At 47.1% G+C, this 57671-nt stretch carries 41 protein-coding genes and 1 tRNA gene (1 of these 42 cut by a window edge); 24 read left to right on the forward strand and 18 right to left on the reverse strand.

Features of this window, described 5'->3' with window-relative positions; all coding sequences use genetic code 11:
• The 3 genes from DXN05_RS16615 to DXN05_RS16625 form a co-directional block, all read right to left on the reverse strand.
• A protein-coding gene (locus DXN05_RS16615; RefSeq protein WP_245975240.1) for a geranylgeranylglycerol-phosphate geranylgeranyltransferase crosses the window boundary here: on the reverse strand, nt 1–734 show its 5' portion. 202 nt of this gene lie to the left of the window's left edge; the window shows 734 of its 936 coding nt (coding positions 1–734); its start codon is at nt 732–734; its stop codon lies beyond the left edge, outside the window.
• 134 nt (nt 735–868) lie between these two features.
• On the reverse strand, nt 869–1390 hold the full coding sequence (locus DXN05_RS16620) for a KdsC family phosphatase (RefSeq protein ID WP_116848398.1): 522 nt from the start codon (nt 1388–1390) through the stop codon (nt 869–871).
• A gap of 674 nt (nt 1391–2064) precedes the next feature.
• Complete coding sequence (locus DXN05_RS16625; RefSeq protein ID WP_158559284.1) at nt 2065–2898, reverse strand: Rossmann-like and DUF2520 domain-containing protein; 834 nt, start codon at nt 2896–2898, stop codon at nt 2065–2067.
• Nucleotides 2899–2955: 57 nt separating this feature from the next.
• Here DXN05_RS16625 and DXN05_RS16630 point away from each other — a divergent pair, with 57 nt between their 5' ends.
• The 3 genes from DXN05_RS16630 to DXN05_RS16640 all read left to right on the forward strand — a co-directional run bounded on the left by DXN05_RS16630 (nt 2956) and on the right by DXN05_RS16640 (nt 7077).
• Nucleotides 2956–3759 (forward strand): alpha/beta hydrolase, encoded by an 804-nt coding sequence (locus DXN05_RS16630; protein WP_158559285.1) that lies wholly within the window; start codon nt 2956–2958, stop codon nt 3757–3759.
• Nucleotides 3760–3879: 120 nt separating this feature from the next.
• Nucleotides 3880–6222 carry a type I DNA topoisomerase gene (topA, locus tag DXN05_RS16635; RefSeq protein WP_116848401.1) on the forward strand — a complete coding sequence of 781 codons (2343 nt, stop codon included), beginning with the start codon at nt 3880–3882 and terminating at the stop codon, nt 6220–6222.
• A gap of 204 nt (nt 6223–6426) precedes the next feature.
• Nucleotides 6427–7077 carry a hypothetical protein gene (locus DXN05_RS16640; RefSeq protein ID WP_116848402.1) on the forward strand — a complete coding sequence of 217 codons (651 nt, stop codon included), beginning with the start codon at nt 6427–6429 and terminating at the stop codon, nt 7075–7077.
• A 184-nt stretch (nt 7078–7261) separates the two neighbouring features.
• Here DXN05_RS16640 and DXN05_RS16645 read toward each other — a convergent pair whose 3' ends face one another.
• Entirely contained in the window at nt 7262–10000 is a 2739-nt protein-coding gene (locus DXN05_RS16645) for a putative LPS assembly protein LptD (protein ID WP_116848403.1), read from the reverse strand.
• Nucleotides 10001–10070: 70 nt separating this feature from the next.
• Here DXN05_RS16645 and DXN05_RS16650 point away from each other — a divergent pair, with 70 nt between their 5' ends.
• The 12 genes from DXN05_RS16650 to DXN05_RS16705 all read left to right on the forward strand — a co-directional run bounded on the left by DXN05_RS16650 (nt 10071) and on the right by DXN05_RS16705 (nt 30625).
• Nucleotides 10071–11006, forward strand: coding sequence for an N-acetylmuramoyl-L-alanine amidase family protein (locus DXN05_RS16650; protein ID WP_116848404.1), 936 nt, complete (start codon nt 10071–10073; stop codon nt 11004–11006).
• 275 nt (nt 11007–11281) lie between these two features.
• Complete coding sequence (locus tag DXN05_RS16655; RefSeq protein ID WP_116848405.1) at nt 11282–12304, forward strand: N-acetylmuramoyl-L-alanine amidase family protein; 1023 nt, start codon at nt 11282–11284, stop codon at nt 12302–12304.
• Between the two features lie 313 nt (nt 12305–12617).
• The gene (locus DXN05_RS16660) at nt 12618–13637 is read left to right on the forward strand and encodes an MlaD family protein (RefSeq protein ID WP_116848406.1); all 1020 of its coding nucleotides are present in this window, start codon (nt 12618–12620) and stop codon (nt 13635–13637) included.
• On the forward strand, nt 13637–15253 hold the full coding sequence (locus DXN05_RS16665; protein ID WP_116848407.1) for an OstA-like protein: 1617 nt from the start codon (nt 13637–13639) through the stop codon (nt 15251–15253). The genes DXN05_RS16660 and DXN05_RS16665 overlap by 1 nt, the downstream gene beginning before the upstream one ends.
• A gap of 261 nt (nt 15254–15514) precedes the next feature.
• Nucleotides 15515–16645: a Na+/H+ antiporter NhaA gene (nhaA, locus tag DXN05_RS16670; RefSeq protein WP_116848408.1), complete on the forward strand. Its 1131-nt coding sequence runs from the start codon at nt 15515–15517 to the stop codon at nt 16643–16645.
• A 61-nt stretch (nt 16646–16706) separates the two neighbouring features.
• A complete protein-coding gene (locus DXN05_RS16675) occupies nt 16707–17453 on the forward strand; it encodes a DeoR/GlpR family DNA-binding transcription regulator (protein WP_116848409.1) in 747 nt (248 codons plus the stop codon).
• 353 nt (nt 17454–17806) lie between these two features.
• Complete coding sequence (locus DXN05_RS16680) at nt 17807–20932, forward strand: SusC/RagA family TonB-linked outer membrane protein (RefSeq protein WP_116848410.1); 3126 nt, start codon at nt 17807–17809, stop codon at nt 20930–20932.
• A gap of 20 nt (nt 20933–20952) precedes the next feature.
• Complete coding sequence (locus tag DXN05_RS16685; RefSeq protein WP_158559286.1) at nt 20953–22596, forward strand: SusD/RagB family nutrient-binding outer membrane lipoprotein; 1644 nt, start codon at nt 20953–20955, stop codon at nt 22594–22596.
• A gap of 24 nt (nt 22597–22620) precedes the next feature.
• Nucleotides 22621–23427 (forward strand): DUF4397 domain-containing protein, encoded by an 807-nt coding sequence (locus DXN05_RS16690; protein ID WP_116848411.1) that lies wholly within the window; start codon nt 22621–22623, stop codon nt 23425–23427.
• Between the two features lie 354 nt (nt 23428–23781).
• A complete protein-coding gene (locus tag DXN05_RS16695; RefSeq protein WP_158559287.1) occupies nt 23782–27021 on the forward strand; it encodes a SusC/RagA family TonB-linked outer membrane protein in 3240 nt (1079 codons plus the stop codon).
• 31 nt (nt 27022–27052) lie between these two features.
• A complete protein-coding gene (locus tag DXN05_RS16700) occupies nt 27053–28702 on the forward strand; it encodes a RagB/SusD family nutrient uptake outer membrane protein (RefSeq protein WP_116848413.1) in 1650 nt (549 codons plus the stop codon).
• Nucleotides 28703–28780: 78 nt separating this feature from the next.
• Nucleotides 28781–30625 carry an outer membrane protein assembly factor BamB family protein gene (locus DXN05_RS16705; RefSeq protein ID WP_116848414.1) on the forward strand — a complete coding sequence of 615 codons (1845 nt, stop codon included), beginning with the start codon at nt 28781–28783 and terminating at the stop codon, nt 30623–30625.
• A 257-nt stretch (nt 30626–30882) separates the two neighbouring features.
• Here DXN05_RS16705 and DXN05_RS16710 read toward each other — a convergent pair whose 3' ends face one another.
• Nucleotides 30883–32115 (reverse strand): nucleoside recognition domain-containing protein, encoded by a 1233-nt coding sequence (locus tag DXN05_RS16710; protein WP_116848415.1) that lies wholly within the window; start codon nt 32113–32115, stop codon nt 30883–30885.
• A 245-nt stretch (nt 32116–32360) separates the two neighbouring features.
• Here DXN05_RS16710 and ychF point away from each other — a divergent pair, with 245 nt between their 5' ends.
• Nucleotides 32361–33464: a redox-regulated ATPase YchF gene (gene ychF, locus DXN05_RS16715; protein WP_116848416.1), complete on the forward strand. Its 1104-nt coding sequence runs from the start codon at nt 32361–32363 to the stop codon at nt 33462–33464.
• Nucleotides 33465–33529: 65 nt separating this feature from the next.
• On the opposite strand, the gene DXN05_RS16720 is transcribed toward ychF, so the two are convergent.
• Together DXN05_RS16720 and DXN05_RS16725 are read right to left on the reverse strand one after the other, a co-directional pair.
• Nucleotides 33530–34069, reverse strand: coding sequence for a UpxY family transcription antiterminator (locus DXN05_RS16720; RefSeq protein ID WP_116848417.1), 540 nt, complete (start codon nt 34067–34069; stop codon nt 33530–33532).
• A gap of 119 nt (nt 34070–34188) precedes the next feature.
• Complete coding sequence (locus DXN05_RS16725) at nt 34189–36318, reverse strand: carboxy terminal-processing peptidase (protein ID WP_116848418.1); 2130 nt, start codon at nt 36316–36318, stop codon at nt 34189–34191.
• A gap of 210 nt (nt 36319–36528) precedes the next feature.
• On the opposite strand from DXN05_RS16725, the gene DXN05_RS16730 reads away from it, so the two are divergent.
• The 3 genes from DXN05_RS16730 to DXN05_RS16740 all read left to right on the forward strand — a co-directional run bounded on the left by DXN05_RS16730 (nt 36529) and on the right by DXN05_RS16740 (nt 40071).
• Nucleotides 36529–36602: transfer RNA gene (locus DXN05_RS16730), tRNA-His, on the forward strand.
• 70 nt (nt 36603–36672) lie between these two features.
• On the forward strand, nt 36673–37233 hold the full coding sequence (locus DXN05_RS16735; protein ID WP_116848419.1) for a DUF445 domain-containing protein: 561 nt from the start codon (nt 36673–36675) through the stop codon (nt 37231–37233).
• A 156-nt stretch (nt 37234–37389) separates the two neighbouring features.
• Nucleotides 37390–40071 carry an outer membrane beta-barrel family protein gene (locus DXN05_RS16740; RefSeq protein ID WP_245975233.1) on the forward strand — a complete coding sequence of 894 codons (2682 nt, stop codon included), beginning with the start codon at nt 37390–37392 and terminating at the stop codon, nt 40069–40071.
• Between the two features lie 162 nt (nt 40072–40233).
• On the opposite strand, the gene DXN05_RS16745 is transcribed toward DXN05_RS16740, so the two are convergent.
• The 5 genes from DXN05_RS16745 to DXN05_RS16765 form a co-directional block, all read right to left on the reverse strand.
• On the reverse strand, nt 40234–40986 hold the full coding sequence (locus tag DXN05_RS16745) for a hypothetical protein (protein WP_116848420.1): 753 nt from the start codon (nt 40984–40986) through the stop codon (nt 40234–40236).
• Between the two features lie 16 nt (nt 40987–41002).
• Nucleotides 41003–41374, reverse strand: coding sequence for a dihydroneopterin aldolase (gene folB / locus DXN05_RS16750; protein WP_116848421.1), 372 nt, complete (start codon nt 41372–41374; stop codon nt 41003–41005).
• 238 nt (nt 41375–41612) lie between these two features.
• Entirely contained in the window at nt 41613–42569 is a 957-nt protein-coding gene (gene trxB / locus DXN05_RS16755; RefSeq protein WP_116848422.1) for a thioredoxin-disulfide reductase, read from the reverse strand.
• Between the two features lie 83 nt (nt 42570–42652).
• Nucleotides 42653–43531 (reverse strand): DUF4249 domain-containing protein, encoded by an 879-nt coding sequence (locus DXN05_RS16760; protein WP_116848522.1) that lies wholly within the window; start codon nt 43529–43531, stop codon nt 42653–42655.
• A 98-nt stretch (nt 43532–43629) separates the two neighbouring features.
• Nucleotides 43630–44487: a sigma-70 family RNA polymerase sigma factor gene (locus tag DXN05_RS16765; RefSeq protein WP_076380665.1), complete on the reverse strand. Its 858-nt coding sequence runs from the start codon at nt 44485–44487 to the stop codon at nt 43630–43632.
• Between the two features lie 254 nt (nt 44488–44741).
• Between DXN05_RS16765 and DXN05_RS16770 the strand changes: the two genes are divergently transcribed.
• Together DXN05_RS16770 and pgi are read left to right on the forward strand one after the other, a co-directional pair.
• Nucleotides 44742–45758, forward strand: a complete 1017-nt coding sequence (locus DXN05_RS16770; RefSeq protein ID WP_116848423.1) for a threonine aldolase family protein — start codon at nt 44742–44744, stop codon at nt 45756–45758.
• Nucleotides 45759–45973: 215 nt separating this feature from the next.
• Nucleotides 45974–47626 carry a glucose-6-phosphate isomerase gene (pgi, locus tag DXN05_RS16775; protein WP_116848424.1) on the forward strand — a complete coding sequence of 551 codons (1653 nt, stop codon included), beginning with the start codon at nt 45974–45976 and terminating at the stop codon, nt 47624–47626.
• Between the two features lie 110 nt (nt 47627–47736).
• On the opposite strand, the gene DXN05_RS16780 is transcribed toward pgi, so the two are convergent.
• From DXN05_RS16780 to DXN05_RS16795, 4 genes are all read right to left on the reverse strand, one after another.
• Nucleotides 47737–48630 (reverse strand): alpha/beta hydrolase, encoded by an 894-nt coding sequence (locus DXN05_RS16780; protein WP_211330084.1) that lies wholly within the window; start codon nt 48628–48630, stop codon nt 47737–47739.
• A gap of 89 nt (nt 48631–48719) precedes the next feature.
• A complete protein-coding gene (locus tag DXN05_RS16785; protein ID WP_245975234.1) occupies nt 48720–49121 on the reverse strand; it encodes a DUF3276 family protein in 402 nt (133 codons plus the stop codon).
• A 130-nt stretch (nt 49122–49251) separates the two neighbouring features.
• Nucleotides 49252–51072, reverse strand: a complete 1821-nt coding sequence (locus DXN05_RS16790) for an ABC transporter ATP-binding protein (protein WP_116848427.1) — start codon at nt 51070–51072, stop codon at nt 49252–49254.
• A gap of 22 nt (nt 51073–51094) precedes the next feature.
• On the reverse strand, nt 51095–51937 hold the full coding sequence (locus tag DXN05_RS16795) for a hypothetical protein (protein WP_116848428.1): 843 nt from the start codon (nt 51935–51937) through the stop codon (nt 51095–51097).
• Nucleotides 51938–52496: 559 nt separating this feature from the next.
• Here DXN05_RS16795 and DXN05_RS16800 point away from each other — a divergent pair.
• Entirely contained in the window at nt 52497–53807 is a 1311-nt protein-coding gene (locus DXN05_RS16800) for an NCS2 family permease (RefSeq protein ID WP_116848429.1), read from the forward strand.
• A 12-nt stretch (nt 53808–53819) separates the two neighbouring features.
• Nucleotides 53820–54632 (forward strand): 5'-methylthioadenosine/adenosylhomocysteine nucleosidase, encoded by an 813-nt coding sequence (locus tag DXN05_RS16805; RefSeq protein WP_116848430.1) that lies wholly within the window; start codon nt 53820–53822, stop codon nt 54630–54632.
• 218 nt (nt 54633–54850) lie between these two features.
• Here the strand turns inward: DXN05_RS16805 and DXN05_RS16810 are convergent, their stop codons facing one another.
• Nucleotides 54851–55171: a hypothetical protein gene (locus tag DXN05_RS16810; protein ID WP_147313953.1), complete on the reverse strand. Its 321-nt coding sequence runs from the start codon at nt 55169–55171 to the stop codon at nt 54851–54853.
• Between the two features lie 8 nt (nt 55172–55179).
• Complete coding sequence (locus DXN05_RS24960) at nt 55180–56838, reverse strand: polymorphic toxin type 44 domain-containing protein (protein WP_211330085.1); 1659 nt, start codon at nt 56836–56838, stop codon at nt 55180–55182.
• A 155-nt stretch (nt 56839–56993) separates the two neighbouring features.
• Here DXN05_RS24960 and DXN05_RS24505 point away from each other — a divergent pair, with 155 nt between their 5' ends.
• Nucleotides 56994–57461, forward strand: coding sequence for a DUF3592 domain-containing protein (locus DXN05_RS24505; RefSeq protein WP_147313954.1), 468 nt, complete (start codon nt 56994–56996; stop codon nt 57459–57461).
• Nucleotides 57462–57671 lie beyond the last annotated feature (210 nt).

The raw sequence follows: 57671 nt of genomic DNA on the forward strand, positions 1-57671 counted from the left end.
ATCACCAGCAGTGCAATCAGCACCACCATCCATACAGCTACAAAAACCTTGGTAGCATTGATGCCCCAGGCAATAGGCATGGTGTTGCAGCCATAGCGGCGGTCGCCTTCCACATCTTCCATGTCTTTCACCACTTCACGTATCAGTGAAATGATAAAGGCAAAGCCTGCATACAAAAACGTAATGCGGGTTATTTTGTTTACCTGCGGCAGGTGCAGGGAAATGGTCTGTATCAGGTTGCTGCTTTCGCACCAGGTTACGCCCAGTACCGACCATGCTGTGAGCAGTGATACAAGAATATTGCCCCAGAGCAATTTTCTTTTCAGGGAAATGGAATACAAAAACAGCAATGCCGCTGTAAGCAACATACCCGGACCCATTAAATGAATACGCGTAGTGATATCCATATAAAAGCCCAGCGCTACAGCTGACAGACTGAATACCAGGTGCCAGATGATGGTCCACCGGCGGCTGATGATTTTGCCTACAACAACTTTGTTAGGCTTGTTAACGATATCGATGTTATAATCGAAATAATCATTGATGATATAACCTGCCGCTGCCACCAGCCAGAATGCAAGTGCCAGTGCTGCAAACGCACAGCCCTGCAGGTTAGGCTGCAAGCCGGCATGCAACAACACAGGCCTTATTACCGCGTAATTAAACAGCACTTGTGTAAGCGCAATAAAAACCAGGTTAGGCCAGCGTATTAAACGGAAAAAAGCTACAATCATTTTCACGCGTTGGAGGTTTTATTTAGCTGCGAGCTGCAAGCCTTTTACAAGAGCCGCCTTCGGCGGAAACAACATTCACTTACCTGTGGCTGTGGGGACACAGCCGCAGGCAGCCCAATGACGCACGATTCACGCTACTTGCTGCTCACCGAAGTATCAATTGTCCAGTGTCCCCGCAGTTTCATTACTTTTTCAATTACATCCCTGGCGCAGCCATCACCGCCCTTGCGTGGCGAAGTGTACTGGGCAATATTGCGCACATCGGGCACTGCATCTTCAGGGCAACAGGCTATGCCCGATGCCAGCATACACTCATAATCCGGCACATCATCACCCATAAACAACACCTCGTCTCTGGTAAGCTGGTACTGCTCCATCAGCTGGTGCATCCGTTCGAGCTTGTTTTCCACCTTCATAAACACTTCCTTTACGCCCAGCTTATTCAGCCGGTCCTGTACTTCGGGAGAATTGCCGCCGGAGATTACAAAAATGTGATACCCCTGTTTAATGGCCAGTGCCAGTGCATAGCCATCTTTTGTATTCATGGCCCTTGCCATTACACCGCCGGGCAGCAGCATCAGTTTTCCGTCTGTAAGCACGCCATCAACATCAAACACAAACGTGGTAACCTGCTTAAACAGTGTAAGTACATTCATATAATCTAATAATTAGGAAGTTCCGTAACTTAAACAGCCAATTGCTGGGTTTTGTACGGGCAGAAAGATAGTCATTGCCTTGCAACAGCAGTCTATCTCCCATTGTTTTATGCCGGAAAAACATCCGGTATAATTTATTGTAATATCAGTTTTTGCAGCCGGCTTCGCACAAATTCAACATCGCACAGGGATTTACACGGCTGTTTGCCGGGCAAAATTAGGTTATCGAACCATACCTAAACCAAAAGAGTGTGAAAACCAATCAATTTAACCAATTGATAGCGTAAAGCCGCCTCTAAAAGATTGACTAAATTTTTAGCGAACGGCTGTTTGTTTTCTCACAAAAACGCTTAATTTTATATACACGCTGGTAAAAGAGCTTCAGCGCCTCTGCAACACCAGCCCTGACGCATTGCTGAAACAGTGAAGAAAAGATGAAGTGAACCTGCAATGCTATTACATCGTGATCGGTTGCTTGCTCATAACAATCCTCCCCGTGTGGTTTCTACCACGGGGATTTTTTTTGCCCTTCACTTCCCACAAGTATCCCCCTGCCACGCCTTCAATATGCACCGGCTCATGATTCGATACGCACAGCATCGCGGTTCGGGATTCCCTGCGCTAAGCCCCACCGGTATACTCCTTAAAACGTTAAACATTAAACATCAAACCTTTCAACAATCCAACCTCAAACCATAATAACGGCTGATACTCTCTGTAAGCACCCGGTATACCTCCGCAGCATCGGTATTGTTGTGCAGCAGGGCCAGGTGTTTGGCAATGGTGCCCTGGTCGTTGCGGATGGCCGGACCGGTTTGTGTTTGAGAGGGAGGGTAATGCGAGAGGCGGGCTGCGGTTTCCTGGATAAGGGGCAGCAACAGGTCAAAATCAAGCTTTTGCGCCTTGCAGTAATCGGCTGCCAGGGTGTATAAATGATTGCTGAAGTTAGACGTAAACACCGCAGCCAGGTGCAGTTTCAGCCGGTCAGCAGCACTGGCATGGTCTACCAGGGGCGACAGGGTTCGGGCAAAACCGGTAATGGTGTCCAGCACGGCAGGTGACGAGCCTTCGGTTAAAAAAGGGGTCACCGGTACCTGCGCCGTTTCCCTGCGGATGCTTTGCAGCGGGTACAGCACGCCGTAACCGGGGGCTGTGCCGCGTAAAATATCCATATCCGATGCGCCCGATGTGTGTACGGCAATACCCTTGCTCAGCCGCAGCGTGGGTGCAATTACCTGCAGGGCGGTATCGGCCACGGCAATTATGCAGATATCAGCCTGGGCTGTTTCCACGGCTTCCAGTGTGTCAACGGCAGTAGCTTCCAGTTCACCGGCCAGTACCTCCGCTTTTTCCAGCTGCCTGCTGTATACCATGGCAATGGTGTGATGTGCCGCTTTTATTTTCCTGCCCAGTACTGTAGCCACATTTCCCGACCCGATGAGTGCAACCTTCATATCTTTGGTTTCATGCACAGGTGCAAAGCCTGTACCGTAATAAAACTGGTTCAAAGGATGAAATTAGCACAAAGAATGGTGTTGGGTTACTACAGGTCCAAATTCAGGGCAATGGAAAGGATATCACCGCGCAAGGCTGCTGAATCGGCTTTCCGCCTGTTTTGCACACCATTTGTCAAATTGCGGATAGACACCCCGCCGGTGTTTGCGCATGCGGAGAAAAGGCATTTCAATTTTCATGGCAACCCCATCAGTGGTTTTTATATGAAGGCACCACAGCCTAACGGCAGGTGTATATTAATTGTACATGGCTTTAACAGCGGCAGCTACCGTTTTGCCGATTATGCCACTGCCCTGCTGCAATTGGGCTACGATGTGCAGGCCTACGATGCGCCGGCGCACGGCACCAGCGGAGGTAAATATATTACCGCGCTGCTGTACAGGGATATGATTGTGCACATTGTAAAGCAATACGGCCCTTTTCATGGTATTATGGCACACTCCCTCGGCGGGCTGGCCACGGCCCTCGCTGCCGAAGTGCTGCAACGCCCCGAAATGCGTATTGTGCTCATTGCCCCGGCCACCGAAACCACCACGGCCATGCAGCATTATTTTAAAATGGTGCAGTTAAGCCCCCGTTTGCAGCCCTTTATTGCCCAAATCATCGAAAACCTGGCCCACCGCCCGGCAGAATGGTTTTCGGTAAACCGGGCGGTAAGTACCTTCAAAAACCCGGTTTTATGGCTGCACGATGAGTTGGACAACCTTTGCCCGTACCTGGATACGGCCCCAACCAGGAATTCACAATTAGATAATATTCAATTCGTTACAACAAAAGGACTGGGACATAGCGGTATTTACCGCGACAAGGCTAACCAGCAGCGCATTATTGAATTTTTAACCGCCCGGGCGTAAAATAAAGGGGGCTTCCGGGGAATGCTTCACATGGCAGATGATTTTTTATTTTAAATTATTTGTTATCCTTGCAAAAAAAGAAGGGGGCAATTTCCCCCGTTTTTCACCACCCTGATTGTTATGGCAAAAAATTTACTGATTGTAGAGTCCCCTGCAAAGGCTAAAACCATCGAAAAGATTCTTGGCAACGATTTCGAGGTAAAAAGCAGCTACGGCCATATCCGCGACCTTGAAAAAGACGACATGGGTATTGACCTTAATAATAATTATGCCCCCCGCTATACCGTTCCCGAAGACAAGGAAAAAGTAGTGAAAGAGCTGAAACAACTCGCCAAGAAAGCAGGCGAAGTGTGGTTAGCATCGGATGAGGACCGCGAAGGGGAAAGTATCAGCTGGCACCTGGCCGAGGTGCTGGGTTTAGACCCTGCGGTAACCAAGCGTATTGTTTTCCATGAAATTACCAGTCCGGCCATTAAAAAGGCAGTAGCCAATCCCCGTCTCATCGATATGAACCTGGTAAATGCACAGCAGGCCAGGCGCGTGTTAGACAGGCTGGTGGGTTTTGAGCTGAGCCCGGTATTGTGGCGCAAAATAGGCATGCAGCGCAGTCTTAGTGCCGGCCGTGTGCAAAGCGTAGCCGTTCGCCTTATTGTAGAACGCGAAAGGGAAATCAACAACTTCACCGCAGAAAGCAGCTTTAAAGTAGAAGCCCTGTTTGCGGCGAAGGATATCAACGGTAAAAACGTCACCTTTAAAGCAGACGGCCCCTCCAAACTCAACTCCGCCCAATCGGCAGAGCAGTTCCTGGCCAGCTGTAAAAGTGCCGATTACAAGGTGGCCGACATACAGGTTAAACCCGCCAAACGTACCCCGGCAGCGCCGTTTACCACTTCTACCCTGCAACAGGAAGCCAGCCGCAAGCTGGGTTACAGCGTGGGCAAAACCATGTTGCTGGCGCAGAAACTGTACGAAAGCGGTAAAATTACCTACATGCGTACTGACAGCGTAAACCTGAGCGATACCGCCATACAGGATATTCAGCAGGAGATTACGCAGAGCTACGGCAAAAACTATTACCAGCCGCGCAAATACAAAAACAAGAACGAAGGCGCACAGGAAGCGCACGAAGCCATTCGCCCCACTTATATGAACAGTCATACAGTGGATGATGCCGATGCCCGCCGCCTGTACGAGCTGATCTGGAAAAGAACCATCGCCTCACAAATGAGTGATGCAGAGTTCGAGAAAACCATTGCCAAAATCAGCATCTCTACCAATAAAGACCAGCTCACTGCCACCGGTGAAGTACTCAAATTCGACGGCTTCCTGAAAGTATACATGGAAGGCAAAGACGACGAAGAGGAAGAAGACACAGAAGGCATGCTGCCACCGCTTGCCGTTCAGCAGCAGCTTGACTTTAAAGAGATGACCGCTACCGAGAAATTTACCCGCCCGCAGCCCCGCTACACGGAAGCTTCGCTGGTAAAAAAACTCGAAGAGCTCGGTATTGGTCGCCCCAGTACCTATGCCCCTACCATTTCTACCATCATGAAACGCAACTATGTGGAGAAAAGGGATAAGGAAGGTGTTAAACGCAAAGTGAACCTGCTGCGTTTGGATAAAAAGAACGAGATAGCAAAAGAAGTACTGGAAGAAAATACCGGTGCGGAAAAATCTAAACTGTTTCCTACCGATCTGGGCATGGTGGTAACCGACTTTCTGAAACAGCATTTCCAGAAAGTGATGGACTACAATTTCACGGCCCGCATTGAGGAAGAGTTTGATGAAATTGCAGAAGGCAAAATGAAGTGGAACAACATGATTGATGCCTTCTATAAACCCTTCCACAGCAATATTGAAGTAACACTCGAAACAGCCGAACGCGCCAAGGGCGAACGTGAACTGGGTACCGACCCCACCACCGGTAAAAGGGTGATTGCACGCATGGGACGTTATGGCCCGATGGTACAGATAGGCGAAGCCAACGATGAAGAGAAACCACGTTTTGCCAAGCTGAAAGCCACGCAGAGCATTGAAACCATTTCTATTGACGAAGCAATGGAACTGTTTAAACTGCCCCGCAATCTTGGCTTGTTTGAAGGGCAGGATGTTACCGTAAACATCGGTCGCTTTGGTCCGTATGCGGCGCACGATAAAAAATTCTACTCCCTCAATAAAGAAATGGACCCCTATTCCGTATCACTGGAAGAGGTGGCGCCCATGATTGAAGAAAAACGCAAGGCAAAAGACGAACGCACCATCAAGGTATTTGAGAAAGAAAAAATACAGCTGCTGCGTGGCCCTTACGGCCCGTACATAAAACAGGGCCTGCGCAATTACAAACTCAGCAAGGAGCAGCAGGAAAAAGCCGCTGACCTTACCATTGAAGAAGTAAAAGCGATTATTGAAGACCTGAAAGCGAACCCGCCTAAAAAAGTAGCGCGGAAGAAGAAGGCGAAATAGTGAGTTGGAAAACTGTCGAGAATCGAGAATCGACAGTCGAGACGATTTTAGCGAATATAAAAGCAAACCCCTCCCGCAACTGCGGGAGGGGTTTGCTTTTAGGGTATGCCTGTGCCGGTGGAGACACCGGCACATAAACAGTGAAAAAACCTGGCCGCACAATGCCGGGTTTTTCCTATCTTTTCATCATCCAAACTGACGCACATGAAAAAAACTTCCAACCTGCTGGCAATACTGGTTTGCACCTTTATCTTTTCTGCCAGTCATGCCCAATCGTTAAGCGATACGCTGAAAGCCAATGGCTACCTGTACGAGCATTTTGAACCCGGTTTTGTTGTACTGCACGGCGGCACTACACAACAGGCACCGGTGAATTACAATACCAACACCCAGGAAATAGCCTTTATACAGGATGGTCACCTGCTCATTCTTTCCAACCTGGATGCCATTGACACCGTGTTCATGGGCGAGCGGAAATTCATTGCCCATGAAGGCAAATTTTATGAAGTAGGTGCTGCCGGTAATATGCCGCTGCTCATCAGTTACGATAACCGGAAAGTGCCGGTCTCTGCCACTGTTGACCACAATGGTACTTCCAAACAATATGACCGTGAGGTTAGCAATACCGTATCTGAAGTTTATATGAACCGCCGGTACAAGGGCAACTTCGTATTGGAATTCGTTCCCCAGTTCTGGATAAGAAGAGGACACACGCTGTACAAAGCGAACAGTGAAAAACAGCTGGAAAAAATATTCCCGCAAAAAACAAATACCATTAAAGATTATGTAGCCGCACACCATACTGTTTTCAGCAATACCAGTGAGCTGGCCCAACTGGTTACCACCCTGCAATAAGCTGTCGGTAAAAAATTGTTCTGCCGGCAAAAGCAAAACGCATACAAGTTTCAGGCCTGTATGCGTTTTTGTTAAGGCTGCCCCGGTTCAACAGGGGAGCTTTTGTATTTCATTCACTATTGACTATTCTCCAAAGGAGTCCTATGGACACTATTCACCAGCTTTGGCTTTCACTCACCACTCACTAATATCCATAACTATTGTTATAGAAGTACCTCGACCTGTTGATCTTCAGATCGCGCAGGATGCCTGACTTCGGATTCAGCACAATGCTGAACGATTTACGGATGCCGATGGGCGTAATGTTGATGGCCATTTGCCAGCAGTGCATTTCACGCGTTACAAACATCGTGAGCGATTGTATCTGGCTTGTTCTGAAATCATAGTAAGCACTGCCGCCTATCTTCCACTTGGGCGTTAAACTGAAATCACCATTCAGGTTGATGTTACTGTTTACCTGTGTATAAAAATGCTGGAGGTTCAGTGTTTGCAGCCTGGTGAAACTAACGGATAAAGAGGTTTGCAGGTTCCAGGGAATGTTGAAGTCAACAAACTCGGCCGGGTTGCTGCGCACATAATCCAGCTGGCGTTGCTGCTCGTCAGGTGTCATGTATTGATCTTCCGGTATGCGGTCGCCATCTTTTCGCTTGTCATTGGCACCACCGCGGAACGATGATGAAATGGCGATATTACCACCGGTAAAACGGCCCAGGCTTCCGCGTTTCAGCAACAGGCGGTCTATTTTCTGGCCCACACTGTCAATATCGTATGGGTCAACGGTTGCGTTGGCTGTAATGTTGATTTTTTCAAACAGCGTACTCCTGAAGTTGAACAGGAAGGGCTGCAGTTTCAAACTATCGGCCAGGAAGTTATAACCAGAGGTTACGCCAAACCCGTCTATCAGGCGCACTTTTTTGGTAGGAGTTTCGCCTGTAGAATCTTTCCTGTTTTTCACCTTCATTTCAAGCAGGTTGTCGATACCGAAGTTCAGGCTTCCCGACTGACCTGAACCGAACGAGCCCAGCAAACTTCCGTCGAATGCAGATACCATCTGCGTGTGCCCCAGTGTGTCAATCTTTATCTTGGTATAGTATTGCTTCATCAGGTCGGGCTTGTAAGAGAAACCGATAAAAGGTTTCACCTCGTGGCGGATTGCCACGATATTGCTGTTCTTCCCGAACTGATACGTACCGAAAATGCGTGTGTTCATCGACATGCCCACGGTTACCTCTCTTGCAGTGAAGAAGCCTTTTTCCAGTTTACGCTGAATGGTATCCACCCCTTTTACATCACCTACCTGGTTGTACTGGTATTTCTGCGCATACCATCTTTCAGAATAACTGAGTGATGGCGAGAAAATCAACGGGCCAACAGGCGGCAATGACAAGGAAATAGGAATATTGTGCTGCGCACCCCATTGCAGGGTATCCAGTATTTTACGGATGCTTACGGCTGAATCGATAAAAGTTACCTGGTTTAAAAAACTACCGTTGTAAGAGATGCCGGTTTTCTCGTACCATTTGGCTTTACCCACTGATTCCTTTTTCTGGAAAGGATAAAATGTATTGGCCGTAAAGTTTACCGTGGGCAAACTCACATTAATGGTACCCGGACTGGCTGTACCGTCTGGTCGGCTGCTCGTATTCTGGCTGTGGTTACCGCTCACAGTAAGGTTGTACTTACCCTGGTCCCATGTTTTGCTGTAGGCGATGGAAGAAGACAGCTGGTTTTGATAGTTCAGCAGCGGGTTATTGGCAACGTTCTGGTTAAAACGCGTACTACCTGCATTTACGCTGGCCGAAAACGAGGTACCTGGCCTTGCCCTGCTGTCGTTTGAGTGGCTCCAGTTTACCATGAATGTATTGCTCTTGGTAAACTCATCTTTCGACAGCGAATTGGAGTTCAGAATTTTGGTATGCTGTATAGAGATGTTGAGGTTACCGCTGTATTTATAACGCACCAGGTATTTGGGGTTCACATACAGGTTCCAGCCGCCATAGGTGTAAATGTTGGCGCGGGTAATTACATCCCAGTTATCGTTTACTACTTTGTAATATCCCAGTCCTTCCAGGCCCAGGCCATAATCCTGGCTCGAAGTATATTGCGGCGGCAGCAGTCCTGAGTGGCGGCCTGTGCTCATGGGATAAATACCGAAAGGAATGGCCACCGGCATAGGCACCCCTTCAAACTCGGGAAAGGCCGGGCCGGATACCGCCAGCTTATTATTGATGATTTTTACTTTGCGTGCCCTGATGCCGAAGTGTGGTATATCGTAGTTACAGGTTGTAAACAGGGTGCGGTAGGCATACTCAACCCCGTCATCTACCTTTTTCATTTTCTCGGCGTTCACAAACATCTCCCCCTGCTTGTAATATACATTCTGCGTAAGACCGCGCATGGTTTTAAGATTAAACCGTATGCTGTCCATGATAGAAGTGGCATCCCCCTGTGTCATCTGGGGTTTGTTGAGCGGATTCTTTGACGTATCTACGCCGCCGAATGCCTTTACCTGCTGGTTGGCCTGGTCGTATTCAATGGTATGGGCATCAAGCTTGATGTCTTTGTATTTGGTAGATGCTTTATTATACAGGTAAAAGTTACGGCTGTCAACCATAAGCACGGCGCTGTCAGCTGCACTGTATTCAACCGGTGCATCCAGGGAATCCCTGGATATTTTGGTAGAATCGATGCGCTGTACCGTTGAATCTGCAACGGTAGAATCTTTTACTTTCCGGGTGGTATCAGCTCCCTGGTTAATGTTGTTATTTACCCTGTTTGCACTGTCAATTTTATTTACCTGTTCTTTCTTTGCCTCTTGTTTTTTCTGCACCTGAGCACCTGCATGTGCTGCTATAAACAGCAACAACAACGATGTAACACCGCCGAAAACATATTTTACACTAACTTTACAAAGTATGCCCATAAGTAGTCGGACAAAAATAGGGCTTAAAGAATAAATGAGTTGTGAAGATATTCCCTAAACTAAAGCAATTATGATAAAAAAGACTTTTTTGCTGTCTGTTACCCTTTTGCTTGCCGTTGTGCTTACTTCTTTCGCCCCTGTCAGTCTTCACGAAACTGCCGCCAAACCTGCACTTCGCACCATTGTGATTGATCCCGGTCATGGCTTTCCCGACGGTGGTGCGGAAGGACAATTCAGCAATGAAAGTTCTGTTGCTTTAATCATCGCCCTGAAGCTCGGCAAGCTGCTTGAAGAAGAGTTGCCGGACTGCAAAATAGTCTATACCCGCACAGGCGAAAACCTGCCCGGTGGCCTCAAAGATAAAAACGAAGCCAACCGCCTGCGTGCCCGTATGGCCAATGAAGCACATGGCGACCTGTTTATTTCCATTCACCTCAACGAAGGCGGCGCGCGCTACCGCTCTAAAGTAACCGGCTACCGCACGGAGACTTACTACAGCAAAAAATCGAAAAAGAAAAAAACACGCCGCGTTCCCATTGTAAAACGCTACCGTTTGCCCGGCGTGGTAAGCGGCACCGAAACCTACGTGTGGTCGGTAGATAAAAACGATCAGAAAAAACAGTTTGTAGGATCTGCCGAAGAAGAAGAGCACGAAAGTGAAAAAGGTGACAGCGATTATCATTATTTCGATTCGCCTGAAGCAAAAATCATGGCTTCATTACGCACCCGCAAATATTTCGACAACAGCTGCCTTATTGCCAGCTATGTGGAAGAAGAATTTGTAAAATCGGGCAGAAGCAGCCGCGGTGTAAAACAGCGCGACTGGGAAGGCATCTGGGTATTACAGGCAACAGCCATGCCCAGTATACTCGTAGAAACCGGTTTCATCAACACCCCTGCAGATGAAGCGTACCTGAACAGCGAAAAAGGGCAAAACGAGGTAAGCAACTGTATTAAAAAAGCAGTGCTCCGCTACAAGGCTCATCTCGAAAACCAGGGAAAATAACCGGGAACCTTATTGTTTTAAATTGCAGTCATATTCATTTTGCCTGTGGCTTTCGCATGCCCGCAGGCACCTGCTGAATGCCCAATCGTTAAAGAAATACAAAAGCCTGCATTGCTATTCCAATTGACAGCAGGCGCAACGCAAAACCCTTATATTGCAAAGACGTGGCAGAATTATATAGGTTTGGTTAAAATATCGATGTATTTACCTTATTTCCGTCACAGTTGGTAATTTTAAGCACAGTTTTCCCGTTTAAGCAGTAAGTAGTGCAGGCAATGAAGAAAAAATTCTTAGGCATATTGTTATTGTGGATTGTGAGCAGTTCGTTTTTGGAAATAAGGTCTTTTAACCAGGGAGCCTTTCAAAAAAACACCCTCAAAACCATTGTCATCGACGCCGGGCATGGTGGCCGTGATGAAGGTGCGCCCGGTGACTATTCTTATGAAAAAGATATAGCCCTTGCCGTAGCGCTGAAGCTGCGCGATAAAATAACACGTGAGTTTCCTGAAATCCGCGTAATTATGACGCGAACCACGGATAGCTACCCTACCCTACATGAGCGTGCAGACCTCGCCAACCAGTCAAAAGCCGATTTATTTATCTCTATTCACTGCAACAGCGCCGACCCTATCAGGCACAGTGAACAAACCGGTTACCGCACCGAAACCTATTACCGCGGCAAAGGCAAAAAACGTAAAAAGTATACCCATAAAGTACCTACTTACCGTTACTGGACCACCCCCAACCCTGCCGAAGGCACAGAAACCTATATATGGGCAGCACATAAAAGCGAAGCCAAGGAAGTGGCCATGCGTGAAAATGAATCATTGTTTGTAGATAGCTCTACCGCCAGCTCGATGAAAGATTTTGACATGGATTCACCGCAGAAACGCATTTTATACGCGCTGAAAACCCAGCAATATTTTACCCGCAGCGCCAATCTTGCGTTAACAGTAGAAGATGAGTTTAAAAAAATTGGCCGCATCAGCCGTGAAGCACGCCAGCGCCAGGTAGGCATATGGGTATTGCAGGCCACAGCCATGCCCAGCATACTGGTAGAAACCGGCTACATCAGCAACCCGCGCGAAGAAAATTACCTCAACAGCGAAAAAGGCCAGAACGAAATAACCGACGTACTTGTAAAAGCACTGGGCCGTTATAAATACTCACTCGAAAACAACACCCTGATACCACCTGCAGCCATAGAAGCAGCCAACGATTCAGCCGCTGCAGAAACCAATACCCCGGCCGCAGCCGCAGATGCCGATTCAACAACCCAACCGCGGGGACAGCAATAAGAGACAGTTTAAGGTGTAAGGTTTCATGTTTAATGTTAAGGCCGTTTCAGCCTTACATTGGCTTGCCCTTAGCGTACTTTGGGGGGCCCTTTGTGTTCTTCGTCCAAATCTTCGCTCAGGTAGTCTCGACTGTCGATTCTCGATTCTCGACGGTATTCCTATCATCCATCACGACTGCTTTCCAGCTCACGCTTTTTGCCTACTTTTGCCGAGGTTCATTTGATATGGTATAAAGCTTGTACTGGCCATTGAAAGGAACAGACCTTTAAAAAGACATCACAACTGTGATTTACTTTCAAATTATTAATTACAAATGAAAGTCTCAAACGAAACCAAAATCGGTGCATTAACGGTGATTGCTGTAGCCCTTCTTTTTTTAGGATTTAACTTCCTGAAAGGAAAAAGCCTTTTCAAAAGCGGTCATTTCCTGTATGCCAAATACGCCGACACCAAAGGACTTGTTTCCAGCAATGCCGTAATGATTAACGGATACCAGGCAGGTACCGTGAATGACATACAAACACAAAACGGGGATTTACAGCAAATCGTTGTTACCATCAAATTAAATGAAGACTACCATATACCTGTTAACTCTGTAGCCAGCATAGCCAGCAACCCGCTGGGCAGCCCTAATGTAGAAATAAAACTGGGCAACGCCACTACCTTTCTGAAAGCAGGCGATACCGTGCTCACTGCCAACAATGGCGGCGTACTGGGTGAATTGACCAATAAAGTCGGGCCCGTAGCTGACCAGCTGAAAGCCACCCTCAGTTCGCTCGATACTGTGCTTAAAAATGTAAACACCGTGCTCGACCCTGCTACCAAGGGCAACCTGCAAAGCGTAATCGGCAACCTGAGCAAGGCTACTGCCGGACTGGTAACTGCTTCTGCTTCGCTGCAGACATTGCTCAACAACGAAACAGGCGCCCTCAGCCAGTCGCTCAATAACGTAAACAGCTTTACCAAAAACCTGGCTGATAACAACAGCAAAATCTCCGGGGTAATGGATAACCTTGAAGCTACCACCAACCACCTGAGCAAGGCAGACATTGATGGCGTGGTAAACAAACTGAAAGCATCGGTTGACAACCTCAACAACGCGATGACCAAACTCAACTCAACCGACGGTTCGATGGGTGCCCTCATCAACGATAAAACATTATACAATAACCTTAACAGCACCATACGCAGCCTTAATACACTCATGGATGACTTTAGACTACATCCCAAACGTTATGTAAGTCTTTCTGTTTTTGGCAAAAAAGACAAAAGCACACCGCTTGCAGGCCCAACGGATAGTACGTACAAAACAACCACACCAACAAACCATTAATGAGGCGATTTTCTTTTGCGGCTGTTATTATTACCCTGCTGATATTTCCTGCACACCGCCTGTTTGCGCAGGGGAAGGATTCATCACAGGAAAAAAAGACCATCATTATATCACATGCCGACCGGTTTACCAATGAAAAAAAGGATACGTCTGAACTGTTTTCTGCTACCGGCAATGTAGTAGGCTCACAGGGCACTACCCTTTTTTACTGCGATAGCATGGTGCAGGACAGGAAGCACAACACTGTTGAAGCTTTTGGCCATGTACACATCAATGACAACGACAGTGTGCACACCTACTCCGATTACATGAAGTACATTGGTGCAGACAGGCAAACCTTTCTGAAAAAGAATGTCAAACTCACCGATGGCAGGGGCGTGTTAACCACCAACGACCTCAGTTATAACCTGAACAGCAAACTGGGTATTTACCTGGCCGGCGGTAAACTGGTGAATGACAGCACCACCCTTACCAGCACAGAAGCCTATTACCATGGCGATACCCGTGATGTTACCTTCAAAAAGAAAGTAAAGCTGGTAAACCCGCAATACACGGTTACTACCGATACCCTGCTGTACAACACCTACACCAAGGTAGCTACCTTTACCGTACCAACGGTAATCACAGGTAAAGACAAGCAGCAGATACATACTACCGACGGGTATTACGACATGCTCAATAAAAAAAGCTACTTCGGCAAACGCTCCGAGCTGGTTGACGACAGCACCAGCCTGGTGGCAGATGATATTGTAAACGATTCATCCGGTTATTCTGAAGCAGCGGGCAATGTATTTATCCGTGATTTGAAACAGGGGTATACACTAATTGCCAACAACGTAAAGAGCAATAAAAAAGAAGGTTCCTTTCTCGCCACACAAAAACCGGTACTGATTATTAAGCAGGATGCAGATTCGATTTTCGTAGCGGCAGATACCTTTTACTCAGCCCACCTGAGCGCTTTGCGTAAAGAACGTAATGTGCCGGATGTGCTGGATACAACGGATCTTAAAAAATTGCTGCAGCTGAAACCAGACAGCGCCCGCGACCGTTTTATAGAAGGCTATTACCATGTGCACATTTTCTCTGATTCGTTACAGGCAGTGGGCGACAGTCTTTTTTATTCTTCAGAGGATTCTGTTTTCCGGCTGTTTAAAAACCCGGTGTTATGGGCACAGGAAAGCCAGATTACGGGCGATACCATTTACCTGTTTACGCAGGATAAAAAGCCCAAACGCATGTACGCCTTTGAAAACGGGCTGGTACTGAACCGCGTGGGCAAAGACAGTTTTTATAACCAGGTAAAAGGCCGTACCATCAACGGTTATTTTAAAAACGGCCAGATAGATTACGTACGTGCCAGGGGCGGTGCCGAAAACGTGTATTACGCCCTGGACGAACAAAATAAATACATCGGTGTAAACAAATCATCTGCCGGGGCTATTGACACCTATTTCGAGAACAAGAAGCCGCAGCGGGTAAAATGGATCAGCGACGTGCAGGGCAATATGTCGCCCATGGGCCAGGTAAACCACGAGGAAATAAAGCTGAAAGGCTTTAGATGGCTCGACAATATCCGCCCCAAATCCCGTTACGACCTGTTTGGAGAAACAAAGTAGCGTGAGAGCTAAAGGGCTTTGAGCAAAGTAACATCAGAACGCTAAAGCCGCAGCATTTGCGTTCTGACGATCTCCCCCCGGAGCAGTAAAAAAATTCGCTCAGATCAAAAGCCCGCTTAAATCAATGCTTTGCTCAAACGAATTCGCTCAGATCACGGATTCGCTCAAATCAAGCCTTCGCTAAGATAGTCTCGATGTGTCGATTCTCGATTCTCGAAATTGGTACCCGCTAAAATCACTGACGACTGACGATTCACGCTCATGCAACTGCTCAAACGCATATACAACGACACCCGCACCACCGGCATACTGTTGCTGGCCTGCACCGCAGTGTCCCTGCTGTTGGGTAACCTGTTTGGCGCTTATCCCGGCATCTGGGAGCAGGAATGGCATTGGCTTCAGCTATTGCAGTTGCCGCATAGCCCGGTTCACCTGGTTAACGATGGTGGCATGGCGCTGTTCTTTTTCCTGGCAGGTATGGAAATAAAACGCGAACTGCAAACCGGGGAACTCTCCACCCCGCAACGCGCTGCATTGCCCGCTGCTGCTGCTATTGGCGGCATGGTAGTGCCGGCAGTTATCTATATCCTGTTTAACAAAGGCACGGCAAACCAGCACGGCTGGGGCATTCCCATGGCTACAGATATTGCATTTTCGCTGGGCATACTGGCATTGCTGGGTAAACGCATACAGGTATCGCTGCGCATCTTTTTAACAGCACTCGCGATTATAGACGACCTGGGTGCCATTATTGTAATTGCACTGTTTTACGGCGGTGCCATACAATGGCTGTGGTTGCTGGTCTGTGCAGCAGTTACTGCTGTGTTGTATTATTCCCTGCGGGGCAAAACAACCATGCAGTGGTGGCATTACCTGCTGGGATTGGTGTTGTGGTTTGCCATGTATCATTCCGGTGTGCATGCTACCGTGGCCGGTGTATTGTTTGCATTGCTGGTACCTGCGCAGCAGATTAAACACCTGGAACACCGGTTGCACGCACCGGTAAATTTTATCCTGTTACCCTTGTTTGCATTGGCCAATACAGCCATTCATTTTCCAGACCACCTGGGTGCCGCATTAAACACCACCGTAAGCTGGGGTATAGTGGCCGGCCTGTTCATAGGCAAGCCATTGGGCATTTGCGGTACCTGCTACCTGCTGGTAAAAAAAGGATATGGCACCCTGCCCTCGCATACAGGCTGGATGCAGCTGGCCGGTGTGGGAATACTGGCAGGCATTGGTTTTACCATGTCTATTTTCATCAGTACCCTGGCTTTTGCTGAACCTGCTGGTCAGAACATCGCCAAAATAGCCGTATTGCTGGCCTCGGTACTGGCCATGATAACCGGCTATTGCTGGCTGCTATTCGCAAACAGGCCGCGGATTAAGTGATGCAGCACTTTGCAGCTTATTGGTTATTCTTTACCTTTCCGTAAACAACTGCTTTTATCTTATGCTGAAAAAAGAGCGACAGGCTTACATTATTCAACAGATCAATATCCATAATAAAGTGCTTTCGTCAGATTTATGTGTGCAGCTGAATGTGTCGGAAGATACCGTTCGCAGGGATTTACAGGAGCTGAGTGAAGAAGGCAAGCTGATGAAAGTGCATGGCGGCGCGCTCAGCAAATCGTTTCATTTTACCATCCAGAACAACAATATCTATTCGCTTCCGCAGAAACAGATTATTGCCCATAAGGCGGTACAGCTCATACGCGATGGCATGTTTGTGCTGCTGTCCGGCGGTACCACCATACGCGAGCTCATCAAGGCCCTGCCGCCCGATCTCAATGCCACATTCATTACCGTAAGTATTCCTACTGCCCTGGAACTGCTGAACCACCCCAGCAGTGAGGTCATTTTCCTGGGTAATAAACTGCTGAAAAACGCACAAATGGCCGTTGGCGCAGATGTGGTGCAGCGGCTGGGCGAAATACGCGCAGACCTCTGTTTTCTCGGCACCAACAGTATTGATGCGCAGGCAGGTATTACTGATCTTGACTGGGAAGTAATTGAAGTAAAACGCGCCATGATACGCGCTGCCCATAAAACCGTCTCACTCGCCATATCCGAAAAACTCAACAGCGTTCAGCGCCTGCAGGTATGCCCTACTACCGCGATTGATATGCTGATTACGGAATTATCGCCCGAAGATGCCCTGTTGCAATGCTTCAGGGAAAAGGGATTGCAGGTGGTATAAACTGCCATTGCCCTGAATTTGCCCGGTTGCCACGTCATTTTTATTGCCTTGTTTCTTGTATAAATGCGCAGTTACTGCGCCGCGGGATTGCTTTGCCCGGCAGCAGGTAACAGCCTTAAAAAACCATAGAACAGGTATTTTCCGGTGGCCGGTCGTTCATTTTCGGCATTCTGCCGCATTTGATGTATTAAATTTTGTTTTTATGCGGGGTTAGAGTAAAATTGTGTAAACAAAACGCGCTTTTCCCTTCTTCGATTGCGTTTTATTGCGGGCTTTAATTTACCGCTGCTAACCGTATTACTGACACCCTGCAACCCTTGCCTTACTACTGTCTTCAAACCAAACAAACTGATATGAGAAAACTCGTCTGCCTATTTATTGTGCTTGCAGGCATTCTATTGTATCCTTCCCTCGCCAATGCCCAGGCCACCAAAATCTCGGGCGTTGTGCTGTCGCAGGACAAAACCCCTGTGGAAGGAGTTACCGTTACCAACAAAGCTACCGGCAAAGTGGCCACCACCAATGCCGCCGGTGTTTTCAGCATAGAGGCCAGGCCCGGCCAGTTGCTGACTTTTACCTATGTGGGCATGGCCGAGCAGCAAGCCACGGCCGGCAGCGGCAGAATGACCATTACCCTTTCCGGCGTAGCCAGGGAACTTGACCAGGTGGTTGTTGCCATGGATATACGCCGCAACCCCAAGGAACTGGGATATTCCGTTCAAAAAGTGGCTGGTAAGGAAATCCGCGAATCACAGCGCGAAAACTTCCTCAACAGTTTACAGGGAAGGGTTGCCGGGGCCACGGTTACCCCTACCACGGGCCAGGCCGGCGCTTCTGCTTCTATCGTATTACGCGGCTTTAATTCGCTTTCCTTAAGCAATCAGCCTTTGTTTGTAATAGATGGGGTAATCATGGACAACAATACCTTCAACGAAACATCCGACGGCGGCACCGGTGTGGGGCTTTCATCTGACAGGCCCAACCGCAACAACGATTACACCAACCGTATCGCCGATCTTAACCCCAACGACATTGAATCCGTAACCGTACTCAAAGGCCCTGAAGCAACGGCGCTTTACGGCAGCCAGGCCAGTTCCGGCGCTATTGTCATCACCACGCGCAAACCAAAACTCAACTCCGTGTCGGTTAGCTATGACAACAGTTTCAGAACACAAACTATCACCCGTTTTAATAAAACAGTAGACGCTTACTCCATCGGCAACAATGGTGTTTACTCACCGGCATTCAGCACCACACCGGCATTCTTCGGTCCGGCACTGGGCGCCAGCACCCGCATTTACGATAACAAACACAATTTCTTCAACACCGGCTTTACACAAACACACAATCTAAGCGTAGACCTCGGTACCAAAAACAGTGCTTTCCGCATCTCCGCATCATACATCGATCAGTCAGGCGTAGTGCCCAGCAACACCTACAACAAACTGAACCTGCGCATAGCCAATACCACAAAAATTGGCAAGTATCTTGATTTTACGCCTTCCTTTTCTTACATACCCAGCACAAACAACAAACCACTGCGTGGTGCAGGTGGCTACCTGCTGAATTTGTATACCTGGCCATCAGACAACGATATCCGCAATTACATTTCACCCAAAGGCCACAAACAGCTGATTAACCCGGCAGACGGGCCCAATACCGAACTGGACAACCCGCTGTTCAATGCCATTTACAATAAAAGCCGCGATAAAACAGACCGCATTTTCGCAACGTTCGGTTTAAACATCTATCCCTTTCCCTGGTTAACTATTTCAGGCAGGTTTGGATACGATCACTACAAAACAGACGGCTATACCTTCTACCATCCTGAATCAAGTGAATACAGCGCTGCAACCGGCGGCTGGCTCGATAACTACTACCGCAGGTACACCGGTTACAACCATACCATTACTGCTACCGCCAAAAAATCGATCGGCAAATTCAGCGGTCGTTTACTGATAGGTACCATGTGGGAGAATTTTGAAACCAAGATGTTTGCCGTATCAGGCAACAAGCTCATCGATTCAACCAGCACCGACAGCAGCAATACCCTGCCCTCTACCAGAACCAGGCTGCTGCGCAACGTGTACGGCCAGCCCAACCTTAGCATCAACCGCAACAATGCCTATTTTGGCGAAGTATCGCTGGGCTATAACGAAGTATTGTTTTTAACCTATTCACACAGGTTCGAGCAATCATCCGTGTTTCCCAAATCAACACGCAATTACAACTACCCGGGGCTTAGTCTCAGCGCCATCATCAGCGATATGCTGCCTGCCATTAAATCGGGCGATGTAATCAATTTCCTGAAACTGCGTGCATCGCTGGCGCAAACGGCAAGGCTGCCCGATCCATACTCCAACCAGTCTGTTTTTGTCAATAGCCTCGCCAGCGGGCAGGGCTTCGCTTATGGTTTCACCAATTCAAACCCTTATCTGAAACCCGAACGCCAGAAGACATATGAAACAGGCTTTGAACTGCGCATGTGGAAGAACCGCATTACACTGGAAGGCTCGTATTACAACACACGTGTAAGCGACCAGATTATACAGGGCTACCGTGCCAGTTATGCAACAGGCTTCGTGCTCAATACCTCGAATGTTGCGGCAACGCGTAACGAAGGCATTGAGCTGTCACTCGCCGCCAACCCCGTAAAAACAAACGACTGGAACTGGAACATCCTGTTCAACTTCAATAAAATGTTCAGCAAGGTATTGTCACTGCCCGCTTCACTCACCGATTACTACCTGGGCGATACACAGCTCTTCGGTACAGCCAGGGCCGGTTTGCACAAAGGCGGACCAACTACCACCATCAGCGGCTACCATTATGCACGCAACAACAGGGGCGATATATTGATTAACCCGGTAACCGGTTTGCCCAACGTAGCCAACAACTGGGTTACCATCGGCGACCGCAACCCCAATTTCACCCTGGGCACCACCAACAACATCACCTATAAAAACTGGACGCTGAGCTTTTTGTGGGACCTGAAAATAGGCGGTGATATTTACAATGGCACAGATATGTTTTTAACCGAACAGGGCAAAAGCATCCGCACGGCCGACCGCCAAACCCCGCGCGTAGTAAAAGGTGTGCTGGCCGACGGGCAGGAAAACAGCGCACACCCCACTGTAAACAACATTGTGGTTACACCTTATTTCCAGAACGACTACTACAGCGCCGCCGCCATGCCCGATGAAGAGTTTATTGAGAAAAACGTAAACTGGTTCAGGCTGCGCGATATTACGCTGAGCTATAATTTTTCGCAGAACGTGGTGCGCAAGCTCAAATACTTTAAATCACTCGGCGTTTTTGTAACAGCCAATGACCTGTTGCTGTTTACCAACTATTCAGGTCCTGACCCTGCCATTAACGGCAATACCGCTGCATCCAAAGGCATTGGTTCATGGGGTATGGATTATGGCAGCCTGCCTGCGCCTGTAAGCATCAATATTGGTTTAAGAACATCCTTTTAACAGCTATTAAAACGTGCAACATGTTTAACCGGAATTCAACTACATATATACTGGCAGCAGCTTTGGCAATAAGCTTGCTGGACACTGCCTGTTCCAAAAAAATAGATGAGGCTTATTTAAACCCCAACGCGCAGGTGGTAGAGCCTATTGAACAATTGCTGCCCAGCGTAATTGCCAACTTCACCGCAGGCTCAAGCGCTGCCAACAGCGGCAACGGTACAGCAGGCGATGCAAGGGAAATAGGCCGCTACATACAGTACTGGGCGCAAAACACCAACAACTACCAGTACGACCGCATGGGTGGCACCAATGGCGGCAACGGCGGTATATTAGGCTATACCTGGACCATGCACTACGCCGCAGTTGGTCAAAACCTCAACCAGATTATCAACTGGGGTTCACAGCAGCAGAAATGGGATTATGTAGGTGCAGCCTGGGCCATACGCGCCTGGAGCTGGCTAACACTGGGCGATGAATATGGCAATGTAATATTGAAAGAAGCCTTCGACAACAGCCGTACGCAGTTTGACTACGATTCACTGAGCATGGTATACGACACCGTACGTGTTACCGCACAACGGGCCTTAACCTTTCTGAACCAGGCAGGCACCGGCATCAGTGCCAACCTGGCCATAGGCGACAAGTACTTTAACAACGGCGATCTCGATAAATGGAAAAAATTCGCTTACGGCGTACTGGCCCGCTCCTTTCACCACCTCAGCAATAAAAGTACCTACCAGGCCGATTCTGTGATTAAGTACTGCGACCTGGCTATGAGTGTGAACAACGACAACTGTATTCAAACCTTTGAAAACAGCAATGTATCAGGTACCATGAACTATTTTGGCCCAACCCGCGGCAACGTTGGTTCTATCCGGCAGACAGTGTTTATTGCCGACCTGCTTTCCGGCAACAACCCCTTGTTCCCCGGCATACAGGACCCGCGTATTTACTACCTCATCCGTGAAAACGCCAACGGCACATTCAAAGGTATCAGCCCGGTAAAAGGCGCTGCCGCATCAACCGGTTTGGCAACCAACGACCTGCCTACGAATTTTTGGGGCTCCACTTACACCAGCACCACTGCGACAGATGATAAAAACGCCCGGTTCATATTCAGAAACCAGGCACCATTCCCGGTAATGACAGCCTGTGAAATGCAGTTTATAAAAGCAGAAGCACAGTTTATTAAAGGAGATAAAGCCGGCGCACTGGCAACCTACCGCAACGCCATCCAGCTGCATATTGATATGCTCAAAAACGACTACGCCACCAATGTGCCTGCCAATGGTTTAATTACCGATGCCGCTGAAAACGCCTATCTGAACAATACAGCCATTGTACCGGAAACCGCAGACAAACTTACCCTTAGCCATATTATGCTGCAGAAATACATTGCCCTGTATGGCTGGAATGCGCATGAAACCTGGGTAGATATGCGCCGCTATCATTACATCGATAAAGATGCAAACGGCAATCAGGTATACACCGGCTGGGTGCCGCTCGCAGTGACAGACATTTATCCTGATAACAATGGCAAATACGTGTACCGCGCAAGACCGCAGAACACTTCAGAATATTTATACAATATTATCGCCGTAACTGCCATGGGTGGTACGGCAACGGATTACTGCACACACGAGTGCTGGTTTTCGATGAAATAAACCATCAACCTAAAAAAAAGATTCATGAAAAAATACTGGCTTATACTCACCGGCTTTGCTGCAGTAACCGCGGCAATGGTATCATGCAAAAAAGATCCACCTGCAGATGCAGTCTTCTCCGGCACAGGCGGCAGCGCCTTTTTAAAAATAGTACACGCATCGCCTTATTTCAGCCGTTTATCCGGCGCATCAGACAGTTTGAATGTGTACATCAACAACAGCAAGCTTTCGGGCGGCATATTATCTTACGGCAGCATATTTCCGGGTGTGGCCGGTTCGCCGCTCAATACCGGCACTTATGTTACCGTACCTGCCGGCAATCAAACCATCCGGGTTACGCTTAACGGCAAAACCACACCAGATTCAACCACCCTGGTAAGCCTGCAGCGCAACCTGCTGGCAGGTACCTATTATACACTGGCGCTGACAGATTCCGTAAAACTCGCAACCAGGGATTCTTCTCTGATTTTCCTACGCGATTCTTTCCCGTTGCCCATGGCCGGACCAGGTTTCACCTATGTGCGTATGATACATGCAGTAGAAAACGACACTGCCAATGCAACGGTAAATGTGTACTCATACAGGTTAAATACTGCTGTGCTTACCAAAGTGCGGATTAACCAGACCACAGCTTTTACCGCAATCCCTGCATTGGCAGGCGGCATTATTGATACGCTTTACCTCAAACGGTCAGACACCAGTAAATATGTGATTGCTAAAATACCAACTGCGATGGTAGAGCAGCATTGTTACACCCTGTTATACGCTGGCAACGATACTACACACCTGGCTGGAAAAGGAAAGACATTGAGCTATTTCATCAACAAATAAACCCTTAACTGTAACAAACAGGCCGGCTGGCAACCCATGGGTTGCCAGCTTTTTTATGCGCCGGAATCTATACAAAAAATCGTATCCTGCGCATTTCAGCTGCTTTTTTTTGCAGGATTAACAGGCAAAAAACCGGAATAACCTGCAAAAAATTAACATATAAGCCCATTTTGCCGAATAATTTTGCGGTTTTATCTTGAAATTTTAACATTGCAGTAAGAACAAACGATTTGCCGCTCCCTTCGATTGCGTTTTTTTGCGTTTTTCTACTTTAAACCAAATTTATTATTATCCAAAACAGCTATCATGAGAGTAAACCTGCCCTCTGAATCCGTCCCGGTCTTCACCCGGAGGATGAAAGTTCAACTGATTTACCTGCTCCTGTTCTTGTTTGGCGCGCTTGCAACCCTTCCCGCAGCAGCGCAAAAACAAGTGTACACAGGTAAAGTAACCAATGGTCAAACCGATTCAATTATGCCGGGCGTATCCGTCTCCATTAAAGGAACCAGCACCGGCACGGTTACCGGCACAGACGGTACATTTAAAATTGAAGCGCGTACCGGCCAAACCATCCTCATTTCCTACGTGGGATTTACTGCCCAGGAAATCACCGCCACCCGCGACACACATTTTGATGTGCGTTTACAGGCCGAACAAAGAAGCCTGAACGATGTGGTGGTAGTTGGTTACGGCAGCCAGAAAAAAGCAAACCTTACCGGCGCCGTTGCAACGGTGGATGTTGCCAAAACATTCGACAGCAAACCACTCAACGATCCTACCAAGGCCCTGCAGGGTATTGTACCGGGCTTAACCATCCAGTACGGCAACGGCGGTTTAACCACAGGTGCTACCATCAATATCAGGGGCCTGGGTTCGCTCAACGGTACCAGCCGCCCGCTGATCCTGGTAGACAACGTTCAAACCGACGACCTGAGCGTGATTAACCCCAGCGATATCGAAAGCATCTCTGTATTGAAAGACGCCTCTTCTGCCTCTATCTACGGTGCACGCGCTGCTTTTGGTGTGGTATTGATCAAAACCAAAACAGGTAAGAAAAACCAGAAATCCACCATCACCTATACCAATAACTTTTCGTGGAATACACCTACTATTCTACCCGATTTTGCCAACCCTGCCGATGAGCTGAAAGCTTTGAACGATGCAGGTGTACGCGCCGGTACTTCCTCTCCCGAAACATTCGGTATGAACATGCTGAAATTAAGAGACGGTGTAATCAACTGGCAGAAAAACTACGCCAAAACCAATACCGGCAAGGAAATGATACTGGGCCAGGATTGGGACATGGTAGATGGCCATGCTTATTTCTATAAAACATGGGATCCTAAAAAAGAGATGCTGAACAAATACACACCATCTCAACTGCATACCATCAGCTTCCAGGGCGGTAACGATAAAATCGGCTACTATTTATCCGGTGGCTACAGCAATGACGGCGGTATCATTAAAATGAACTCGGATAATGTTAAAAAATACAACATTACCGCAGGCGTTAATGCTGCTGTTACTGATTGGCTCGATGTACGCGTGAAAACCATGTTCCGCAACTACAACTACGAGTATCCTTACCAGTACCAGACCTACTGGTATTATTTCTGGCGTTGGGGTGCTTACTTCCCTTACGGTACCTACCAGGGACATTATTTCCGTGTTAACTCAGCTTACCTGGATGCAGCCAGCAAATCAAGTCTCAATGACAACTACAACCGTGTAGACCTGGGTGCTACCGTAAAAATTGCCAAAGGCTTAACCTTTAATGCCGACTATACCATTGGCCGCGACAACCCGTTAAGGCACGATGCAGGTGGTCCCGTATATGCATGGGACTTCTGGTCTGCCGCAACCGGCCCAATGTTGCCATTGAACAATATTGCCAGCGCCTCACAGGATGTTGTAACTTATACCAACGGCCGCTTACTGGTAAATACTTTCAACGGTTACGCTACTTACCAGACACATTACAAGGATCATAATTTTAAACTGGTAGCTGGTATCAACGCTGAAAAAGACGAAAACATCAACTTCCTCGCTGCACGCAAAGGCCTGCTCGACCCATCACAGGGTGAACTCGGCCTGGCTTATGGCGACCAGACTGCTGCTCCAAGCGGCTCCAGTGTTCCGCTTGGCTGGAGCACAAACGGACATGGCAAACTGGCCTATGCCGGTTATTTCGGCCGTCTCAACTACGATTACAAAGGCAAATACCTGCTGGAATTAAATGGCCGTTACGATGGTTCTTCTTCACTGTCTCCCACCAACCGCTGGGCATTTTTCCCTTCCGGTTCTGCAGGTTGGCGTGTAACCGAAGAGAAATTCGCACAATCATTTAAATCAGTGGTGTCTGATCTGAAATTGCGCGGTTCTTACGGTTCTATCGGTAACCAGGACCTTGGTGGCCAGTACTTCCTGCCTACCATGACAGCAGGCCAGGCCAACTGGATGAATGGCAGCAGCTATGCGCAGTACATCGGTCAGCCATCTGCAGTAGCCCAATCGCTGCTGTGGGAAAAAGTACAAACGCTTGATTTCGGTATGGACGCCCGCTTCCTGAAAAATCATGTAGGTGTTACGTTCGACTGGTACCAGCGCGATACCAAAGGCATGCTGCAGGCAACTTCAGTGCCATCTACCTTTGGCACTTCAGGCCCCAGGATTAATGCCGGTAACCTGCGCACCAGCGGCTACGAAATTGCGGTTGATGCGAATTACACAGTTGGCAGAGACATACAGCTGTATGGTACCCTGTCATTTACCGATTACAAAACAAAGATCACCAAATACGATAACCCCAACTTCAACATTGGCCAGAACTACGTAGGCAAAACTTACGGTGAAATCTGGGGCTTTGAAACAGACCGTTATTTTACGGCAGCTGACTTTGATGCTTCCGGCAAACCTGTTGCAGGCGTAGCCGACCAAACCAACCTGAAATCAGGCAACTTTAACTTCGGCGCAGGTGATGTGAAATACAAAGACCTGAACGGCGATGGGAAAATTGACGGCGGTAAATCAACACTGAACGATCATGGTGATCTGAAAGTGATTGGCAATACCGAACCACGTTATATCTACAGCGCGCGTTTGGGTGGCTCATGGAACAACTTCGATCTGGATGTATTTATCCAGGGCGTAGGCAAACGTTCATGGTGGGGTACCGGTCAAACCATTTTACCGTTGTACCAGAGCATCGATATCCTGTATGCGAACCAGATGGACTACTGGACACCCACACACACCGATGCACGTTATCCCAATCCTTTCCCTGGTAACGGAACAGGTACAGTTGGCGGCATCAGCGCCGGCGGCAATAACTTTTACCCGCAAAGCAAATACCTGTTGAACCTCGCCTATTGCAGGTTGAAAAACGTAACCTTTGGTTATACGTTGCCAAGAAAATTGCTGAGCAAATACAATATCCAGAAATTACGCTTCTATGTGAGCGGGGAAAACCTGGCAGAAATATCTAATGTAGGTGCGCCGATTGATCCTGAAATTACAACAGGTGAAACAAGCGGTATTGGCAGAACCTGGCCGTTTATGCGTTCTTATTCATTCGGTTTACAACTTACATTCTAACAAACTGATCAACGAAGCTAATTTTTCAAATATGAAATCAAAAAAAGCTTTATTGCCGATGTTGCTGCTCATATGCACTTCAATGGCATGTAAAAAATACGTCGACGTAACCAACCCGGATACTTTTATAGATCCGTATTACTGGAAAGATGAAAACAGCGTAAAAGCCTACAGCTGGGAATTTTACAACCTGTTCACCGGCTATGGCAACGGCAGTTCTGCCAGCGGCGATTTCTACTTTCCCTCTTTAACCGACGACCAGGCTGCTGCTACTTTTACGCAGTACCCGCAAACCACGGCAAGCACCAACGGAAGCTGGTTCTTTGGTTACATACGCAAAGCCAATATACTGCTGGAGCGTGTAGACCTGGCAAGTATGAGTGATGAAGCCAAAAACAACTGGAAAGGTATCGCACACTTCTTCAGGGCTTACCAGTATTTTCAGCTGGTACAAACCTTCGGAGATGTACCCTGGTTCAGCCATTCAATGGACATCAGCGATTCTGCCAATATTTATAAACCACGTGACCCGCGTGCCCTGGTAATGGATAGTGTAAAAGCCGATCTTGACTTTGCCATTGCCAACCTGCGCGCCAATGCCGGTGATAATACAGTAAACAGGGACGTGGCTCTCGCCCTGCAGTCAAGGGTGTGTTTATATGAAGGTACTTACCGCAAATACCACATTGAGTTGAAACTGCCCAATGCCGATGATTACCTCAAAGCATCGCAGGATGCCAGCAGCAAACTGATGGCTTCAACTTATGCGCTTTCGCCCGATTACCAGGCCAATTACAACTCTGTAAACCTGGGTACCAACAAAGAGATGATCCTGTATAAAAGATATGAACCCGCTTATTTAACCCATTCACTGATTGCTTATAACTACAGCAGTACTGCTATGAATGGCTTGTCTAAAGCAGCGGTTGAATCATACCTGTGTTCAGATGGTTTACCCATCAGCAGCTCTCCCCTGTACAAAGGCGACAATACCATTGCTGATTTAACCACCAACCGCGACAGGCGTTTGAAAGTAACCATCGATACCGCTGCACTTTGCTACACCGGTAACCCGCTGGGTTCCTTCAGCTCAAGCACCGGTTACAGACCCACCAAGTTTTTGCCTGCAACCATTGATCTTACGCAGGTACAGATTGGTACAAACGTAACAGACGCTCCCCTGTTCTGGCTTTCTGAAATATACCTGAACTATGCAGAAGCAAGCGCAGAGCTGGCAGATGATGGTAAATACAATATCGTACAGTCTGATATTGACAACACCATCAACAAACTGCGCGCCCGTGCTAAAGTGGCCCCGCTTTTACTGAGCAATGTGCCCAACGATCCCAAAAGAGATCCTTCTGTAAGTGCATTACTTTGGGAAGTACGCCGCGAAAGAAGAGTGGAACTGATGATGGACGGTTTCCGCCTGCAAGACCTGTACCGCTGGAAAAAAGGCGATTACATGGACAGTAACAAGAACCCCGATTCATTCCTCGGTGCACACGTACCTGCAAACGGAAAAGTAACATTGAATGCTGACGGTTACATCATGCCGTACAAGGCTACCTTGCAGAGAGTGTTTGTAGATCCCAAAAACTACTTATCAGCAATCCCAACCAGCCAGATATTGTTATACCCTGCTGCCATACAAGCCAGCATGCAAAACCCGGGCTGGTAAGCAATTCCCTTTCCTTTTTGTCAACCGGAAGCCATCGTGCTTCCGGTTGTATTTTAGCCATAGCATAATAACCATTCCATGATAAAAACATCCATGCTTACCGCGTTGCTGCTGCTGTTACTGCTGCAAACACGCGCACAGCAGTTCCGCTTCGCTTTTGTATCTGACACACATATCGGCAGCAACAATGCCGATGAAGACCTCCGCAGAACCGTTCGCGACATCAATGCCAATCCTGCCTTGCAGTTTGTAGTACTCACAGGAGACATCACCGATTTTGGCGCAGACAGGGAATTTACACTCGCCAAAACCATACTCGACAGCCTAAACAAACCCTGGTACATTATACCCGGCAACCACGATGCCAACTGGAGCGAAAGCGGTGCCAACAGTTTCAAAACCATTTTTGGCAATGAATGCTTCGCCTTTACACACGGCAACTTTTTATTCGTAGGCACCAGCTCTGGTCCAAACATGCGCATGGGGCCCGGGCAAGTGCCGCGTGAGCACATCGTGTTCCTCGATTCTGTGCTCAACAGCAAAAAAAATGCAGGCAAGCGTTTGATATACCTTAACCATTACCCGCAGGATAGCGCACAAAACAACTGGTACGAAGCCATTGACCGTATTAAAAAAGCCGATATTGAACTCGTATTGTGTGGCCATGGCCACTCTAACCATGCCTACTCTTTTGAAGGCATACCCGGTGTAATGGGCCGCTCTAACCTGCGCGCGAAAGATAGCCTGGGCGGTTACAACATTGTTACCTTCAGCAACGACAGCGCATGGTTCAATATTAAAAAGCCAGGCTTGCCCGAAGGCCCTGTGTGGACACGCACTGCCTTGTTCAATCACCATTACGAAAAAGACACTACACAATATTACCGCCCCTCGTTCTCCGTAAACACACAATACCCTTCCATTAAACAGGTATGGCAATACAAGGCATCGAGCGATATTGGTGCAGGCACTGCTATAATGGGTGATAATGTAATCAGTACTAATACAGGTGGTGAAATTTTCGCATTGAATGTAAAATCAGGCCGTGTGCAATGGCGTTTTAAAACAAGCGGAAAAATTTACTCCACCCCTGCTGTGGCAGGCAACAGTGTTGTGGTAGGCTCAAGCGATCATTTTATTTACTGCCTCGACAACAAAGGCAAACTGCGCTGGAAAGTGCAAACAGAAAAGCCTGTAGTGGCTTCTCCAATTATCGGTAACAACATCGTTTACATTGGCGCTTCTGATGGCCATTTCAGGGCAATAGACCTGCAGAGTGGCAAACCAGTGTGGGACTTTGGCGATGTAAGCGGCTTTGTGGTCAGCAAGCCGTTGCTGTACCAGGGCAATGTATATTTCGGCTGCTGGAACAATGATTTTTATGCGCTTGACCAGGCCACCGGCAAACTGGTTTGGAAATGGAGCAATGGTACCACCAACCGCATGTATTCACCTGCAGTGTGCACACCTGTAGGCACAGGCGGCAATGTATTTATCGTAGCGCCCGACCGCTATATGACATCTTTCAACGCAGCCACCGGTGCTGTTAACTGGCGTGTGCAGCCACCCAAGCAACGCGTACGCGAATCAATGGGGCTTTCGGCAGACAGCAGTATGATTCATGTAAAAACCATGGAAGGAGAAGTATACGGCGTAGCAGCCAGTGCGCAGCAAATGAATTTTATATGGCAGGCCAATGTGCAGCTGGGATACGAATTGTGCCCATCTACCTTAGTTGAACAAAACCATATACTGTTTGTACCTACACACTCCGGTATGGTATGTGCCATCGATAAACAAAGCGGCAATGTACTGTGGCAGCACAAAATTTCCAACTGCCTCGTCAACAGCATTATGCCGGTAAATGAACACAACATTATTGTAAGCACTATGGACGGACAGCTCACCTCCCTCTCGTTCTAAGCACTGCTTTCATAATTAAAAAGGGCGCAAAGAATAACATCTTTGCGCCCTTCATGTTTAAAAAATTTTCGCTGCAATCACTTACAAAAAAATTAACCATTCACTATTCAATATCGTTTAGTTAACGGCTCCTTTGTGAATTTTGTGGGTTTTCCCTTTGTGTTCTTTGTCCATAGGACTCCTTCGGAGCGGTAAAAATATAAATCACGCTTAACTAAACGACATTGATTCACTATTCACCGGCTCTTTATCCCTCACTAATAAAAAAAGATATAACCAATAAATATCGCAATCACCGCACCTATAAATTCTGTTAATAAACCTGCACTAATGGCATACCGCGGGTTTTTAATGCCTACACGGCCAAAGTACAGGGCAATGATATAAAAAGTACTGTCTGCCGTGCCATGAAAAATGCAGGCAATCTTACCTGCAAAACTATCTGGTCCGTAGGCCTTCATTACATCCAGCATCAGCCCTCTTGCGCCGCCGCCGCTGAAGGGTTTCATCAGCGCAACAGGCAGGGCCGGCGTAAATTCTGTATTAATACCGGTTAAATGAATAAGCCAGGTAATACCCTGCACCATAAAATCAAGCGCACCACTGTAGCGGAATACACTAATGGCTACCAGCATACCGGTGAGGTAAGGTATAATCTGCAATACCACCCCAAATCCTTCTTTGGCGCCTTCAATAAACGTATCGAATATGGCAACCTTTTTAAAAACGCCTGCCAGTATAATGCCCACGATAATCACCATCAGCGTAAGGTTGCCAAATACCTTGCTGAAGTTTTCTTTCTGTTCGGGTGTCATCATACCCACACCCGCCATCATTAAGCCAACAATGCCAACCAGGGCCAGCAGCCAGAGAACCAGCGTACTATCCCAGCGCAGCTTCTGTTTAAAGCTAAGCACAAATATGCCTGCCAGCGTGGTACACACAGTACCCAATACACAGGGAATAAACACACTCGACGCCTGCGTGGAATGCATGCTTACGCGGTAAGCAATTATAGATAAAGGAATCAATGTTAACCCGCTGGCATGCAGCACCAGGAACATGATCTGTGAATTGCTGGCCTTGTTTTTATCCGGGTTCATTTCCTGCAGGCTTTCCATGGCTTTGAGGCCAAAAGGGGTGGCTGCATTATCAAGGCCCAGCATATTCGCGCTGAAGTTCATTACCATTTGCCCCATGGCCGGGTGGTTATCGGGCACTTCGGGAAACAGGCGTTTCATTAATGGGTTCAGTCTGCGCGCCAGCCAGTTAACACCACCTGCTTTTTCCGCAATGTTCATAATGCCCAGGAAAAACACCATGGTACCTGCCAGCGGCAGCGATACATCCATCACCGCGATTTTGGCAGTATCGAACATTTTTTCTACCAGCACCTGGAAAATAGCATTGTCATGCAGAAAAGCAAATTTGCACAAGGCCACAGCAAAACCGATGACAAAAAATCCAACCCAAACAATATTTAACGCCATACCCGGAATTTAAGCAGTTTGGCGTTCTCAATAGCCCGCAAGTACAGAAAAACGCCGCCAAAAAGCTAAAAATAAATGTTTCTTTCTGCTTTCCGGCGAATCTGTACTTTTGCGGCCGGAAAAAGTTGGAAACAACCGCTTTTTCGCAGCAGGCAATGCAACCATTCTCTGAAGGACTTCTTTGGAGAACCAATGGAAGCATTGAACAATGCAACTATCAATTAGCAACATTTAAATTTTAGATAATGGCTTTACAAGCAGGTATCGTAGGATTGCCCAACGTTGGTAAATCTACCTTATTCAATGCCTTGAGCAATGCAAAGGCACAGGCTGCCAACTTTCCTTTCTGTACCATAGAACCCAACGTGGGTGTTATTACCGTACCCGATGAACGTTTAATTGAGCTGGAAAAGCTGGTTAAACCCAACCGCGTGGTACCTACCACTGTTGAAATTGTAGACATTGCAGGCCTTGTAAAAGGTGCCAGCAAAGGCGAAGGCCTCGGTAACCAGTTCCTCGGCAATATCCGCAGCACCGACGCCATTATTCATGTGCTGCGCTGCTTCGACGACGATAATGTGATTCACGTAGACGGTAAAATTGATCCCGTAAGCGATAAAGAGATCATTGATACCGAACTGCAGCTGAAAGACCTTGAAAGCGTGGAAAAGAAAATAGCACGCAACGAAAAAATGGCACGCACAGGCAGTGATAAAGAAGCCCTGCGCGGACTGGAAATTCTGCAGGCCATGAAAGCACACCTGGAGCAGGGTAAAAATGCCCGTGCTTTTGCTGTAACACCCGAAGACAAAGAGAAACATTTATACGACCTGTTCCTGCTTACCATTAAGCCGGTGATTTATGTATGTAATGTGGATGAAAAATCGGTGGTTACCGGTAACAAACACACACAGGCAGTACAGGAAGCAGTGAAAAATGAAGACGCGGAAATATTGTTTGTAAGCGCTGAAATTGAAAGCGAAATCGCCGTAATGGAAAGCTTTGAAGACCGCCAGATGTTCCTCACCGATCTTGGCCTTACAGAAAGCGGTGTTGCCAGGCTTATCAAATCCACCTACAAACTGCTGCACCTGGCCACTTACTTTACCGCAGGTGTACAGGAAGTACGCGCCTGGACCATCACCAAAGGCATGCTGGCCCCGCAGGCTGCAGGTGTTATCCACAGCGACTTTGAAAAAGGCTTTATCCGTGCAGAGGTGATTAAATATACCGACTTTGTAAAATTCGGCTCAGAAGCTGCCTGCCGCGACAATGGCAAACTGGCCGTACAAGGCAAGGATTACCTGGTAGAAGACGGCGATATCATGCACTTCCGCTTTAACGTATAACAACACGCATATTATAAAAAAAGCCACTCAGTGAGTGGCTTTTTTTATTAGTCTGTATAACTGCGTTATGGTTGTTGTGTGGGCTGTTGCTGCACAGGCGCCAGGTGTTCGGCCTGAAATTCCACTACCATTACCTGCCCCAGGCTCTGCAAACGCACATATACCTTGCGTTTGCCCGATGTGCGCACCACCGTGCCTTCCTGGTCCATAAAAATGCCCTGGTTTACCCTTATGCGGCTGTCTTTCTCAAAGCTTTCAATGCTTTGAATAGTAATCTGCGCATCTTTCTGCATTAGGTACGATTTTATGGAACTGATTTCTTCCTCCCGTATAACAGCAGGTTTGCCCAGGTAAAACACAAAATTCAGCACGCCGTCTGTTTGCAGTACCTGCAGCCGGTCGGCCTCTGCAATGCGTACAAAAACATAAGACTTGAATACAGGATCTTCCACTACCTTCTTGCGGTCACTCCACTGGCGCACCTCTTTTTGCAGGGGACACCAGCTCTCAATCCCTTTTTTAATGAGTGTTGTGTTGATCTTTTTTTCCCAACGGGGTTTTGTATATAGCGCAAACCATTTCTTGTCATTTGCTGCAGTACTCATGTCTCACTTTTATTGTTGGAACAACAATGATAATGAAATTCCAGTGATTTCAAATCAGCTAAAAAAAATTGAGCATTGCTCAAACGTGCAATGCTCAATGTTATGTTTACATACAACTGTTATTTTTTTGCAGACAATGTATGCTCTTTCGCAGCTACATCGCCCAGTATTTTAGCAGTTGCATCAATGTATATATCGGTGCGCAGGTTCTTCAGCCATTGCTGGTAGCGTTCGCCTTTTGCTTTATCAGGGTTGTTGAAGTAACGGTCTTTATCGGCTGCCAGCGCTGTTACGTTCATTTCTTTTTTCAGCTTCAGTGCCGCTTCGCTTTCTTTTACCACAGCGCGCAGTTTTTTCTGCTCATCGCGGTACTGTACCAGGTTCAGGCTGTATTCCTTGTCAACGTTTTTATTCAACCACGCTGTATTCTGGCGTATGGTTTTAAACGAACTGCTGGTATCCACGCGTTTTACAGCTACCTGTTTTACCGCATCCAGGTCAAGCCCGCCTTCCCATGGTGTAAAGGCAGACTGCGGAATCTGGTCCCATTTCAGCGCAGCAGGATTGTCTTTCTCACGCAGTTTCCAGTATTCGTACGAATCGGGCAGCACAACATCGGGTGTAACACCTTTCAGCTGGGTAGAGCCGCCGTTGATGCGGTAGAATTTCTCGAAAGTTAATTTCAGCGCACCGTACTCGGTTCTGCCACTGAACATATCAATGGGCTTACCCAGTGGCAGGCTTTTCTGCACCGTGCCTTTACCAAAGGTAGAAGTGCTGCCCACGATAATACCGCGTTTGTAATCCTGTATGGCGGCAGCGAATATTTCAGAAGCAGATGCACTCAGTTCATTTACCATTACGGCAAACGGACCATCGTAAATCATATTGCTGTCGTTATCGCTTAGTACCTGCGGCAGGCCATCCCTGTCTTTCACCTGCACTACAGGGCCATTCTTCACAAACAGGCCAACCATCTGCACTACTTCGTATAATGAGCCGCCGCCGTTGTTGCGCAGGTCAAGTATAATGCCGTCTACCTTTTCAGCTTTCAGTTTCAGCACTTCCATGGCAATATCGGCTGCGCAATGTGCGCCGTTCTGTTTTTCAAAATCAACATAAAACTCCGGCAGGTATATGTAGCCTATTTTCCTGTTGCCGTTGGCTACAATAGCGCTGCGGGCAAAAGCTTCATCCTGCACAATCTCGTCACGTACCAGCGATACCACTTTTACAGTACCATCTGCTTTTTTCAGCGTTAAACGCACTTCTGTGCCTTTGTTGCCGCGAATCAGTTTCACGGCATCTTCCACACCCAAACCGGTAATATCGGTAAAATCGCCCTGGCCCTGCGCCACTTTGGTGATCACATCATTTACCTGCACCTGGCCGCTTTTCCATGCAGGGCTGCCTGCTACCAGGCTTACCACTTTCACGGTACCGTCTTCTTCACGCAGCTGTGCACCTATTCCGTAGAAACGATTACTCATTTCTTCATCAAAAGCGCGTTTTTCTACAGGAGGAAAATAGTTTGTATGCGGGTCCATATCGCCTGTAATGGTATTTACAAACAGGCTAAACAGGTCTTCTTCTTTGTATCGCGCCTTCATTCGGTTGAAGTTGCGGTCCATCATCTTTAAAACTTTGGCCCTTGCATCTGCTTCCAGCTGATCGTCTTTTTTGTTGTGGATAGAATCCGTTGCCTTGCTTTTTTCGCGTTGATCAAGCTGGTCTGAATAGTTTTCCAGCGTAAGGTATTTCAGGCGCTTTCTCCACTGCTCCCTGCGCGCATTAAGGTCTGCCGGGTAACTCAGCGAATCACCTTCCAGCTGTACAGTTTCGTTATCGGTGAACGTAAAAGGCTGCACCAGCACTGATTTATAAATAGCCATGGCCTCATCTACCCTTTTGGTGTAAATAGCAGCCACTGCGGGAAAAAAGGCAATGGGTGCGCCATGAATTTCATCGTCGATGGTTAATTCATATTTTTTCAGCGAATCAATATCTGAAGCAAGAAACAGGTTTTTATCAGGATCAAGATCACCGAGATACTTCCTGAAAATTTCTTTGGAGAAATTGTCATCGATGGTTTTGGGACTGTAATGCTTTTGCTCGAGGATAATGCCCACTGTAGCCAGCAGCTTCTGCTGTTTGGCCAAAGTGCTTTCATCTCCCCCCCTGCTAAACGCCCAGAATGTTACACCTAACAATGCTATCAGCAATAAGGGAAGAACTTTTCTGCTCATCATGATTCTTAATATTTTTCGGGTCATTGCATCAAAAATAACGTAATTATCATATCGTTAAACAAGCCGCATGCCGTAATTAACAAAGGTTTTCGGCGGGTATGGACAAAGATGTTCAAACATTTTTCAATAAAACTTTACCAGATATTTTGTTCTATTCAATTTTTTTCTATTTTTGCACCCCCTACCGATAATACGGAAGAATGGGACACGGAGGTTGTAGCTCAGTTGGTTAGAGCGTCAGTTTGTGGCACTGAAGGCCGGGGGTTCGAGACCCCTCATCCTCCCTTCACCAAATCATTAAACCTTGTAAGCAAGTAACGTTTACAAGGTTTTTTTATACACTAAAACCGGAATATGAACACCTGGCTGCTCCTCACTCCTTTAATTGCCGCAGTTACAGGATGGATACTCAACAGTATTGCCATCCGGTTCATGCTCCGTTCGCTGTTACAACGCCGCCGTCAAATGGCCGAACAGGTTGCCGGCCTGGTAAGTGAAAAGATTTTTTCGTTTGAACAGGTTGAGCAACAGATTACAGATCCTGCTAATATCGAAAAAGTATTGCCTGAAGTGGAAGCGCATATTGATCATTTCTTACGCGTAAAGCTCAGCACTGCAATGCCCATGATCAGTATGTTTATCGGCGATAAGACCATTAACCAGCTGAAAGAGGTATTTATGACCGAACTGCGGTTGCTTTTCCCCTCCCTGCTCAGTAATTACGTGCAAACGTTAAAAAAAGATACAGACATACAACAAATCATCACCAGCCGCATAATGGGGCTCAACGATGTTATGCTGCAATCCAAACTCCGCACACTGCTTGCTCCGCAGCTGCGCATGTTCAGGATTACAGGCGCTGTTACCGGTTTTATCATCGGTGGCATCCAATTACTTGTGTTTGTGATTGCCTAATTTCTACTCCTACATACCGAATAAATAAATGGTTTGGTGCAAACCTTGCAGTCCTTTGTATAGGTAATGTACCACACATCAGGTATGTGTATGGCCTGCGGCCACTATATTATCGTTTATAAGCAAGCAATAAAAAGAGGAATACAAAACAAAGCCATGATTAAATCGCTCTCGATCTGGATGATGTTCACCCTGTGTGTTGTCACCACCCTTTACGCCCAGATGCCAGGCGGCGGTGCAGGCCGGCCTCGCGGTGGCGGCGGCAACTTCAATGTGGGTCATCTGTACGGCAAAATTGTTGACAGCAAAACCAACAAAGGTATTGATGCTGTTTCTGTGCAGGTTATTGGTACCAAGTTCGATACCGTAACAAAAAAACCAAAAGATGCCATTCTCGGCACCGTTATTACACAAGCCAACGGCGACTTTAGCTTCGACAACCTTCCTGTATTCGGTAAAATGCGCCTGCGCGCTACTGCAGTAGGTTATACCGATTATGATGCACCCGTAGGTTTTGATATCAAACGCCCTGATGCCAGCAGCGGACAAAACCCGCAGGACAGGATGCAGCAAATGATGGGCATGGTTGATAAAGACCTTGGCAACATCAAGATAAACACATCAGATGCCAACCTCGGCAACGTTACCGTTACGGCAACTGCCAAACAGTTTTTTGAAATGGGTGTTGACCGCAAGGTATTCAACGTTGATAAAAACCTCGTAAGCTCTGGCCAAACCGCTACAGAAGTAATGAAACAGATCCCTTCTGTAAACGTTGACATTGATGGTAACGTTACCCTTCGCAACGCATCGCCCACGCTGTTTGTAGACGGCAGGCCCACTACGCTTACCATGGACCAGATACCTGCAGACATTATTGACCGTGTGGAGCTCATCACCAACCCATCTGCCAAATTCGATGCATCCAGCGGCGGCGGTGGTATTCTGAACATTGTGCTGAAGAAAAACCTGAAGAAAGGTTACAACGGCGGCATAAGAGCAGGTATTGACGCACGCGGCAAATACAACGCAGGGGCAGATCTTAACTACCGCCAGGGTAAATTCAACATCTTCCTGAATGGTAACTATAACCAGCGCAAATCTAAATTCACCAGCACTACAGACAGGCAAAACCTTACCACACCACCAAGCACTGTACACCAGGAGCTGAGCAATGGCGTAAACAATGGCGAGTTTGCATTTTTACGTGGCGGGTTTGACTTCTTTGCCGATAACCGCAATACTTTTACCGTAGCAGGCAGTTATGTGCATGGCAGCTTTAAAAACACGCAGCCCTCTATTGTCGATTCAACCATTGACAATACCTTCGCCTCTACCAGCAACCTCAACTCACTGAGCAAATTCCAGTTCAGAAACGTTGGCGGACAGCTGAGCTACAAACACAACTTCTCTAAAAACGGGCACGATCTTACTGCCGATGTTAACTATAACAAAAGCACCAACGACAACAACAGCTCGGTAGCTACTTCTATCTTTAACCAGGATGGCAGCAGCAAATTCCCTTCTCGCACACAGGCAACACAGGGTGATGGTCACAACAGCAACCTCACCATTCAAACCGACTACGAGAACCCACTTACCGACAACTCAAAACTGGAGGGAGGGTTACGTGCATCAATCCGTAATTCAACCAGTAATTCATACCAGTTTTATGATGATACGCTGAACACGTTGTTTTCAAACAGGTATAAGTATACCGATGCAGTGTATGCTGCCTATGGCACCTACAGCTTTAAAGCCAACCGCTTTAATTTCCAGCTGGGTATGCGTGCAGAAAGCTCCAACTACCACGGTACATTGATCGATGGCGCAAGTCATGGCCGGGATACAGCTTTTAAAGTTACCTATCCCATTGCCCTGTTTCCGAGCACCTTTATCACGTATAAATTGAATGATAAAGAAGATATCCAGTTAAACTATTCACGTAAAGTAAACCGGCCCAACTTCTTCCAGCTACTGCCTTCGTTAAACGTAAGCGATCCGCAGAACCCCAGTATCGGTAACCCTGGTCTTAAACCCGAGTTTACCAATGCCTTCGAATTGTCTTACAACATCAACTACGCACATGGCGGCAACTTCCTGGCAACAGCCTTTATGCGCCATTCAAGCGATCTCATCACCAGCTATCTTTACCTGGGGCCCAACCCGGTAAACCCTGCAGGTGACAGCGTTACCTACAGCAGTTACATCAATGCCAACAGCAGCAACACATACGGCCTTGAATTAACCAACAAGCTTACCCTGCTCAAATTCTGGGATCTTACATTGAACGTAAACCTGTTCAATTCCAAAATAAACACTGCCAACATTAAAGGCGCAGGTGAAAGCAATGAACGTTTCAGCTGGTTTGGTAAAATGAACAACACCTTCAAACTGCCACATGGCTTCTCTATCCAGTTCAGCGGCGACTACCAGGCTAAAACCGTATTACCTGCCAGCAGCGGCGGTGGCGGCAATGGCGGTGGTGGCGGCGGCGGTGGCCGTGGCGGCGGATTTGGCGGCGGCAACCTCGGCGCAGCGCAGGGTTATATTAAACCACACTATGGTTTTGATGCAGCCATTAAAAAAGACTGGACCTGGAAAGGTGGTAACAGTGCTTCTGTTTCACTCAGCATGAACGATATCTTCCGCACACAGGTGTATAACACTTATGCGCAAAGCGACTTCCTGATCCAGAACCAGTACCGCAGAAGAGACCCGCAGTTACTGCGCCTCAACTTCAGCTACCGTTTCGGTAAATTCGACGCCAGTCTCTTTAAACGCAAAAGCAACAAAGGTGGCGACAGCGGCTTGGATATGATGGGCAGCGGCGGCTAGTGCGAACATCGAGACAGTGAATAGTGAATAGTCAATAATGAAAAAGGCTCCGTTACCGGAGCCTTTTTCATTATGTTATGTTGAACCCGAAAAATTCACTACTCACTACTCACTACTCACTATTGACTATTCACTTGCCTTTTTTCACTCACGGGCGCAGTCCTACTGTATTTCCTCCAGCAGCTTCTTGCCTTCTGCTTTCAGCGCCACATCGTCGGGTGTGCGTGTGGGCAGTTTTACCAGCTTGTTCAATACATCCAGGGCTTTGGCCGGTTCACGGTTAGCCTGGTAGGCCTTGGCCAGGTCGAGGTAGTTGGCAGCGAAATAGGGTTCAAGCGTTCTGCATTTTTCAAAATACATAATGGCAGAATCCAGCCCGGCAGGCGGCAGCCCGCCATACAATGCCTTTACGGCGGTTTTCTTGATCCAGGAAAGATTGATCATTTCAAAATGCCATTTGCCTTCCACATAGTTGGCTTTGCCAAAATTGGGATTGGCGGCAATTGATTTATCGGCATATTGCTTAATCTGTTTTACATACGCTACCGTTTTTTTATTTTCGGTTTCTACTTCCGTCATTTTACCGCAGGCAAGTGCCATGGCATAATTGGCGCTGGCACTGTCGGCCGCAAAACCAATTTCCTGCGTAGCCAGTTGCAGTGCGTCGTTGTAGTATTTGGCTTTGGCATTTTTATCGGTTTGCCTGGCGCCGATGGCGCAGCTCAGCTCTGTAGCTTTGGTAAAGGCGAGCATGTTTTTGGGATCTGCTGCAATAACCGATTTGTATTTTTCAAGGGCCTGTTCATCTTTCAGCTGCTTTTCGAGGTTATCTGCTTCTTTCAGCAGCAGGTTTACATCCTGTGCTGCAGCAAACAGCGGCATGGCAGCCAATACAGATACAATAAGTAACTTCATGTATAGATGCTATTGGTTAAACGTTTTCGTTTGCTTCCCTCGCTGCACTGTAACGAATGCCTATTACACCCTCAAAACCAACAATGGGTGGCTGTTGCTTTTTAAGATATAGCTGTACAGTGTGAATAGGTGCAAATGTATTGAACAGAGAATGTGCCATGTTATGCAACACGGTTTCCAGCAGGTCTTCCCGCTGCTCCATTACCTGTTTAATCAACGAATATACACTTACATAGTCAAGTGTATCATCAATAGTGCGGGGCGGAAAATACCCGGGCTGATACACAATGGTCACATCCAATTCAAAACGGTTACCCAACCGTTTCTCTTCTTCATATAAACCATGATAGGCAAAAAACTGCAGTGCAGATAATTCGATGGTAAGCATGTTTGTTAAGCTGTTAGCCGCAAACCCATAGCTGCCGGCTCTTTTATTCAGGAAGAAACATCCCGCACAATCCAAAGGGCATCAGCCGGCAGCTGTGTTACCACAGCCACCCGCTTCCCTTAATCTATTAAAACAGCTGCGAGCTGCAAGCCTGTTTCCTTTACATCGCAGCGATAAGTGCACACATTATGTAATAAACTTCAAACAGTCCCGCTACGATCATCCCGACTATCGGCGCTTACAGCCCGATGCTTCCCAAATAGCGTTCCGCATCCAGCGCAGCCATACAGCCGCTGCCTGCAGCAGTAATTGCCTGGCGGTATATTTTATCCTGCACATCACCTGCAGCAAACACACCTTTTACATTGGTTTGCGCGGTGCCGGGAATGCTTTGTATATAACCCGCTTCATCCAGGGTCAGGTAATCTTTAAAAATATCGCTGTTGGGCTGGTGACCAATGGCCACGAAAAATGCGCTAACCGGCACCGTTGTGTTTTCACCGCTCTGCACATTGCGGATGGTAACGGCTTCTACCTTTTTCTCGCCTACCACTTCCACGGTTTCTGAGTGCCAGTATACTTTAATGTTGGGTGCATTTTTAACCCTGTCCTGCATCACCTTGCTGGCTTTCATGCCATCTTCGCCTTTGCGCACAATCATGTGTACCGCAGTGGCCAGTTTGCTCAGGTATAAAGCTTCTTCACAGGCAGTATCGCCGCCACCTACAATGGCTACTTCCTTACCCCTGAAAAAGAAACCGTCACACACGGCACAGGCGCTAACGCCATAACCGTTCAAGCGTTCTTCACTTTCCAGGCCCAGCCATTTGGCCGATGCGCCGGTAGCAATAATCACCGAATCAGCCTCTACCAGTTTCTCTTCGTCAATCCATACCTTGTGTACGGGACCGCTGAAATCAACCCTGGTAGCCAGTCCGTAACGGATATCTGCACCCATACGTACCGCCTGTTTTTCAAAATCCACCATCATTTCGGGGCCTTGTATGCCTTCGGGGTAACCGGGGTAGTTTTCTACTTCTGTAGTAATGGTCAGCTGCCCGCCGGGTTGAATGCCCTGGTACAATACGGGTTTAAGATTGGCACGGGCCGCATAAATAGCAGCGGTATAACCTGCCGGACCAGAACCTATAATTAAACAATGCACTCTTTCTGTTGCTGTTGTTCCCTTTTCCATGCAATTTTTTTTAGTAACGTAATGACGTGCAAAAATATCGAACCCTTACGCTATTATGTTCACGGGTTTTACACAAACATTTGTTATTTGGGGATAATAAGCGTCTGGTATTGGGAAGTATAGCCGCAAAATGCACCCAACGCGTTATTACTCACGTTGCCCAGCACTTTTATGGGGCTCGAAAAGGGGTTGCCGTTGGTTTGGTAATCGTAATCCCAGGTACGCCAGAAATCGTAAGTAGCTTTATTGATATTGCTCAGTTTCACAGTCACTGTATCGCCGTGCATAAAAACGCCATAATTATCACTGATAATATTGAGCTGCAGTCCGCGGTTATACCCTCTGTCAATCTGCAGGTTGTAAGTAGTACCGTCTGTCAGCTCATCATCAAAAACCGAGGGCAAACCGGCATAAAAACTCTCGCTGTTGGTGCGGGTATAGTAACGTACATAATTACCAAAACCGGCCGGGTCGGTAAAACGGCCCCAGAGCACCACGCTTTCAGAATCTTTGGCATTGGGTGCGGGTTTCCACCACAGTGAATCCAGTGTTTTAGCCAGTGGCGGAACAGTTGTTACGGCAGTATACTGCTGGCTGTCAACCTCAATATGCAGCGTGTACTGCCGCCCGGCGCGGCCATTGAAATAACTGGTTTGCGCGGGCGCATAATACCAGAACACCTGCCCCATCAGCGTGTAATTGTACTCGGTAAGCGGGTAGTTCTGGTTCCCGTCTGAAATAGAAACCCTGGCATTGTGTACGTAAGATTGCTGCAGCTGTGCGGCGGTAATGGTATCGAAATAGCTGAACGAGCGGGTAAGTATTACCTGCGGCGGCATGCCGCTTTCAATAGTGCCATCTACCACCAGCAGCTGCGATTGGTGGTCGGGCACCAGGTGTACTGTTTTTTCACATGCGGTAAATGCAATAAGATAAGCGAGCCAGAAACCCTTTTTCAGCATAAGGCAGGTATTAGCGGGGAAGGTATAAGGGTATAACACAAAAAAATGCCCCCTGTTCGCAGGGGGCACTCAAAGAATCTTGTCAACAGGGATAATAATTATCCCAGGTATGCTTTCAGCGCGTTGCTGTAGCGTGCTTTCTGTAGACGTTTAATGGCTCTTTCTTTAATCTGGCGGATGCGCTCTTTGGTGAGATCGTATTTCTGACCAATTTGCTCAATGGTAACACCATTTTCACCATCCAGACCGAAATAGGCGTTTACAATTTCCGCTTCCCTCGGGCTCAGAGATTTAAGCACACGGCGTATTTCTTCACGCAATGAATCTTTCATTACGTCATCGTCGGTGTCGTCACTGCCTTCGAGTAAATCACCCATTGCTACGTCTTCGGCCTCGTGTACCGGGGCATCAAGCGAAGTATGGCGTGTATTGCTCTGGAAAATGTTGTTGATTTCAGTTTCGCTCATTTCCAGGATTTCGGCCAGCTCTTCTGTTGAAGGCTCGCGTTCGTGTTCCTGTTCAAAAGCCATGTAGGCCTTATTAGCCTTGTTATAGGTGCCAATTTTGTTTTGAGGCAAGCGGACTAATCTGCCCTGCTCTGCCAACGCCTGTAAAATGGACTGGCGAATCCACCATACGGCGTATGAAATGAATTTAAAACCCTTGGTTTCATCGAAACGCTGGGCTGCTTTTATCAAACCGAGGTTACCCTCGTTGATCAGGTCGCTAAGAGAAAGCCCCTGGTGCTGGTACTGCTTAGCAACAGATACCACGAAACGCAGGTTCGCCTGCACCAATTTGTCTAAAGCTCTTTGATCGCCCATCTTGATCCGCTGTGCAAGTGTGGTTTCCTCTTCGGGAGTGATCATCGGAATCTTAGAGATTTCCTGCAGATATTTTTCTACCGCTTGCGAATCACGATTGGTGATCTGTGTGGCAATTTTAAGCTGCCTCATAATGGATTATTCTGTTTTATATATAAACGTTCGCTGACAAGAAATTGTTTCAGGGAGGGTGCAGAACATCGGGTTAAAGTATTCTGAAAATACAGAAATGCCTGCAAATTTACGCATCAATCATGGATAATGCTAGCTTTTAACTAAAAAACTGCATAAAACCAGCATAAATTAAAGTTAAAACGTATGATTTTTTATACACAACTATTTGATTTGCAGTTTTTAAATTGCGTTTACCTTAATAACTTCGCTGCATGATAGACTTCAGATCGGATACCGTTACCCGCCCCACAGCCGCCATGCGCAACGCTATGCACCTGGCACCGCTGGGCGATGATGTGTTTGGGGAAGACCCCACCATTAACGCCCTCGAAGCTAAAACAGCTGCATTATTCGGCATGGAAGCTGCCATTTTTTGTCCCAGCGGCACCATGACCAACCAAATTGCCATTAAGTGCCATACCCAGCCCGGCGACGAAGTTATCTGCGATCAGTTATCGCATATTTACCAGTACGAAGGCGGCGGCATTGCATTTAACTCGGGCGCATCGGTGCGGTTATTACAAGGCAACCGCGGCCGGCTTACCGCTGCACAGGTAAAAGACGGAATTAACAACCCCAACGATATACACAAGCCTGTTACCAGCCTGGTATCGCTCGAAAATACTGCCAACCGCGGCGGCGGCAGCTGTTACGATTTTGAAGAAATTCACCGCATCAAGGCTGTTTGCCAGGAGCATAACCTGCCCCTGCATCTCGATGGCGCCCGCCTGTTTAACGCGCTGGTAGCCAAAAAAGAAACGCCATTGCAGTACGGTCAGGTGTTCGACAGTATTTCGGTTTGCCTCAGCAAGGGCCTTGGCGCCCCGGTAGGCAGTGTACTGCTGGGTAAACACGATTTTATCCGCAAGGCGCGCCGCATCCGCAAGGCATTTGGCGGGGGCATGCGCCAGGCAGGCATGCTGGCTGCTGCAGGCATTTATGCGCTTGACAACCATGTAGAGCGGCTGGAGCAGGATCACCAGCACGCCCAGGCCATCGCAGCCGCCCTTGTTAAAAAAGATTTTATTGGCGAAATGTTGCCAGTTGAAACCAATATTCTCATCTTTGAGGTTAAAGAGCGGTTTACCGCCCCACAGCTGTCGGCAGCGCTGAAACAGCAAAACATACTCGTAACAGCCATCTCACCCGTTCAGATGCGCCTTGTGGTTCACCTGGATATTCAACCCGCTATGGTACAACAGACCATTAACGCAATTGAACATTTATAAAAATACCCAACGTGTTGAAATAGTTTTATTGTAAGATGGTGGGATTGTGAGCGTTCAACAGTTATAACAGTGACATTTGCAGAAACGGTTTACCGGCCCGCTAACAGCACCTGCTGCAACCGGCTTTCAAAACCCGGTGAGCTGCGGTAACAATATAACTTACTGTAAACCGTTTTGATGTTTGTATTTGCAATATAAAAACCATATTCTATTTTATGCTTCCCAGAGTGAATCCTACCAACACGCAAGCCTGGTTGTTATTGAAAAGGCATCATGAAGATGAAATGCAGCGCGCTAAAATAAAGGAACTGTTCGCCCACGATGCTGAACGTTTCAGCAAGTTTTCTTTACAGTTTGAAGATATTCTGTTCGATTATTCGAAGAACATTATCAACGCCAAATCGCTGCAGCTGCTGCTGCAACTGGCAGAAGAATGCAAGCTGAAAGAAGCTATTGAAAGCATGTTTACCGGCGAGTTGATCAACGAAACAGAAGGCCGCTCTGTATTGCATACTGCCCTGCGCAATTTCTCAGGCAAACCCGTGCTTAGTGAGGGTAAAGACGTAATGCCCGATGTTCATGCAGTACAGGCACACATGAAAGCCTTCTCAAACGATGTGCTTAGCGGCAAATGGAAAGGCTATTCAGGCAAAAAAATAAAATACATTGTCAATATCGGTATCGGCGGCAGCGACCTGGGTCCTGTTATGGTTACCGAAGCACTGAAACCTTACTGGAAAGAGGTGCAGCCTTATTTTGTGAGCAATGTAGACGGCACCCACATTGCCGAAACACTCAAAAAGGTAACACCCGAAGAAACCCTGTTCCTCATTGCTTCCAAAACCTTTACCACGCAGGAAACCATGACCAATGCACATACTGCGCGTGACTGGTTTTTGAAAACAGCGAAAGATGAGGCGCATGTTGCTAAACACTTCGTGGCACTGAGCACCAACGAAAAAGAAGTAACCAAATTCGGTATCGATAAAGCCAATATGTTCGGCTTTTGGGATTGGGTTGGCGGCCGCTACTCTTTGTGGAGCGCCATTGGCCTGTCTATCGCATTAACCATAGGCTACGATAATTTTGAACAACTGCTCAAAGGCGGTTATGCTGCCGATGAACATTTCCGCAATACCCCGTTTGATAAAAACATTCCTGCCATCATGGCCCTGGTAGGTTTGTGGTATACCAATTTTTATGGTTCACAAACCGAAGCCATTTTACCGTACGACCAGTACATGCACCGCTTCTCTGCTTATTTTCAGCAGGGCAACATGGAAAGCAACGGTAAAAGCGTTGACCGTAACGGCAATGAAGTACACCATGCCACCGGGCCCGTTATCTGGGGCGAGCCAGGCACTAATGGCCAGCATGCGTTTTACCAGCTTATTCACCAGGGCAAAGTGCTGATCCCCTGCGATTTTATTGCACCGGCCATCAGCCACAACCCTATCGGTGACCACCACAACAAACTGCTCAGCAATTTCTTTGCGCAAACAGAAGCGTTGATGAACGGTAAAACCGAGCAGGAAGTAAGGGATGAGTTTTTACAGGCAGGCAAAAAAGAAGAAACGTTTAAAAAACTCGTTCCTTTCAAGGTATTTACCGGCAACCGCCCCACCAACTCCTTCCTTGTAAAAGAAATTACGCCTTACACACTGGGTAATCTCATTGCTTTTTACGAGCACAAGATTTTTGTACAGGGCGTTATCTGGAACATCTTCAGCTTCGACCAATGGGGTGTTGAATTGGGCAAACAACTGGCCAGCAAAATTCTCCCCGAACTCGAAAACGAAGACACCATCTCCGCCCACGATTCAAGCACCAACGGCCTGATCAATGCGTATAAGAAGATGAGGAAATAATTGTTCGATGGCTTAACGGTTTAATGGCTTGATGGCTAAATTACTATCAAGCCATTTTTCTTTTCAACCATCAAGCAATCAAACCATCAAACAATAAAGCCATCAGGCTGCTACTGCTGCCTGAAGCTCCAGCCTATAAATTCCAGTGCATCGGTAATGCCGGTGCGCCAGTACGTCCAGTTGTGGGCGCCGTTGCGCATGCGAAACTCGTGCGGTACGTGTTTTTTGGTTAAGGCAATATGCAGCTGGCTATTGCCGATGGTGAGAAAATCATCGTCACCGCAATCAATCCAGTAACGCACCTTGCTTAATTCGGCGGTCGATTTTTCGTCCACTATTTTAAGCGGTGAGTTTTTATACCAGGCATCGGTTAAGCGTGCCTTGCCTTTCAAATCGCGGCCGTATAGTTTGCCGAATATAAAATTCCAGTTACTGTCGGGTACATCCAGTGCAGCCTGGTCGTCCCATACGGCGGCACTGAAAGGTGCGGCGGCAGCAAACAATTCCGGGTATTTCAGCGCGTAAACAAGCGTGCCATAACCACCCATCGATAAGCCTGCTACGCCACGGTATTTTTTCTCCGCCTTGATACGGTATGTTTTTTCAATGGAAGGCATAAATTCCTTCACAAAAAAGTCTTCATAGTTCTCCTTGCCGTCATAAGCATTAATGTAAAAACTCGAATCGCCGTTGGGCATTACAATAATCATGGGCGGAATGGTGCCATCTGCAATCGCCTTGTCGGCAAAACGGTTTATTTCGCCAAACTGCAGCCAGCCGGTATGGTCATCGCTGAAACCATGCAGCAGGTAAACAACAGGGAAAGTACGGTCAGATGATTCGTAACCTGGTGGCAGGTAAACCACATACTTAACGGGGCGGTGCAAAATGCTGCTTTGAACAGATTGGGTTTCGATAATTTTACCCTGCGCATATTGTGCGTGCGCCGTTTGCAGCAACAGCACAAAAACCAGCAAGGGAAGCATTCGTTGGATGATTGACATATACAGGATGTTTACGTATGGCACAAAAAAAGCCCTTTGCAAAAACAAAGGGCATATAAATCAATTTAATTGAACCGGCATTGTTATAATTACCATTTATCTACTTCGTCTGTGGCAATGTGGCTGGTAGTGGTGATGGGAGCAGCGGCTGCAACAACTACTTCAGCTGCAGGCTCTGCTAATTCTTCCTGAACGGCAACTTCTGCACCATCTTCAGCAGTTTCAGCGTATTCGTGGTTGTAGGCATCAAAGTCAAAATCGGGCATCAGCTCGGTTTTAACGTAGTCTACCGCTTCGTTCAAAGCCTTGATAAACTTGTTGAAATCTTCTTTGTAGAGGAAAATCTTGTGCCTGTCGTAACCATCATCATTGAAACGTTTTCTGCTTTCTGTAATGGTCAGGTAGTAGTCGTTGCCACGGGTGGCACGTACATCGAAAAAATAAGTCCTTCTTTTTCCAGCCCTGATGCGTTTGCTATAAACGCTTTCCATTTTCTTGTCATTGTTTTCGTACGCCACAGTGAAATAGGTTTTGGTTAAACGATTCCTTTAAAGATTACAAATATATGATTGTTTTCAAATTGCCAAAATTTTGGACCAGAAACTTAAAAACTTACCTGCATCAGGCCGCAGATTGATCATTACTTATCTGTAAACGATATAATTCAGCGTAATATCCATTCAAATCCATCAATTCCTGGTGCGTACCCTGTTCAATAATCTCACCATCGTCAATAATAATCACCTGGTCAAAGTTCAGCACCGTAAAAATGCGGTGGGTAATAATAATCGCTGTTTTTTCATTGAGATAATTATACAGGTTATGGATGATCTCGTGTTCGGTTTTTGCATCCACTGCGCTCAGGCAGTCATCAAACAGCAATATGCGTGCATCTTTAATCAGCGCGCGTGCAATAGATACGCGTTGTTTTTGTCCGCCGCTCAGCGTAACGCCGCGCTCCCCTACCATGGTTTGGTAACCTTCGGGCAGGTTTTTTATTTCCCTGTCAATACTGGCATATTGTGCAGCCAGCTCAACCTGCTGCGGCGGTGCGGGTTTATGCAGGCCAAAGCTGATATTGCTGGCAATGGTATCGCTGAACAAAAACACATCCTGGGGCACATAGCTCACCTGGTCGCGCAGGCTTTTTACCGGGAAGGTGTTAATGTCCCTGCCGCCAACAGCAATACTGCCTTCATCAGCATTGTAAAAACGTAGCAGCAATTGCGCCACGGTAGATTTTCCGCTGCCTGTTTTACCCAGTATCAGCACCTTTTGCCCTTCCTTAACTGTAAGCGAAAAGTTTTTAAGTGCCGTAATACCGGTGTGCGGGTAGGTAAATTTCACCTTGTTAAACACAATATCGCCTTTCAGTTCGCCGGGCTGCACACCGGGCGCATCGGCAATTTCGGGAGTGGTTTGCAAAAACTCATTCACCCTTTTTTGCGAGGCGGCAGCGCGTTGTATCATACTTGCTACCGAGCCAATGGCGCTGACCGGGAAAGTGAGCAGGTTAATATAAATTACAAACTCCACAATCAACCCCACCTGCTGGTGATCGTGCAGGGCCATGCGGCCGCCAATCAGTACCGTAATCAGCGTACTAAGACCTACCATCAGGGTCATACTGGGGAAATACACTGCTTCTACCTTGGCCAGGCTCACTGCATTTTTACGGTATTCTTCGCTGTTGCGGGTAAAAAAGTTCAGCATAGAGCGCTCCTGCACAAATGACTTAATAACGCGAATGCCTGAGTAAGATTCCTGCGAGTTAGAGGTAAGCGCCGAAAGCAGGGCCTGTACCTTTTCGCTTTTCTTATAAATAACCGTGTTAACAATATAAATAGTAATCGCGAGCAACGGCAGCGGTGCCAGTACAATCAGCGAAAGGTTGGCATCTTTCCTGAACATAATAATCACGCAAAGGGTAATCAGCGATAGCAGGTTAATGAGGTACATAATGGCCGGGCCGGTAAACATGCGCACCCTGCTTACATCTTCGGCAATGCGGTTCATTAAGTCGCCGGTAGTATGTGTTTTAAAAAAAGAAGCATGCAACTGCTGGTAGTGCTGGTAAACTTCATTTTTCTGGTCAAATTCAATATGCCGGCTCATTACAATAATGGTTTGCCGCATAAAAAACATCAAAATGCTGCGCAGCACTGCCAGTACCAGGATGGTAACACCGCAGGCTGCCACCAGCTGGCCAAAAGGCAGTGTATCAATACGGCTTACCAGCAAACGCATTACACCATCTTTTACCTGGGTGCTGGCAGCTGTTTTAGCGCCCGGCAAATGCTCTACCACCTTACCCATCACATAACCAAACACCTGGGGCGCCAGCACGGCAAAGTAGTTCGACAATATAATAAACACAATACCGGCCGTAAAACGAACGCGGTATTTCCAGAAATATTTTGAGAGAACAGAGAGTTGCTTCAAACGAACACGGTTTTGCGCAAAGTTAGCGCAACTCGTTCAATCGACGTTCAGTGGTACCGGCATTGGCAGCAACACGTGCTTCTTTCGCCGGTGCGGTATTGCGGTTATCAGCGGTTACAGGGTAATATTTATTCAGTCTTTTTTCCGAAAAGCCGTTACGGTAGCGCTGCAACTGCACATCCAGCATGGCCAGGCAGCTTTGCCAGGCTTCTGCAGCCACAGGCGCAGTATTGTTCTCGTTCACGGCAAGGTAAATATTGTGTCCCTGTTCGTTTTCGCTGCCCGTTGCTGCCAATTCAATGGTTGCCCGGCGGTACAGGTACACGGGCATAAAACCGGCATGTGTTTTTTTAAGCAGCATATTCAACCGGTTGGTTTGCGAAAAAGCAATGGGAAAGGCGCCGGCAATTTTTTCGGGGTAATATACCGAAAGCATTACTGCCAGTTCGCCGCCCTGCTGGTAGCCCGATACAAACGAACGGCAGTGGTACTGGCGGTTAATGGTGTGAATAAAACCGGCAATACTGTCCAGCGTATGTTGCATGGTGCGGGTACATACCAATCCTTTTGTATCGCTGCCGTTACCGGTAAAATAAGTGTTCCCGTTGCTGCTGTTGCAATTGCCAAAGGGAATTACCAGGTGCACCGGTTGCGCCAGGGCGCTGTAGGCGGCAATAACACCGGCCGGGTTGGCATCAGGATGCATAAATGCAACAAGCACCGGTATAAAACGCTGGTCACCGCCTGCGTTTAGTACAGTATCAATGTAGCGAAAACCTTTGGTACAATGTACAGTGGGCATGCCATTGGCAGCCAGCAGGGTGTTTACCTGCAATAAAACAACCAGGGCTAAAAAAGTTCTCATAAGGAAAAACGGTTATGGATAAATAAGGCTGTAAACACGCAATTAGCCGCAAAATGCATACTTAATGTGCCTGGGGGGACACAGCATTTTGTTCATTGTTTTTCTTGAGAACTGAAGCTGTTCACTTGAAGCGGGTCAACAGCATAAGGGGTTAAAAATCCGGGTCGATACAGGTATGGGGGTACCGTGTGGTCAATTTGCTTTTACAAGGGATCGGGCAGTCAAAAAAAATCAAAAAAAAACTCCCGTCAAGAATGACGCGAGTTGGTTTTAACCCTAAACCCTTAAAAAACAGTTGCAAAATAGTGCGCAAACCGCATAGGGTGCGGGCTAATCAGGTAAACGCTTAATTTTTTCCCATAAGCGTGGCAAAAAAACAGGCAATGTATAAACCAACAGGGGTAAAATGTATTATGCGTTGGCAAACGTAAAATCAATGTAACAACACTAGTTAATTTGAAAATTTGAAAGTGTGCTGATGTGAAAATGGAAACCCATTACAACCTATTTTCAAATTTTCAAATTCGCACATTTTCAAATTGGCTTTCTATCTTGCACTATGCGCTCCTTTTTTAACCTGAAGCAGAACAATACCACCGTAACAACGGAAATTATTGCGGGGATATCTTCTTTCCTGGCAACCTCGTACATTATTGTTACCAACCCTTCTATTCTGCAGCAATGCGGAATGCCGTTTGCCGGGGTGCTTACTGCCACCGTACTGGTTTGTTTTTTCAGCAGCGCCATGATGGGTATTTACGCGCGCAACCCGGTAATTGTGGCACCGGGTATGGGGTTAAACGCCTTTTTCACCTTTTCAGTAGTGCTGGGTTTAAAAGTACCCTGGCAGGTGGCGCTCGGGGCCGTATTCTGGTCGGGCATCGTGTTTTTAATTCTGTCTGCCTTTAATATACGCACCTATATATTACGTGCCATTCCTACCCCGCTGCGTTACGCCATTGCCGCGGGCATCGGGTTATTTATCACACTTATCGGGCTGGTGCAGGCGCAGTTTATTGTACACAGCGAGGGCAAAACCATTATCGGCATGGGGGCCATTACCCCTGCCCTGCTCACCTTCCTGGCTGGGTTGCTGTTTACTGCCATCTGCATCATCCGCAATGTAAAGGGTGCCATTTTGCTGGGCATTGTTTTTACCACGCTGGCAGCCCTGCCCATCGGGCGCATTTGGGGTACACCGGGTGCCACACTTATCAGCTGGCATGGCTTTTTTGCAGCGCCTGATTTTAGCCTGCTGCTGCAGTTGGATCTTGTGCATTCCCTTAGCTGGGCCATGGTGCCTGTTATTTTTGCTTTTATTTTTACTGATATGTTCGATAGCCTTTCAACCCTGGTAGGCTTGTCAGAGGCCGCCGGCCTGCTCGATGAAAAGGGCGAACCCCGTCATGTAAAACGCGCCCTGGTAACAGATGCGGTGGCCACCACCCTGGCGGGACTGGTAGGTTCCAGTCCGGGTACAGCTTATATTGAATCAGCCGTAGGTATCGAAGCTGGCGGGCGCACCGGTTTAACAGCGCTGGTCGCCGCACTACTCTTTTTGCCCTTTTTATTTTTGGCGCCTTTATTATCGGCAGTACCGCCTATTGCCACAGCGCCTGCATTGGTACTGGTGGGTGTATTTATGATGCGGCCTGTTGTTAAAATCAACTGGCTGCAAATGGACGAAGCCATTCCCTGTTTCCTTGCCATGGTATTAATTCCGTTTACCTATTCCATCACACAGGGCATTATCTGGGGCTTTTTGGCATTTACCGCCATCAAGCTGGCGGCGGGTAAAAAAGAGGCCATCAATATCGGCCTGCTTATTATAGATGCATTGGCCATAGTAGCTTTGGCACTTGAAAATTAAAACACATAAACAATGTATAAACGGATAAGTGTACTGCTTGCAGTGGTATGTTGTAGTATGTATACAAGCGCACAGCAGGCTAAAACAACCGGTATACTCGGCGCTTTTAATGCCGAAACCAACCTGCTCGTTGCACAATTGCAGCAACCCAAAGAGCAGGTAATACAAGGCATTCATTTCAGCGAAGGCACATTAAACGGTGCACATGTGGTAATTGCACAAACGGGTATTGGCAAAGTTAATGCAGCCATTACTACTACACTTATGGTTGAGCACTTTATTCCTGCAAGTATAATTTTCACCGGTATAGCGGGTGGTGTCAACCCCAGCCTTGCCCCTGGCGACCTGGTTATCGGCACCACTGTTGCTTATCACGATTATGGCTCCGTCAATGCAAATGGCATGCTGCACGAGGCCACGCGCAACCCCGTTACTGCGCAAAACAACCCTTTATTTTTCCCGTGCGATTCATTGCTGGTGCAACTGGCCGTGCATAGCAGCAAGCAGCTGCAGTTCCAGAAAGCGGGCATTCCCAATGCAGCCGTGCCTGTAGCCACTACCGGCACCATTGTAACGGGCGATGTGTTTGTGTCGTCTGCAGCAGCAACAGAGCAGTTGCGCACACAGCTGCATGCGGATGCCACTGAAATGGAAGGCGCTGCCGTAGCACAGGTATGCTGGCAGCAACACATCCCTTTCCTGGTTATACGCAGTGTAAGTGATAAAGCCAATGGCACTGCCGCGGCGGATATTGTGCAGTTTTATACAACGGCTGCGCATAATTCAGCGATGCTGGTGAGGGAGATGATGAGGGAGTTGAAATAATTTGACGCATATAAAACAATAAATTATTTGTCATTTTGTTACTCAATTCAAACCAAACAAACTCATAACAGAGGCCGTATGTGGTAGCCTCTACTATCAACACCATAGCATCTCAACTTATAACACGAATATTCTTGTTGGCTTCATAAGCTAAATACCCCAAGCTCATCTTTGCTCTTTAAAAGGCCTTCTCACATCATATAAAAAACACTTAAACTTCATCTAACATCTACCAAAAGAGTGTCTGCCTTATTAGTATAGTTATTAAAGCCTGTGTCAGTTAATACAAGTCGCAAAGAAATGTCATTGATTAAATCAGATGCCTTTAAACAATTATATTTATCACTAATCCATACTGGCTTTTTAAGACCTGATTTTCGAACTTGAATCACATCATTGGTTGTAGCTCCTAACCCGACGTAATAAATTTCAATTTTTTGACCGTTAGATGTAGTATGTTCTGTTAAAAGCCTCTCGTCTTTTTCAAACAAACTGCAAGATTGAATAATCAAGGTAGTCAAGATTACTGTTATGTTCATTTTCATATTTATTCTTCCTCGTTGAGATTTTTTTTATTGTTGTCATAATATCGAAATCCCTGTTTGATCATTTTTTGATCATCCGGATCATCTCCATACGGCGGTAACATATCTCCCCGCACAGTCCTTGTTTCGCCAAAGCCAGCACTAATTTCATTTGTACCATAGCGCTGCCATTCAGGTTTTGAAGTCCCAGCTTTCATTTGTGCGCTGCCAGCCTGTTGTAATAAAAACTCCTCTGTAAACATAAAGAAACCAAAGACTTTACCAGTAGCTCCATAGTGGTAATTGCCTAAATCTGGAGCTGTGTAATTCGATCCTTGAAAAGCAAACTGGGTTTTAGATTCCTTACCCTTATCAAATGCATTGGCTAATCCATAAATTGTTTTCTGATTATTTTTCAAATCCCATTCTCCTTTATTTTTCACCAGGTTTTTAAATGTAAATGGGCTATGCGATCCTTGGGCTTCCTTGATGTTACTGTTAAGCAAATTTTTGAATATCTTATTTGCATCAATAGTTTTACCTAGCTCACCTATTCTTGTTAATTTTTTCCCTTTTTGCAAAAACACTAAATTATCTTTCCCGTATTTCTGAACTACATACCCCCTCTTATCGACAATAATTGTATCTCCTAATGGATCATTAAATAGTATAGGATCATTCCCCATGGCACTATACAAACTTTGGGAATAATCCGGTTTAGGATCAATCTGCCACCATCTTCCTATTTGTGCATCCAAACTTCTAAATTGCGTCGCGTAAATATCCAACCCACTTCCATCGCTGAATTCATTGTGCTGTAACTCACTTCCCTTATTGTACTTGTATTTATTTTCTAGCTTTCCAGAAGCCTGACTTGAGATCCCCGCCATCGTCAATCCAAATGGGTAGTAGTGCGTCTCTTCCAGCACCGGCCCTCTTGTCTGCACTACCTGCAAATTATCAAAGTATACATCAACAGGGCTTTCGTTGCTACAGTATACATAAATATAACCATTTTTTGCTATAGGAATGGCGGATAAATCAGTGTGATGATCTTTAATTATACTATTATCACCAGACTGGCTAATGCCGCTACCTACACATCGTAACTGCTCGTCAAACAGCAGGTAGTTGATATATGCCCTCGGCTTTGTCGGCGTTGCATTATTGGCGCTTGCCGAGTTTGCTGACTGTGTTGTAATTGGCCCTGCTGTGGCGCTAATGCCCGAAAGCATACCTGCCGTAACGCCACCATGCGCTGCACCAATACCACTGGCGCCGGGGTTCCCCAGCAGTCCGGTAAGTACCGTTAAAAGCGGAACAGCTGTGTTATGATTGTTGTCAACGGCATTCTGAAAGTAATACGATTTACCCCATATGTCTACCTTATCCCCTGCCATTACCTTTAAGGTAATGCCCAGCCCGGTCTGTGTTCCATTACTGTTTAGCTTATACAGCTTTTGGCTCTCCGTATTAACCTGGCTGCTGCTATTGGTATTATAGGGAGGGTTTCCATTGTTATTGGCATAGTTTTGCCCGGCCGCAGCTGTAAACCCTGCCACACTTTGTTTGCTTACAATATTGGCATCCTGTATGTCGTAGTAGTTCTTTTCTACCGCAGTCGCACCGGTTTCAAGCGTAGCTACCGGGTACTGGTCTACCTGGTGCTCATCGGTTAGCACCAGTCGGTTATTGCCAAGGTTATCCTTAACAAAATAATCAAAAGCGTATTTCTCCAGCTTATTGCCATTAAGGTGCCGGCAAAACGTAACAACGACTTATACTTTTGTTTGCATCAAAATTTCAGTATCTTACCTGTCATAAATATCAGCCCTACGTGACCATCCTGTCCCAATTCAAGTTTCATCATACAACTGCGTTTTCCATTCTCATTTTAACAACTGCGGCCATCTGCAACTACTTTGTTTTCTTTGCAGTTATATATCCTGCATATACAAAACTCGTACACAGCATTCGTACATTTTTATATGGAGAACGTGTAATAGGGCGCGTTGTAGGCAACGAAACAGAGCAGGATGCAGACATGAGAACACTGCACAAGGCCGTAATAGAGTATCAAACAAAAAGCGGAGAAACACATAGGTTTGCTACAAAAGAAAGTTCAATTCGCAAACCTGTTATTAGTAAAACAGTGCCTGTTGCATATCTACTCTCAACACCAGAAAGCCCCATTATTAATCCAATCCGAACCATAGTTTCTACTACACTGGCTACGTTGTTAATCTTGCTGGTTATGATTTCATTTTCAGCTTTGTGTATTAGTTACGTTGTACATAATAGCTAAACGTGTTCTAATAATAATATAACCACCAACGTTCCTGTGGTTACGTGCATACCACCCTCAGCATAACGAACGTATGCTTACGGTAAACCGTAATACAAACAGCAAAAAGCGCAGTACCTTAACCGGTCTGCGCTTTTTTATTGCCTGAATGAAATAAATAAATGCTAGAAGAATATTTTTCTATATTGTATAATACGGGCCATTATTTCG

Source organism: Deminuibacter soli (assembly GCF_003412455.1).
In the GTDB taxonomy this organism is placed as follows: Bacteria; Bacteroidota; Bacteroidia; order Chitinophagales; family Chitinophagaceae; genus Deminuibacter; species Deminuibacter soli.

Coding starts and splice junctions, on each gene's coding strand:
- DXN05_RS16705 (WP_116848414.1), top strand. CDS start 28,781: ATGATAAAAACATCCATGCTTACCGCGTTGCTGCTGCTGTTACTGCTG.
- DXN05_RS16660 (WP_116848406.1), top strand. CDS start 12,618: ATGAAAGTCTCAAACGAAACCAAAATCGGTGCATTAACGGTGATTGCT.
- DXN05_RS16740 (WP_245975233.1), top strand. CDS start 37,390: ATGATTAAATCGCTCTCGATCTGGATGATGTTCACCCTGTGTGTTGTC.
- DXN05_RS16700 (WP_116848413.1), top strand. CDS start 27,053: ATGAAATCAAAAAAAGCTTTATTGCCGATGTTGCTGCTCATATGCACT.
- pgi (WP_116848424.1), top strand. CDS start 45,974: ATGCTTCCCAGAGTGAATCCTACCAACACGCAAGCCTGGTTGTTATTG.
- folB (WP_116848421.1), bottom strand. CDS start 41,374: ATGCTTACCATCGAATTATCTGCACTGCAGTTTTTTGCCTATCATGGT.
- nhaA (WP_116848408.1), top strand. CDS start 15,515: ATGCAACTGCTCAAACGCATATACAACGACACCCGCACCACCGGCATA.
- topA (WP_116848401.1), top strand. CDS start 3,880: ATGGCAAAAAATTTACTGATTGTAGAGTCCCCTGCAAAGGCTAAAACC.
- DXN05_RS16800 (WP_116848429.1), top strand. CDS start 52,497: ATGCGCTCCTTTTTTAACCTGAAGCAGAACAATACCACCGTAACAACG.
- DXN05_RS16655 (WP_116848405.1), top strand. CDS start 11,282: ATGAAGAAAAAATTCTTAGGCATATTGTTATTGTGGATTGTGAGCAGT.
- DXN05_RS16620 (WP_116848398.1), bottom strand. CDS start 1,390: ATGAATGTACTTACACTGTTTAAGCAGGTTACCACGTTTGTGTTTGAT.
- DXN05_RS16770 (WP_116848423.1), top strand. CDS start 44,742: ATGATAGACTTCAGATCGGATACCGTTACCCGCCCCACAGCCGCCATG.
- DXN05_RS16760 (WP_116848522.1), bottom strand. CDS start 43,531: ATGCTGAAAAAGGGTTTCTGGCTCGCTTATCTTATTGCATTTACCGCA.
- DXN05_RS16640 (WP_116848402.1), top strand. CDS start 6,427: ATGAAAAAAACTTCCAACCTGCTGGCAATACTGGTTTGCACCTTTATC.
- trxB (WP_116848422.1), bottom strand. CDS start 42,569: ATGGAAAAGGGAACAACAGCAACAGAAAGAGTGCATTGTTTAATTATA.
- DXN05_RS16690 (WP_116848411.1), top strand. CDS start 22,621: ATGAAAAAATACTGGCTTATACTCACCGGCTTTGCTGCAGTAACCGCG.
- DXN05_RS16745 (WP_116848420.1), bottom strand. CDS start 40,986: ATGAAGTTACTTATTGTATCTGTATTGGCTGCCATGCCGCTGTTTGCT.
- DXN05_RS16795 (WP_116848428.1), bottom strand. CDS start 51,937: ATGAGAACTTTTTTAGCCCTGGTTGTTTTATTGCAGGTAAACACCCTG.
- DXN05_RS16805 (WP_116848430.1), top strand. CDS start 53,820: ATGTATAAACGGATAAGTGTACTGCTTGCAGTGGTATGTTGTAGTATG.
- ychF (WP_116848416.1), top strand. CDS start 32,361: ATGGCTTTACAAGCAGGTATCGTAGGATTGCCCAACGTTGGTAAATCT.
- DXN05_RS16735 (WP_116848419.1), top strand. CDS start 36,673: ATGAACACCTGGCTGCTCCTCACTCCTTTAATTGCCGCAGTTACAGGA.
- DXN05_RS16665 (WP_116848407.1), top strand. CDS start 13,637: ATGAGGCGATTTTCTTTTGCGGCTGTTATTATTACCCTGCTGATATTT.
- DXN05_RS16725 (WP_116848418.1), bottom strand. CDS start 36,318: ATGATGAGCAGAAAAGTTCTTCCCTTATTGCTGATAGCATTGTTAGGT.
- DXN05_RS16810 (WP_147313953.1), bottom strand. CDS start 55,171: ATGAACATAACAGTAATCTTGACTACCTTGATTATTCAATCTTGCAGT.
- DXN05_RS16720 (WP_116848417.1), bottom strand. CDS start 34,069: ATGAGTACTGCAGCAAATGACAAGAAATGGTTTGCGCTATATACAAAA.
- DXN05_RS16630 (WP_158559285.1), top strand. CDS start 2,956: ATGGAAAGGATATCACCGCGCAAGGCTGCTGAATCGGCTTTCCGCCTG.
- DXN05_RS16780 (WP_211330084.1), bottom strand. CDS start 48,630: ATGTCAATCATCCAACGAATGCTTCCCTTGCTGGTTTTTGTGCTGTTG.
- DXN05_RS16685 (WP_158559286.1), top strand. CDS start 20,953: ATGTTTAACCGGAATTCAACTACATATATACTGGCAGCAGCTTTGGCA.
- DXN05_RS16675 (WP_116848409.1), top strand. CDS start 16,707: ATGCTGAAAAAAGAGCGACAGGCTTACATTATTCAACAGATCAATATC.
- DXN05_RS16695 (WP_158559287.1), top strand. CDS start 23,782: ATGAAAGTTCAACTGATTTACCTGCTCCTGTTCTTGTTTGGCGCGCTT.
- DXN05_RS16650 (WP_116848404.1), top strand. CDS start 10,071: ATGATAAAAAAGACTTTTTTGCTGTCTGTTACCCTTTTGCTTGCCGTT.
- DXN05_RS16680 (WP_116848410.1), top strand. CDS start 17,807: ATGAGAAAACTCGTCTGCCTATTTATTGTGCTTGCAGGCATTCTATTG.
- DXN05_RS16785 (WP_245975234.1), bottom strand. CDS start 49,121: ATGGAAAGCGTTTATAGCAAACGCATCAGGGCTGGAAAAAGAAGGACT.
- DXN05_RS16710 (WP_116848415.1), bottom strand. CDS start 32,115: ATGGCGTTAAATATTGTTTGGGTTGGATTTTTTGTCATCGGTTTTGCT.
- DXN05_RS16645 (WP_116848403.1), bottom strand. CDS start 10,000: ATGGGCATACTTTGTAAAGTTAGTGTAAAATATGTTTTCGGCGGTGTT.
- DXN05_RS16765 (WP_076380665.1), bottom strand. CDS start 44,487: ATGAGGCAGCTTAAAATTGCCACACAGATCACCAATCGTGATTCGCAA.